Genomic DNA, 50,540 nt, shown 5'->3' on the forward strand with positions numbered 1-50,540 from the left:
GCGCTGCTGTTTGTGATCCTCGATCCTGCCTCACGCCGCTGGCTGCGCCGGCCGCATGCGTATCTGGCCGCTGCGCTTGCGCTACTGCTGTTTTCCCCGGTGATCATCTGGAATTTCCAGCACGACTGGGCCTCGATCACCTTTCAGTCAAGCCGGGTCAAGGGGGTGGGCGATAATCAATTCTCGGTGCACGAATTATTTCTGCATCTTATGGTCCTGCTAACGCCGATGGGTCTGCTTGCCGCAGCCATGGCGTTGTGGCCGAGGACAGAACGTGACTCCAGCACCTATGCACGCAAGCGTCGCCTGTTCGTGGGAGTGTTCACCGGCGTGCCACTGTCAGTGTTCTTGATTCTCAGTATTTTCGATTCACAACGGTTTCACTGGCCTGGTCCATTATGGCTCGCGGTACTGCCAACGATGGCGTGGATGATGGGCCAGGCGGGCGATCTCAGCGCCACCGCACGCCGTGTGAGAGCAGCCTGGAAGCCGACCATCATGATCTGCCTAATTCTCTATGGATTCGTACTGCACTATGTGGTGCTCGGCATCCCTGGGATTCCCTACAAGTTTTTGTCCGAACGTTATTTCTGGCGCGAAGCCACAAGTGAGGTCGAGCAGATTGTAGCGGAGGTTCGACAACGGACTGGGCAAGAGCCCATTGTGGTAGGCATGAGCAAATGGTCGGTGGCTGCGCCCTTGTCTTTTTACAATCGCGGCGATGAGCCTATGGAGATACGCTCGCGCAATATGTTCGGCGATAGCGGTGCCATGTACGATTTCTGGTATCCATCGGAATCACCCACGACCCGGCCAATCATCATGGTGGGCATATGGCGCCGCGATCTCGAGCATACCACGAAAATACATGATATTGACCGGATGCTCCTGCAACCCGGTCCGGTACAGGAGCGAGTGGTCATGCGCGAAGGCAAACCGCTGCGGCAGGTGCATTACCGCATTGCGCAGGGGTATTTGGGTAAAAATCCTTGATTCTCAGTAAAGAAAATCTATTGCTTCATTCCACGATTTTCTTTCTGCAGGCCAATTCCAATAGCAGTGATGACCAGAAGCAAAGTGGGAATTTTGCTAAAGAGAGCAAAGGTATCCGTCAGCCCCGATATAAAAATAAAGCATACCAAAGCTGCTCCCAGGAGGGGAAGTTGATATGTTTTCAGGGTTTGATACCAACTCCATAGAAGAAATGAGAACGCCAGAATGCCAAGCGCACCGATATGCATTCCAATTTCAATCCAGTCGTTGTGATAATGAGAGGTTTCAAGGAATTTTGGCAAATCCTTGTACCGACCATCTTTGTATGTGACCACCGTTTTTTCGAAATAGCTTTCGGGTACGCCTGTGCCATGGCCAAACAAGGGCTTTTGAGCGATGCCATGCAGTCCAACATCCCAGACGGCGAGGCGATAACCCAGGCTGTTATCGTATTTTCCTTGTTTGGACAGCTCGATATCGGCCTGGGCCTGAACCAGCCTTTCATGCAGGTTGCCATCATTGTGTGCGAAAAACACAACCATAATGGTTGCCGATGCGACAATACTCAGAAGGGCTTTTTTTTCTGCTTTATAGCGTAGATAAATTAAAAATACAGATGCAAGCAATGTGGCCAGAAGAGGTCCGCGTCCATTCTGATTTAACTGCATAAAAAATAGAAATGTCGCCAGAAACCATAATGCTGACTTTATTTTTTTACCGGTGCTCACGCCGGCAAAATATAGAGATAGTATAACCCCTATCCCAAGCATCGATGAGAAGGTCAGATAGCTTATATCAAGAAGCGGAATGCCTTGCACCCCGACAATAGCCCATTGATAAATTCCGATAAGTAAAACACTAAAATAACCCGCAAGCAGACCACTAATCGCCCAGGGCAGACGATCTTTATTCAAAAGCGATAAAAATGGCACAAAGATCAGAAATCCAAAATATCTTCTCCATTTCAAACGTCCAGATTCGGGAAAGTCGCCCCAAAGAATTCCCAGCGCCAACACAGCGCAAAAGATGAGTATTGCTAATACGAAAGGTTCTTTGATTACCTGTCCGAGCCTGCGAAGGCCGTTATCCAGAATCCACAGCGAGGTTACGAGAATACCCACATTCAAGCTCAACCATTTGCTCCACAGCGCTATGCCGAAAAAAAACAGCACAAACTTTACCAGCGTGTTGTGCCACACCTGAGCGTTTTTCATCAGGCTGGAAGCATGGTTGATTGCTCATACATCGGACACTCGACCTATAACCTCCCAAGCTAAATTTCGTACCCTCTGATCTTCCGAACACATCGAAATAGGTTGATTTTTCATAGTCAACCGGCTCAGAATTCCGCTCCAGTCAAAGGCCCTGTTGCAAGTGCACTTGGAGATGAAGCGCTAATTTAAACGCTTTGCTGGCTCTTGAACAGGCTTGAGCCACCGTGAAGAATCAGTTTTATTATAAGCTCAAATTATGCATATTTTGCGATGGGATGGAATTGCGGCGCATTCCTCTTTGAACACCTGCGTCGCCGCCATAATCCTATTTGTTTCGTGATAATCATCTCGAATGAAATATAGTCCTTACACTCTCAAATTTGGTTGCAATGGACACATTTGATCCGTCCTTTAACTGTCAGGCGAAAATAATTTTTCCCGGCGCAAACGTTGTGCGACGGCTCATATGAAAGCGCTTTTTTTTCTACGCCATTACAACGACATAGATCACATCACTCCGGTCATCTCGAAATGGATCGAGGCGGGCCATATCTGCGATATCGTCCTGGTAGGTAGTCCGAAATTTCTCAGTGATTACCGTATTGAATTTCTGAGCAGGCTCGATGGTGTGCGAATTGCCCATATTCGTAACCTGTTGCCACCTCTCGAATTCTTGAGATGGCAGATGCAGATGCTCCTCCTGCTCAGCAGTTTGAGGCGCCTGTTTATAGGCCCTCTTATCGGCGCATTGGCCCGGATGTACGGTGCCAAACGGCGCGAGTTGATCTGGCGAAGCACCACTCACCGCTTATTGCAGCGGAGTTTCAATGGTATTGATGAGGGTGTGATCGTATTTGACTGGATCACCAGAGATTCGCCTATTTCCGTGGAGTGGGTCGAGACGGTTGTGTCTATGGGACGAACCATGGGTTTGGGTACAGCATCGCTGCCGCATGGAGATAGTCCTCATGCCAGTCAACTGATACGACACCATGAGTGGAGCCTCGAACCGGATACCCTGTTTTCTGCGGCAAGGATATTTGATAAGCTTGTGGTACCCAATGAATTGTGCGCAAAGCGCTTCCGTCCGTTCCTGGATGACCAGGCGATTGCTGTGCTGGGTTCCCCACGCTACTGTGACGAATGGTTGGAGAAATTGACAAAAATCTCTCCATCTTTGCTGACGGCCCGCTCCGGTAACCGGCTTAAAGTCGTGATGTTTTTGAGGAAGAGCAATTTTACGACGTTCTGGGAAGAAGTCGGCGAGGTGATCGGGATGATCGCCGCTTTTCCCGAAGTAGAATTGGTGATCAAGCCACATACGCGCGGCGGCCGGCGACAGCCCCTCACCAAAAATTTGTCCTTGCATCGCCTGCCGAATGTAAGTGTGGCAAGCGATGACACCCATTCCATTCATTTGATGAATTGGGCGGATGTTATTATCGACCTTGCCACTTCGGTGGTTTTTGAAGCAGTCAAGGCGAGAAAACCGGTGCTAGCCGCCGATTACCTGCATGCCGGACGTTCTGCGCTAGCCTGTTTTATGCCCGAGACGGAATTGAAATGCCGGGATGATGTGTATAAAAGAATTGACGAGTTTCTTACCGGCGGTGGCGGTTCCTTCTATGTGGAGGAACATCGGTTGCGATTCATCAACGAGATGCTTCACGCCGGAGGGCCGGATGTATTATCCCGCTATGTGGCTTTGCTTGAAGCGCAGGTGAAGGGAAGATACAGAGCAAATCCTCGATCGTGTCTTTGACATCAAATAAATCATCGAGCTATGCGGTCAATAAATTGGCAGAATCATTCAGTTATTTCCCCTGGTTAGCAATAGACGTATCCTGACGGAATTAACTGTGGAGAAAAAGCCTTCTTTCGAGATATATTTTGGCGGCCCTGACCAGCCCGCGGGTTATCTGCGCGATATATTGGAGAAACATATCGCCGCGGTTCCGTCAGGCGGGTCCATCGACTGGGTTACCTATTATTTTCGTGACCTGCGGCTTGCGGAAGCGCTTATTCAGGCTTATAAACGCGGAGTTAAGGTCACCTTGACGCTAGCGGGCAAACCGCGGGTCCCCGATGCCAACGATGCCGTAATAGCAAGACTTTCCGCCCATGATGGACTGGCCAAAGGACTTCGCGTTGTTACCCTCCCTGGTATCCCCGCCCCGCCAGGGAAATCGTGGAAGCCGCAATTACACGAAAAACTTTACTGCTTTTCGCACCCAAAGCCCATTGCGTTTATCGGCTCTTTCAACCCATCAGGAAACGTGCCGGAGGAAAAGCCGGAGATCATCCGGAAAATAGGTGACCAGGATCGGGGGCATAATGCGCTAATCGGACTTGTCGACCCATACCTTGTTGAAGAATTGGTAAAACATGCTCGACAGCTGAATCGGGTACCGCCAGGGTTACTTTACCGGTTCTCTGCCAATGCAAATCTGGCGATCAGCAGCCTTGACACAACTATCTACTTCTGGCCCCGGATGCGTACGCACCCGGTGGTGGAGTTCCTGAACCAGGTTGGCAGCACTGCGCGTGTCCGCATAGTTGCATCGCACATCAGAACAGAGAGCGCCGCCGATGTGATGATTGAGCTCGCCAATCGAGGTGCGGCACTGGAGATATTTGCAGATTCAACCTTCAGGCGCGTCACTGCAAAGGTAGAACAACGGCTCTCGGCCTCAAGGATCCAGTTCAAGCGAATCAAAAATCCCGAGCATCTTCCGATGCACCTCAAGTTCGTGCTGGTAGAAGAGCATGAGAAGGTATGGTCCTTTTTTGGTAGCTTCAATTGGACAAAACCATCGTTCTGGCTCAATCATGAAATTGCCGCCATTTCAAGCGACCCCATACTTTTCAAGGCTTTTGTCGACCGATGTAATATGTTGGAATGAAAAAGGCAGACATGAACGAAAATCCTGGCCGCCTGTCGGACTTGAAGAATCGCAGTGAAAAAGTGACGGGGTGAAGATGGATTCTGCGGATTTTGAAGATCAATAGTTATTCTATTGGTCAGACGCTTGCGCAGCCGATTTCTTTAAGTTCGACAGTCGGGTAGCGCCGACAACTTGAAAATCCGAAATTGTAATACCCAAAACTCGACTTTAGCCAGAAATTACCTTTTGCGGTGCAGCTCACTTCGGTAAAAATCACGTCTTGAGGTATTCATAATGCAGTCCAGCCCCCATCCATGACCAGGTTTGCGCCAGTCATATAGCTCGAAGCATCCGAGGCTAGAAAAATAGCGGCTCCGCGGTATTCGTTTTTTTCTGACATGCGACCAAGGATAGTCCGGGATGAATAGTTTTTAATAAACTCATCATCATGTTGATTCCAAACTCCACTGGGCGTGAGAAGATTTACTCGTATGGCCGTATTCATATAATAAGCCGCTAAAAACTTTGTCAATCCCAACAGACCCGCTTTGCAAACGGAATAAACGGCGGGCTTGTATGTCTGGTTCTCTTGACCGGCTTTTTTATAAATACGTTGATCCGGCCCCACAAGTCCATAGTTGGATCCCAGAAAAATAATAGAACCCTTCCCCGATTTTTCCATTACTTCGCATGCGGCCTGGGTGAATAAAAAAGCACCGGTCAAATTGACATCCAGAGAGGATTGCCAAAGTTCTTTTGGAAACTTAGTGAATTTGGAAAAAGAGGTGGTGTCAGAACCCCGTTCAAATTTCGGATCAATGGCGGCGCTGTGAATAACAGCATCAAGTCGATTGAACTGGATTTCGCATAACTGGACAATGGATCGGCAAGAATTGGTGTCGGTCACATCCAGGGCCTGAATCCATGTTTTCGTATTTGGATAAACAGAAGCAATTTCGCTTTTTAGAGATTCTAGATTATCTCTCTTTAAATCTCCCAGTACTAAATGGGCGCCAGCCGAAGCGGCAGCCAGAGCGAATTCTTTTCCGAGCAGACCAGTGGCTCCACTGATGAGCACCACGTGGTCGGTAAGATCAAAGGGCGTACCTTTGTACGGTTGATTCATAAAGCAACCTTCTGATGGGTTTGAAGGGATTTTTTTACTGCTAGAGCGGTGTTCAGGACATCGATGCCGTCCTGCAAGGTGACTCGGGGAGTCGATCCTCGGGAAAACGTCTCAATAAATTCCCCCATCATGGATAGAAATAACGCGTTCCGGTCCCAGGTTGAAGGTAATTTCATTTCATCCAGGATTTGCCCATTTTGTTTCAGGGTAGTGCGACGAGCGGGATAGTCCCAGTCTACGATGGCTTTTTCAGCCACGATATTCATATGACGGACAGGCGGCTTTCGCCAATAATCCATCCGGAGTTGAACACAGATGTTTCGCTCGGTTTCGAACGTGATGAGCGCGGTATCTTCCGCTGTGATTTCGAGAGACGTTCGATGCCCTCCGATAGCAAAGACCTCCTTGGGTTTTCCGAAAAGCCAGTGCAAATAGTCCAGCTCATGGATAAGTGTCAGAACAACACCTCCCCCCTGATCCGCACGCGCTGCATAACTCTGCCGGTAATCTTCCCAAGGGTGCCAGTCGGGCAGGTATTCTCCAAGGTCCACTTGCACCGAATAGATCTTTCCGAGTTTATCCTGTTTGATCCATTCTTCGATTTTCTGCAGCCCCGGGTGCATCCGGAGCTGACACCCCACCAAAACTTTGGGCCCATTCAAGGTGAGGTAGCGAGCCAGTTCGGGCAGCCGCCGTTTTTCATGGGCAATAGGTTTTTCAACATAAACGTGGGACCCTGCCTTGAGGGCTTTGATGAGCGTTTCCAGATGAAGCGAGGTAGGGTTGGCCACCACCACGAGGTCGAATTTGTGGCTGAGTGCGAGGTCGAGATCTTGAAAGACAGTAATACCTTCGGGGATGATCTCCATGGGGGGCGGAAGATTTCGGCTTCGCACCACGCCGAGTTCGCAAATTCCGAGCGTATGTAAATTGTTGAGGTGCCTGACTCCAATGGATCCAAGGCCAACCACCAGAGCTTTCAAATGGTGCTTCCTCGTCTTTCCATCAGGAACTCGGCCAGTTGAAACGAGAACTCATCGTCGATATCGATGGAGTCGTTGCTGTCAATCTTAAGCGGTAAGACGTGTGTGCCTGTGAGGGAATGTTTTTTCAGAATGGTCCGGGTACGAATCAAATCCAGATAACCGATTTGCCAATACACCTTGGGCAAACTTTGCCGCGGCTCGTTGAAGGGCTCGGGAATGCCGGGAATGCTCAATAGCGCTTGCATAAAGCCATCCGCTCCGATGGTCCACATTTTGTAGGGATTTTGTTCCGGCTCGATGATTCCTCGAACCGAATCGGCTTCCGGATTTTTTTTCAAAAGCTCAGCAGCCTCTTCTATTTTCGAAACGCTACGCGAGGGAGAAGTTGGACGGAATTGGAAGATGGCATCGGGAAGTGGAACTCGATTTTGTTCTAACCATCCAAAAAAATGATGAAATACGGGCAAGTCCCGCGTGTCGTCCTGTGCGAGTTCACTAGGCCTTAAGAAAGGTACCTCAGCGCCGGCATTTCTCGCTACCTTGGCAATTTCTTCCGAGTCCGTGCTCACAAAAGTTCGCTGGATGCAAGGGCATTTGAGGGAAATCTCAATCGAATGGGCGATAAGAGGTTTTCCCTGCAAAAGCCGGATATTTTTATGGGGTACGGCCTTTGATCCCCCCCGCGCGGGAATGAGCGAATAAATCAACATCGACTACAGTCTGCACTGCTTTAATTCAGTAGGCTCGATAGCACGTTTCGGCCGAAATGATGCGCTTGGGGTAAGTGGTTGTCAAGCGATGTTCCGAAGGGGGGAGGAGCCATGGGACAACCAAACATGGATGCGCCACAAGGGTTTGTGTAGTCAAGGTCGAAACCAGTATTTTCTTACTGAATTCCCATTTCAGCCGGCACTATGTCCAAATTCAGACGGTACAACCTCCTAACTTTCAGCCGAGTAGTCGATCTCTCTAATCATGAATCAGCCAAATCGACGTTTCCGAGGCACACAATACCTTTCTATCGTTGAACCAGCGCAGCCTTGACGTTGCCGTGCACGTTTCGTTTACATACGAATGATATAACCCTGTACCTTGCGTCAATGCGATAATGGATAACTTGAATTTGCTGACTTGTATTTTTTGAAAATATGCCAAATTCCGCCTCGACCCTTATTATTCCCGTCGAAAATCAAGTGCGTGAGCTGGACGCTAAACTTCTGCTGTCCTGCGTGGCGGCCGAGCGCGGTTTTCCGGTTATTCTCGGTTCGCGTGCGTTTGTTCATTTCGAGGTGGCGTCGCTTCCACGTGGTGTGTATCTGGCGAAAAGCATGCGCAGCCTGAGCAACTCGATGTTCAGAATTCTGCGTTTGCTTGGGCATGAAATCGTCGCATGGGAAGAAGAGGCGCTGGTTCACCCGCCCCCCGACACCTATTTCACAGTTCGACTGTCGCCGACGACAATCAGGAATGTGTCTCATATATTTGCCTGGGGCCAGGAAAACGCCGACCTGCTTCACCAGTATCCGCAACTGCCTTCAAATATGCCTATCCATATTACCGGAAATCCCCGCGGCGATATATTGCGGCCCGAAATGCGCCCCTACTTCGATGCAGAAGTAGAAAGATTGCGCAATCTTTACGGGAATTTCATTCTCATCAACACGAATTTTACCGAGGTGAACCCCTTCATTCCGAATGTTGGTTTGTTTGTGCCGTCGAAAAATGGGCAGAAGAAGTCCGGGCGCGGTCAGGCCGGGATTGGAATGAGCCGCGAATTTGCGGATGGATTATGGGATCATAAACAGGCAATACTGGAGGATTTCAAGCAACTCATTCCCGCTCTCGAACAGGCTTTTCCTGATCTGACGATTGTCGTCCGGCCACATCCGAGTGAAAATTTCAAGGTGTACAATGAGATCGCCGCCAAGTGCCGGCGAGTGAAAGTCATCAATGAGGGCAATGTCATCCCCTGGCTTCTGGCTGCGAAGACCATGGTGCACAATGGTTGCACGACGGGACTGGAGGCTTATGCGCTTGGGGTGCCGGCTATATCCTACCTTGCGACATTCAATGAGTATTATGACTATGAGTTTCAGGGCCTGCCCACCAGGCTAAGCTATCAGTCCTTCAATTTTGAAGAATTGCAGCATACCTTGACCGGAATTCTTGAAGGTAAACTGGGCGTCGCGGGAGGTGAGGAACGCAAGGCACTTATCGACTATTATCTGGCGGCTCAAAATGGGCGTTTGGCTTGCGAGCGCATCGTCGATATCCTTGAGGACAACGGCTATGGTAGAAAGCAGCCGCCCTCACCCCCGCTCGGGAAGTTTGTTCAGGGCTGGGCGCTTGCCAAATTAAAAGCTTCGGTCACAAACTTGAACATGCGCCGTCCTGGCCCCAACCGACTTTCGTACCATGACCATCGCTTTCCCGAGATCCAGGTCGCGGAGATCGAACAGAGGATTGCGCGTTTTGGCCACTTATTGAATCGTTTCGGCAATATCAGAGTCAAACAACACTCAAGACACCTGTTCAGAATCCAGGGTTAGCGAATCTTCGAATTCAACCTCATGATCCCTTTTCAAAAAATTTTCTGAATCTGTACGATATAGCGATATAGCGGGTGCTCGCCAAAGATGGGCTCGGGTTTTATCTAAACAAAGGATAATCGTAAATTATTTATGAAGACACCAAAAATCATTGCTGAAATAGGCTGTAATCATAAGGGAGATATGGAGATCGCCCACGAAATGATAGGGATTGCGGCAACATTCGCGAAATGCGATTTCGTAAAGTTTCAAAAGCGTTCGAATAAGGAATTACTTACCCCTGAAGAATATAGCGCACGCCACCCTAACCCTCAAAACAGTTATGGGGAAAGCTATGGCGCTCATCGGGAATTTCTCGAATTCGACATGGATCAGCATCGACAATTACAGCAATGGTGCCAGGAAATCGGGATCGGCTACTCGACGTCGGTCTGGGATCTTACCTCGGCAAGAGAAATTGCCAGCCTCAACCCGGAATTCATCAAGATACCCTCGGCATGTAATCTCAATTTTCCCATGCTGCGGTATCTTGCTGATCATTATGGCGGTGACATTCACATATCCGTCGGCATGACGACCCCCGCTGAACAAGAGCAGATCGTGCAATTGATGGAGAAGTGCAGCGCCGCCGACAGAGTTGTTCTGTACGCATGCACGTCCGGGTATCCCGTTCCTTTTGATCAGGTCTGCCTGCTGGAGATACAGATACTCAAGGATAAGTTTGGCTCGCGCATCAAGGAAATTGGTTTCTCCGGCCACCATCTTGGCATTGCCATTGATATTGCAACCGTGGTTTTAGGCGCATCATGGATTGAACGGCATTTTACATTGGACCGGACCTGGAAGGGAACCGACCATGCCGCCTCGCTGGAACCGGACGGACTGCGCAGGCTCGTTCGGGATGTTCGTAATGTTTGCAAGACATTACGAGTCAAGGAAAATGAAATGACAGAAATCGAGCTTTCGCAGCGCGACAAGCTTAAGCGCGTGCAGGGAGTTCACTTCAACTGATGCGTTGGATAGCTCTCATGCCTCTGCATGAAAATTTCGAATCAATGCCGATTCTCCGAAATGCTACGCGCCATATTGCGGGACGGCCATTATTCGTCTGGGTCCTGGAGCAGGCCATCGCATCCGGGTGTTTTGACACCATTTATGTCACTACTGACTCATCGGTGGAGATTCGAAAAAAAATATCCGATGAATTTCCGGCGTCTGATAAGACGATAAACGTTCTGGATTACTCCGCTGTCAAGGGTGACGGGAACATCGACAGTGCGCTGCTCGAGCTTCAACAAAAGATTCCTTTTGATGTCGTATGTATGGTTCAGGCCGCCTCGCCCCTCACTCGGGCGGAAGACTTTCGCTCTGCCAAGCATCAGTTTCTTTCGGAAAGCCTGGATTCCCTTCTAACCGCCGTGCGGTCCAAACGCTTCTTTTGGACCCCGGCAGGCGCACCGGTTGATCATGACCCTGGGAAACGTCCTGCATTCGAGGATATTGAAGGGTATCTGGTGGAAAATGGCGCCTTCTATCTAACCGGAGCGAAATCGCTCAGAGATCACGGTTGCCGTTTAGGTGGCCGCATCGGTATCCATGAAATGCCTGCTGAGGCCTCAATTGAGATAACCGGTGAAGCAGGCTGGACTGCTGTAGAGCAGCTTTTGTTGAAACAAAAACTGATGTCGGCTAAAGCTCGCGCCTTACAGGTTAAAGTTTTGGTGCTCGACGTAGACGGTACACTGACCGACGCCGGAATGTATTATGGACCCGCCGGTGAAGCACTGAAGAAATTCAATACGCGCGATGCCCATGGCTTGCAACTGTTGCGGGAAAACGGCGTCAGCGTATGCGTTATCAGCACCGAGGACAGTCCGGCCGTCGCGGCCAGAATGAAGAAACTGCGTATTGACGAATATTATCCAGGTGTACAGAATAAGCTCCCGCTTTTGCTGGAATTGACCCAACGCTGGGGAATTTCCCTTCAAAATATTGGATACGTCGGCGACGACCTCAGCGATCTGAAGTGTTTGAGTCGGGTCGGTAGTGCGTTTTGCCCAGCGGATGCCGTTCCAGAAATTCTGCGGCAAGTTCACTACGTTTGTAAGCACCCTGGCGGCCATGGTGCGGTCCGCGAAGTTTGCGATCTGATTCTCCAATCAAGCGAAACGATACCATACACGTCTGCTGAAGCAGAGGCATACTCCTGATCTCTGGCTTGCCTATACAATGCCCAATCCCGACGTCGACGTGTAAGCGCTGCTAGCGCATTACGCCTCGCCGCAATAATCTCCACGAAACCTTCAGGCCCCAAAGCAGCGGATGGCGTCGCAACAAGGGGGTTACCTCAACACGGACCCCGGTATGACGCTCGATTTTCCAGGCAGCATAATTAATGCTGTCATGGAAAGTAAATGCCGCCTTTGAAAGCCGTAGCACAGACAGAACTTTTCCCTGCCAGCGGCGTAATCGCCAACGCTGTAACGAGCGGCGCCGTTCTGCCACACCCGTTAAACATCGATAATTCCCGTCCGGCAATACCTCCAGCGTTCCTGCTAATGCCGATACGGCGCATCGGGTCAAGCGTGCGTAGTCATCCAGATTGAGCTCCACGAGCTGGCGGGCGCGCGTCGACCGCTCAGGCCGCAATTCCGCCGCATAGGTCTGGGTCAATCCGTTGGTCCAGATTGTCTCGGCACTCACTGCGGATGACTCCAATAAGGGAAGGCTCGATTTGAGAAATGTTACCACCGCATGGGCCAGCGCCTGGTTGACCCGCGTGCGAACCATTTCGTCACGCGCATACAGCAACCGGGAGGGCTGAGCAAAGCGCGCCCATAGATAGGGGTGAAACCAATGTTGGGTGCCCTGCTCGAAATCCGCCATCGAAACCACCGCATACTTGGCGCGGAACTTCTTTTCCTGCGCGGATGCCTCGAGGAAAAATACGTTTGGCGGCAGCCATGCGTTGAGGACTGCTAGATAATGCTCTGGATAAGCTTCGCTGTAGCTGTTCACTACAGCGTAGAAATCCACCACCCCGTCACCGATCTCGTGAGAGCGAAGGCAAGATCCATAAAGAAGCACCGCTTGCAGCGATGATCCGAACCGGGATTTCAACGCGTCAACGAGAATAAGAAAATCCGCTGATACAACTTTTGAACTCAGCGAGGCCATTTCCAAGATCAAATCGTCCGGGAGCTGTTGATCGGGTACCGAGGTGTTGCTTGTCATATCATGAGTCTGCGTTTGCGCTATCTGCCACCAAAAAGCTGATCGGACCCGCCGCGGTAATACGCAACGGTCCATCTTGACTCGTCGCCCGGTAGGATTCACCATCGACGATATAAACGTCATCCATCCGCAGCTCTAACACCCTGGTATTGGAGCTGTGATAGCCGTTTTTTTCCTTGAGGAGGTCTCCGCGACCCGAAAGCAATTGAAACAATGAGTGTAAGGGGCGCTTTGGCTGTTGGCGGACAAACGTCACATGCAACGGTTCCTGCTCCTGTCCCCAGTACGGACGCATGCCGAACAGCAATCGATCGAGGGTACTTGTAAAGAGAAATGCGAAGGTGCCGCGGTACAACTCAATATCCTTGTCGATAATCGACAACTGAACCGGCGCCCATGCTCCGCGCCGCCGCCCTAAAATCAAACCGATAACGTATCCAACGGTGATGATAGCTGAATAAATTTCGCCGGTAATACCTAATTGTTTTATTTTGCTCTGGGAAAATATTACTGCCCGGGCAATAAGCCCGACACCGAAGAACATTCCATAAACCTTTGCCGCTCCGCTTTGTTCAATGCACAGTACATGGCGCTCCAACAGCAATGGACGTGCCTGCTTCAGCAGATAGTTCCTCAACTGCTGAAGAATGGACTCCGGGCTGCCGCAAATGCCCAGATCCAGAGCCGTCATGTTGGTTGTTCCCCCCGGCACAACCGTTAACACGGGCCACTTCGCAAGAGGTTGCGTGGCAAATAAGTGGCATAACACGCCCTGCACCGTACCGTCTCCGCCAACAATTACCAGCAAATCGATCCCGGCATCCATAAAGGCATCCACTGATGCATTAATCTCCGGTGCGTTGGTGACTTCTCTGCAGACCGCGCCTGGAATCACCGCAAGCGCTTGCCTTATCGCATCTTTGCGCTTGCGAATACGTCCGCTAAGAGGATTGAAAAGCAACCCGACCGCAGGTGCTCCAGACTTCAATCTATCCATGCGTGACTTTTCTATCATTTACCTTAACCGTTAGAGGGACAAAAATACGAACAGCGAGTTTTCCGTCATCCCGACCTGGCACGATTTCCTCAAACCATGATCGTAAAGGACCCTGAAACCGCCGTGCTTGCCAGCCCATCACTAACCGGACAGCAAGAAATGCCGTCGAGACCAGATGCCACACAACCACCGACCAGAGACCAATATCAGGCCTGTCTATGAACCAGCCGAACGTCAGCAGGAGGAGATTGGGATTACGCCGGGCAGTGATGAGCCGGCTAAAAGAATCCAACGGTCGCCAGATGAAGATATCAAACGATCCAACCCAGAATTGGAACGCTCCTTCACACAAGCGGCCGCCAATATAACCGATAAGTATCAACCAGAACAATACCGCCAAGGTGAATGGCGGCGTTAACGCTGTCGCCAGCCCTACACCCCAGGCAATATACCAGAGCGGCGGGTGAATGATATCGAGGCCGTGATCGAGCACATCCCCCAAGCGACTTGAGGTGACAGTGACTCGCGCCAATTTTCCGTCGACGGTGTCCAGAAAGGTCATCAGCCATCCCATCACCAGACCCGGTCCATAGTAGCTATGCCAGAACGCAACCCCGGCCAGTACGGCAAACACAAGGCTGAGCAGCGTAACGTGATTGGGCCGTATGCCGAAGCGTACGCAAAAGCGTACGGTCAAGAATGCGGGAACCGGCCAGAGCCATTTTGTCACGAGATCGGTCACGCCCTTGTAAGATCTTGTAAACAATTCGGATTCGAGCATTTGCCGGTTATCATTGTTGATAGGGAAAACGTACGGAGGGTCTCTTTTCTTAAGGTTTTGCCGGAGGCTTGATAAATCAAGATCCTTCAGCGCATAAAGAGGAAAATCGGAAAAAGTTCGCCCATCTCCTCCGTCTACGAAATTCGCCAGTACATGATGTACATCACCATTGATAACCCGGATCGCGACGGGTTGACCCTGGTTGCTGCCGAGCACAAGGTTTGTTTTTGCGTTAATCAACGCCGCCAATACCCTGCCATCGAATAGATGATCCGCGCGAAGCAACAATGCCGATGCATGCACCGGAATCTGCTCGGGGTCATCGACCAACCGGGTCTGCAAAGAGGGCTTTAACATGCGCTGCAAGCGCTCGCGGCCGCTCAAGCCCCAGATATTCGTCTTACTATCACCGACGATGTAGATGTAAACTGGCTTTGACATATTTCGGGTGTTTGTCTGATTGTGGTCTTGTTTTATAAATTTTGAACGGCCTCTGCGGAGCGCTTAGTCGCAACCGAGCAGGCCAAAATTGGAAAGACCGTAAAGCGTACATGAAGGCCGCGGATCGGCCTGAGAAGCCCAGACGTGAAACGCAATGAACGCCTGACACCAAAACCCGAAGGAAGATCAGCGCAATGAGATACACTCATCAGGCTCCAGGCGAGGCAAGCTGACACTATTTACGTCTCTTGCCTGAAGATGACATTATTCTCACGATGCCGTTGAGACATCCTCGCGCCCAGGAGAGACTTGCTCAAAATCTTTCATATTTATTTGGCTGGGGAAATTGTGCAGATTGTGGTATCACTAACACGGCGAAGATGATCAGAAATGGATGCGGTCTTTTAACCTAATGACGGAAAATAAGCAAGAAGCCCCTAAACCTAAATCCGGCAGTTGACCGCTTATTTGTCGGTTAGGTGCTATAACGGAAAAGTATTTTTCGTACGCCGTGGGCATCACCTTTTTGAGCCCGCTACGGGGCGGATTGAACAGTTTTTTGCAGAACAGCGCTGCGTTGCAACTTTTTGGATGAAATGACCATTCCGCGTCGTCGCGCCTTGCTTTGCACCCCAAAAACCGCTCACTTCACCCCGTCCAACTGCCAGATTTAGGTTAAAAAATTCGCCGCAACCAGAAACTCGCAAGAGCGATTAGCACCAACCCGGGCAATAGAGCGGTTAGCGCCGGGTTCAGGTGCCACAGTAAACCCACATTGGCAATAATCTGATCAAACAGGTAGACGCTGATGCCGAGCATGGACGCAACGACAAGTCTGTTGGCAAGGCCGGCCCGTACCGATCCGAAAACAAACGGTATCGAAAGCAATAACATTGCAATTGTCGTCAATGCGCCGCCGACCTTCCGCCATAAGGCAAGTGCATAAGCATCAGCCTCTTGACCGGTGGCGCGTAAAAAACGGACATGCAGAAACAGTTCGATCGGCGAGAGACTCTCCGGAGGCTTCGTCAGCGTCGAAATATCATCCGGATTCAGAAATGATTTCCACTGCATCGAATTTGTGCTTGCGGATTCTATCTGATTTCCGGTAAAAGTTTTGGTGGTAACGTCGTTAAATTCCCACAGATCACCATCAATGAAAACTGCATATTTAGCGTAGGTATAGGTTAGCAGAAAGCCATTGTCGTCAAAATGCATTAGCTCGACATCTGCTGCTTTCCCCGCATGCAGCATCTCACCGATACGCAATATATTTCGTTTGTTTCGGGTCCAGATACCCAGTTGCTTGCCAAGCGCGGCGCTCTTCTCAAGCGCAACGGCCCGCGACGAAATAGCCTTCTGCTGCAATTGGGGAGCGACAAATTGATCCAGTACCATAGTAACCAATAAAAGGACCAACCCAACCGCAAGTGGAGCAAGGCTGATACGGGTTGGGGACAGACCTGCCACACGCAACGCTGTCAACTCTGACCCGACCGCCAGCCGACCCAATGCGACAACATTACCCAGCAACACGATGAAAGGCGCAAGCTGGATAAATCTGCGCGGCAACAATAATGCCGTATTCAGGAAGGCGTCCTTGACTTGATAGGTGCCCTTGCCGACATCACCAAGCTGATCAAGCAAGTCGAGAAAACCAAATAGCGGCAGGAGTATCACCGTAGCGATTCCCAGACCCATGACGATCTGAAACGCCAGATAGCGATTGATTATCGTCATCTGCGCAGAAATAACTTCTGCCGGAACCCGGTGGATAGCAGGCTGAACGCAAACAAGGCCATCAATATATAAAGCCACCAGACACCGGGTACTCTGCTGATAGTACCCTGCTCGACCCATGTCTGGGCTAAACCACTCAGGATATAATAGATCGCGAATACGGCGGCTGCGCCATAAAAAGACCTTTCACTTTTTCCCTGACGAGGGGAAGTGCGGCTGAATGGCACGGCGATAAGGGCCAGGAGAATCGTAGCAATAGGACGTGAAATCCGCCATTGGAATTCGGCGATATCACGCGGCTGATCGGATTTCATCAACGCGGCCGTGGCCGTCGCCTTTCGTCTGTAATTCAGTATATTTCCGCTATCGGTAAAATAGACCAATTTCTCGAAGTGGACGACAGTATCCTTCGTTCCTGAATGCATGAGTCGGTAAATGGAACCGTCCAGTAAATGAATTTGGGGCCGTTGGCCCGCTATGGGTTCCTGCTGATAGGCCTCCTTGGCCACTATAATCTCGCTGATTCCATCTTTATTCATGTAGTGGAATACATCTTTCATTTGCTTACCGGCGCCATCCTTGGATTGAATGTAAACCACTCTGCCATTGCCCTTGCCTTTGCCCTCACTCCCATAAAAACGCCCAGCCTGGAATCGATCCATGTTCAATTCCGCCTCTGCCTGTGCGCTCATCATGTAACTTTCTTCATATGCCCAGGGACGCACGAATACGGAAAGAAGTCCGCTGGCAATTCCCACAGGAATGGCAACGATAAGAACAGCAAAGATTATGCGATTTTCGCTAACACCAGCGGAACGTAAGACGCTGATTTCCTGGTCTCTATATAAACGCCCAAGCCCCATGACTACCGCGACATACAAGGAAATCGGCATCAGCACTTCCAATGCGATCACCGTCTTAAGCAGCACAACCTTCAGCATGGCGCCAACGCCGAGCGACTCCGACATTGCCCCGGCCAGAAAATTGGCACTGCTGAAACTCGAAAACAATGTCGACAGGATCACGGCTATCACCGTAAACGGCATCAACAATTCCCGCGTGATGTATCGATCGATTATCTTCACGGATTTCTTTGCCGCTATGTAATGAGACAGCCTTTAAGGCTAGGGGATAAGGTCATGCGAATCTGCCTGCTCTTGAGCAAGCGGTGCCGCTCCCGCCAGAACGGATTCCACAAGCAGCATATCTTCAACCTTATCGACATCAACGCCCGCCTGCGGGTACGGCAAAAACACCGGTCGCACTTTGATGCCGGTTTTGGCTAAAACCGCTTTCAATCCCTTATCAACTGTCAATATCCCCAGCAAATAGGAAAGGACCGTCATGAACCCAAAAGTGCGGGAGATCAGTAGCCACGGGCGTTTGCGCAACTCTTCCGCGCGCTGCCAGAACGAAACCAGGCCCCTTCCCCGATGATTGAGAAACGCATAAAGGTTGCAACCACAGACCCCGCCATCCTGCAGTCGTATTACGGTTCGTTTTACGCCGGGAAATGCGGCCGCGACATCTTCATGCTTGACCACGCCTACCGTTGCATCGCTGTGTGCCGTTAGCGATTTGCTTAAAAAATACTGCACGATAGAAGGCGTCAGCAATGCGTGATCCGCTGTCGTCAGCAAGACCGGCGCATCCTGATCAATCTGTTCGAGACCGCTGTTCGCGCTTCGACTGGGGGAATCAAGATTCGGCAGCCAGAAAACGCGCCCGCATTTAATCCGGTCCTCCAGCTCAGGGCAGTCGGGGAGAATAGACGCCGGTGGACCCAGTATGACGATTGTTTTCACCATATCGCTGGCTTCCAGCGCATCCAATACGCGGATGATCATTGGCGTGCCGCAAATGGGTGCGATTGCCTTGCAGGCCACTCCGGTTTTACCCGCGACGGGATCATTGGCAGCGCGATCCGCCGCCAGCACCAGCGCGATAAACTGATCCGTTTTCATCTTGAGTCCCTGATTTGCCGTTGGGGTGCGTTCATCACAACGTTTTTCCATAGATGCGATAACGCTTATACTCCCGGCAGCCCAAGCTATCCAGAACCGCGCGCATGGGTTTGTTATCCTCGAGTATCCATGACAATTCAACCGCCTGAACGCCCACTGCGCGCGCCAGCTTCTTGGGCGCGTCGATTACCATAAAAGCCAGCGCCATGCCGAGCGGCGTATTATGGAACTGCTTGCGCACCCCCATCAAAGGTATCCGGCCCGTGCGTACCGCCCCTTTGGATTTTATCCTGCTCAGCTTGATCCAGCCAAACGGGAAAAGGCTTCCGTCAAGCTCGGCGAAAATTTCGTTAAGGTTCGGCAATGCCACCATGAATGCGGATGGAACGCCATCTACCTCGGCAATCTGAATGCAATCATCGGGTACGAGCAAGCGAAGGCTGGTACCGAGTTCGGCAAACTCAGCCTTGGTGACAGGAACGAATCCCCAGTTTTCCGACCAGGCATCGTTGAATATATCACGCAGTATTTCCATTTCCTCGCTAAATTTGTCGCGGCGTAGTGGCCTCAAGCGTACCTGATCCGAAAACTTTGCGATCAATGCGCTCATCAAGCGGGGCACTTTAAAATCCACCTCCACCCAGTAGGCAAGCAGATCTTTTACTGGCCGGTAGCCCTGTTCTTCGAGTAACCGGCCATACCACCGACGCGAATGCGGCATCATGACCATTGGGGGTGTATCGAAACCATCCACCAGGACGCCGCACTCCTGATTAATGGATAAATTGAATGGCCCGGTTACGTGCCTGGTATGTCGCGCAGCCAACCATTCCTCAGCAGCACGCATCAATACTGCGGCTACTTCCACATCATCTATACACTCGAACAATCCGAAATGACCCGTTTCTGGGCCATAGCGCTGCCGATGAAGCTGATCAATTTGAGCACTGATCCTTCCCACGGGTTGGTTATTCCGGTATGCGATCCACGCCTGCCATTCACCATGCTTAAAAAATGGGTTAAATCTTGAAAAATGAAACCGCCGCTCCAGACGTAATGGCGGCACCCACATGGGGTCATCGACGTAAATGCGCCAGGGGACATCAATAAATACGCCGATGTCATGCATACTTGTAACTGGACGGGCGATGACCTCCAAGCATGCTGGCTGGGAGGAATCATCCATGAGGTAGAGTCAATGCGCGCGAGTAATTCGCTAAAATAGCGTCCAGCTCAAAAGAAAACAAATTCGGTTCGATCTGCACGGAATGTGGCAATATCCTTCTCGCTGTACGGTATGTGTGAAATTCGCTGAACCACAGCGCGCGCGGTAAAGTTGGGTGACGGGCAAAAGTTCGTTAACCCGACACGTTGATGTCGTATCATATTATAATTGCTGGTTTGAAACGTGACGCGAATTTCAATAATTTACTGCGTAGCGAGTACGCATTAGACATAATGGACTGTGATTATGGAGGGGTCGCCAAGCGATAAAAATAGCAAACGTTACCATTATGGGATTTACTATCATTTGTGGCAACAGCTTGATTAGCTGGCGCGCCAAAGAAGCGCGAGGTGTGATCAGTTTTTTTGCCGGTGTATGGACGAAAAAGGAACACTACCCTCTTGAAGGTTTCTGTAGCAATAATTTATGGAAGGTTAATTATTAATGGGGACTCCTGAATATAATCTGCTAATTGCCCTCGGCCTTATTCCGGTTGTCATCGGACTGCAGATATGGGTGAGAAAGCGCCGCCTGAGCCGGCGTAATGAAGACGGGCAGCAGGAATTCGACAGCCTGGGAGGAACCCTCCTTTCGGCGCTTATCGAAGGAGGGGCTGTAATCTCAAGTTTAATACTTATGATCTGGATCATGGGAGGCATATTGAGATACCTGTTCCCCATGATGTTTAATGCACAGTAAGGCGAGATTCACACTCGGACTGAAGAATGTCGGGTGAGCAGAATGGAAAAGCTGACCGCAGCCCAAGCAAATCCTACGCTCCAGGTTTTCTGAGAGTCTGGTGTTCCTGCACTTTTTTATGAGTAATTCTGTTTACGTATGCGTATAGTCGTTACGGGAATGGGGATTGTTTCCCCGATTGGCATAGGCACTGACCAGTTCTGGTCGGCAGCAGTCAATGGCGTGAGCGGGATTAAAAGAATTAGCGCCTTTGATGCGTCCAAGCAGCGCTCGCAAATAGCCGGGGAAGTGGCCGAATTTGATCCTGCGACCTTTCTCTCGGCTAAATACATGGATCAAACGGACAGATTTGCACAACTGGCGCTGCTAGCTGCCAATCTCGCTCTTGAAGATGCAGGTGGACTCGATGGATATGCACCACAACGTGTGGCTGTAAGTATAGGGTCGGGAATGGGCGGATTCGGCACATTTGAGTCTTCTGCCACGCGCAGATTCAAGAATCAGCCTGTACCTCCTTTCACGGTACCTCGAACGATGGCAAACTCCGCGGCTGCGTGGGTCGCAATCAAACATGGGCTGAAAGGAGTCAATCTGACGTGCAGCACAGCGTGCTCATCCGGCGCCAATGCGATAGGCATGGCGCTCGATCTCTTGCGCGCGGGGAGGGCCGACGCCGTGGTTGCCGGCGGCGCGGAAGCCTGCGTGTTGCCGTTGACCATGACGAGCTTTGAAATATTGCATGCGTTAACTACCAGCTCCAATAGCGACCCGGAGGGCGCATCACGGCCTTTCGCCAAGGGCCGGTCAGGTTTCGTCATGTCTGAGGGTGCCGGAATACTCATTCTGGAGAAGGAAGAACAGGCCATACGTCGGGGGGCCAAAATATACGCGCAACTTGCAGGTTTTGGGCAAGCGTGCGACGCCAAGCATATTGTAATGCCTGACATTGAGGGTCAGATATCGACAATGCAAGCGGCTATCCAGGACGCCGGCTTAAAGCCTGATTCCATCGACCATATCAACGCGCACGCAACGTCCACTCCGCTTGGAGATATCGTAGAAACCCGGGCTATTAAACATGTTTTTGGAAGCCGGGCTGGTGATATTGCCATTAGCGCAACCAAGTCAATGGTTGGACATTCGATTGGCGCTTCGGCTGCTATCGGTAGCATCGCCACTATCATGGCGCTTCACACTGGCACGATACATCCGACCATCAATCTTGACGAGGCTGATCCGGAATGTGATCTCGATTACACGCCAAACCGCGCACAACAAAAAAACCCACGTACCGGCCTATGCAATGCTTTCGGATTTGGGGGCAACAATGCGAGTATCATTTTCACAAACCCTTGAATGAAGGAAGAGATTAGATGGACACAGCAGACATCGAAACGAAGGTCATACAGTTTATCGCAACAAAAGCAGAGAATCTGGATGCATCCACGATAAACAGGTCTTCGAAATTTGAAGAGCTCGGGCTTGACTCCATGGATACGATTCAGCTTTTGTTCGATGCTGAAGATGCTTTCGGAATCAATTTCGACAGTGAAGAAGCAAAGGGATTTAGCAGCGTTGGAGATATTATTTCCTATATCGAAAAACATCAGGCGACGCCGCTTTAAAGGCGGCGCTCCAAGTTATGAGGGTCGCTCTGACAAATGAGAAAACTGAAAGCATATATGTAGATGATGGGGCACAATCCGCCCTACCCATGTCCCAACCCTCATTTTGACCCGGCAAAAGAATCTTTCGATGAGCGGCTTCGGGTTTTCGGTTTTGCGATCTTTGCGTCCATAGTGGTTGTTGCGGTTTTTTGCTTTGTATTTCTCGGCTCAAACTCGAACCCCACTTTTCCGTCCGCGCCTATGACCAGATAAGCCGAAAAGGGTCTTCCCTTCTTTGAAATAAACTTTGATAGCAAATCTGTTTTACCGCTGTGCAACAGCTTGACGACTTGTTCGCGTTCAATAGGACGAGTGAGAATTATTTTACCTGTCTTGAAATTGCAGGTGCGCGCTGAGCCCAAAGCCTTCTCGCATGCATAACTCATCCCGTGGTCAAATACCCTGCCGCCACAGCGCGGGCATTTTCCCAACGGTTCCTGCCCGGTAAAATCAAGCTCCTCCGCATCCTCTTCCGTATCCTCGCCAAAGTCGAATTTCATTTCAAACTCATCAGTAAGTTTGACGTTGGCATCGAACAACCGCCCCATCTTGCTTCGAAAGCCCTGCAGGGGACCCACCTCGCGCCGGGTGATCAGTTGTTCCATTTCAGCTGTTTCAAATTGCCGCCCTGCAAGAATTTTCCATAATGCAAAATCACATTTCTGGCACTGAAATTTTTTGTAGGTTTCCTGCACGATACCACCGCATTTTGGACAAGGTGATTCAAGCGTGGAAAAGTCACCACTGATGGTTTCCCCGCGATGACTCTTCGCCTGTTCCACGATATGGCTCGTCATGCCAGCGATTTCTTCCATGAAATTGTTTCGTTTGAGCTTGCCCTGCTCGATCTGGCGGAGTTTGAACTCCCAGTTGCCAGTCAGTTCGGGTGAGGTGAGTTCAGGCACCTTCAGTCCACGCAATAAGGTGATTAACGAAAATGCCTTGGCCGTGGGATGCAACTCCCGTCCCACACGTTGCATGTAATTTTCCGATACCAAGCCCTCTATGATCGAGGCACGAGTTGCGGGCGTACCCAGGCCTTTTGCGCTCATGGCTTCTCGCAGTTCCTCATCTTCCACCAGTTTACCGGCACCCTCCATGGCAGACAGCAGCGTTGCTTCATTGAATCTCGCCGGCGGCCGAGTATGATTTGAAATAACTTTAACCTCTTCGGCAAGAACCACCTCACCCGGGTTCAGTTTAACCAATGTCGAGTCACCCTCGGCGCCGGCAGCTTGTACGTCTTTGCCGTAAACCGTCTGCCAACCGGGATTGACCATTACCTTACCCTCCGTTTTGAACGGCTCGTTCTCGACACGAGTAACGCGGGTAGTCACAAGAAATTCGGCAGCAGGGAAGAAAATTGCGAGGAAACGCTTAGTGACGAGGTCGTAAATTTTTGCTTCGGCTTCATTCAGCCCGCTGGGCTCGAGGGAAGTTGGGATGATGGCGAAATGATCAGAAATCTTTCCGTTGTTGAATATTCGCTTGTTGGGCTTCACCCAACCCGCTTTGAGAATCTGCTTGGCAAAAATACCATAGCGGGTTTTCTCAAGCGAACCGAGGACATCCTTGACGGTCATGACGTAGTCTTCCGGCAAGGCTCGCGAGTCGGTACGCGGATATGTGAGCGCTTTATGTTTTTCGTATAATGCCTGAGCCAGTCCAAGTGTTGTTTTGGCAGAAAAACCGAAGCGCCCGTTGGCGTCGCGCTGCAAGCTGGTGAGATCATACAGCAGCGGGCAGATTTCCGTAGTGGGCTTGCTTTCTTCGCTGACGACACCGGGTTTACCCTGGCATTTGGCGCGAACAATCTCGGCACTTTCCTGATCCCATAACCGCTCGGCTTTTTGCTCACTATCCTTTTTGTCTTTGGTAAACTTCTCGTCCAACCAGCGGCCGTTATATTTTCCCGCACTTGCGGCAAACGTAGCATGGACCTCCCAGTAGTCGCGGGATACAAACTTCTTAATGATATCTTCCCGTTCGATGATAATTGCCAATGTAGGCGTTTGTACCCGGCCTACGGTGGTTTTATGGAACCCGCCTTCCTGCGAATTGAACGCAGTCATCGCGCGAGTACCATTGATGCCCACTAGCCAGTCCGCTTCGGAGCGGCTTACAGCCGCCTCCGCCAGGGGCTGTACGGCTTCATCATCGAGTAATTTGGTAAACCCTTCCCGAATCGAAGCCGGTGTCATGGATTGTAACCAAAGTCGCTTTACCGGTTTTTTGTTTCCAGCATGGCGGGCGATGTAATGAAAGATCAGCTCCCCTTCGCGCCCCGCGTCGCACGCATTGATAAGGGAATCTACATCTTTGCGCCTGATAAGCTTGGTTAAAAGCTTTAGCCGCGATTCAGTTTTCTCGATGGGATTGAGATCAAAATGAGGCGGAATAATTGGCAAATTGGCAAAACTCCACTTTCCGCGTTTTACCTCGTATTGTTCAGGAACCGCCAGCTCAAGCAGGTGCCCCACAGCTGATGACAACACGTATTTATCGCTCTCGAAATAGTCGGTATGCTTGCTGAATCCGCCCAGGACACGTGCAATGTCGGCGGCGACAGAAGGCTTTTCGGCGATAATTAATGTCTTACCCATGAAACTCCAGTGAACATTCGCGAATTATTTAGCAAGTGCGACAGGTGGGGATAAACCCTGGGCCACTGCGATCAACGCGCATGATAATAGAACCTGCCGGATAGCAGGAAAGCTGAGCCGTAATAACACACCTGCCGCTACCTGTAGTACCAGCATACTTTTGCTGACGTTACAAATTATCTACTTCGTATGCATCGTCTGCAGCTCAGTTGTTTTTTATTATAGATAACTATATGGCCACATGTCGCGGCGATTCTACCGAAGCCGCTGGTATCGCCCGCCCGGCAGGCTTGCGACAACCCCATCCAATTCGAGCGCCAATAGCATCGCTGATACCATTTCTATCGTCAAGCCGCTCCGAACGCACAAGGTATCGATGTTGGTGATGTCATGGCCGAGATGCGTCAATAGCACCGATTCTTCGCCGTCCCGTCCATCAGCATCAAGCATCGCGCTTTGCATGAATCTATAACCGAGCTCACACAAAATGTCGTCGGCGCTTTCGACCAGTTTCGCTCCTTCCTTGATGAGTGCGTGGCAACCTTTCGATAGAGGCGAATGAATCGAACCGGGAACGGCGAATACCTCGCGACCTTGCTCCAATGCCTGTCTGGCAGTAATGAGAGAGCCGCTTCGCAACGCGGCCTCCACCACGAGGCAACCGCGACTCATGCCACTAATAATGCGATTGCGGCGCGGAAAATTGCTACCAATGGCAGGTGTGCCCAATGGAAACTCGGAAATAAGTGCGCCCTTTTCCGCCAATTCATGAGCGAGTTCGCGATTACCGGCGGGGTACACGATATCCAGTCCGGTTCCCACCACCGCAATGCTGGCGGCGCTACCGCGTAACCCGCCACGGTGGGCCGCAGCGTCCACCCCCGATGCCATGCCGCTTGCAATGCAAAGTCCGGCGTTACTTGCGGCTTCGGCAAAAGCCTCGGCGTTGGCAAGACCTTGAGGCGTCGCGTTGCGGCTGCCCACAACGGCCAAGGTATGCGAATTCAGCAATTCACGCCTTCCCTTGAAATAGAGAAGCGGGGGAGGATCCGGTATGTTCAGTAGCAGCGATGGGTAATCGCAATCCGCAAGCGTAATAATCGAATTCGCCGGCTCCTCCAGCCATTTGAGCGTGGCAGCTATTCTTTTTTGGTCAACCCCCTGAACAATGTTATACGCCACCTTTCTTTTTACCACGCGCTCCAGCGCGGCGATATTTGCGGAAAAAATTTCAGCAGGCGTACTGAACGCCCTCAACAAGCGCCGCATCGATTCGCCGCCGAGGCCGTCAACCAATCCAAGGGCGAGCCAAGATTCTATTTCCTGCATGGGTTTCATTTCATCATTTGGAACGTAGTAAGACAGAAATACCGGCGTATAGCAGATTTAAATAATAAACCATGGCGGGGCGTTAAAAATGTCTAAATTGCGGCTGGGCAAAACGCGAGGCGCGCATAGTTATTCGTATACCTCGAGCAACACAATACAGCGCCGACGCCCATTATTTTTGACCCGCCGCATCAGTGTACCGTTTCCCATCCGCGATTAGCGAGTTGATAATATTTTCTGCATGTTGCAGAGCCATGGTTCTGGAGTTGAGGTGACAGTGTCCCGTCAGGCTATCATTTGAAAGAGAGACGTGTTATTGCCGATGTCGCTCGTATCGGCATCGGAAAGTTGTGAAGAGCTGGAAAAGGAATTTCCTACCCAAATCAGGATATAATGCACCTCTGCATCGAATTCGAGAAACCCTTCTCTTATCTATAGAGGTTGTGATGCGAACATCGCAACGATATGGTTGAATTTGCATTTCGACTGTTAATGTTCAAGCCTCGCCCCCGTTTATGGCACTTCTAAAAATATTGCAGTATCCGGATGAGCGATTGCAAACGGTTGCTAACCGAGTATCGGAAGTGACTGAGGAAACTCGTGCTTTTGTGCGGGATATGGCCGAAACCATGTACGCGGCCCCCGGGATCGGCCTTGCAGCGACCCAGGTTGATGTGCATCAGCGTATTATCGTGATCGATATTTCCGATACACATGATCAGTTGCATGTGTTAATCAACCCCGAAATCATCGCGCACAGCGGTGAGTCTGACTATGAAGAAGGTTGCCTGTCGGTACCGGGCGTATTTGGAAAGGTGCCACGTGCCGAGCGGGTCACGGTGGAGGCGCTAAATTGGGACGGGAATCCATTTACGCTTGAGGCGGACGGTTTGCTGGCCGTATGCATCCAGCATGAAATGGATCATTTGTCAGGCAAAGTATTTGTCGAGTACTGGTCGCGAATGAAGCAATTGCGTATTCAGTCCAAGTTCAAGAAGCAGCGTCGAAAAGTGATGTGACAGCGAGTTTCTATTATCGGCAAATACGTGGGAAAACCAAGGAATCTCTGGATCAGGAAGCGAAGCGGCAACAGCCTTTCGCCGGGTAAATTCGCGTATTTTCGATGAGAATCATTTTTGCCGGCACCCCGCCGTTTGCCGCCCCTGCGCTTGAAGCCCTGGCAGACGCCGGACATGAAGTTGCATTGGTATTGACCCAACCTGATCGTCCCGCGGGACGCGGCATGAAGACCACTTCAGGCATAATCAAGTCGCTGGCGCAACAGCGGAAACTTGCCTTGTTGCAGCCACACTCGCTCAAGCAGCCCGAGTTGCATGCACAACTGGGAGCCATTGATGCCGACGTCATGATTGTTGCGGCTTATGGCCTGCTCCTGCCTGTTTCTGTTTTAAGCATTCCAAAGTTTGGCTGCCTGAACATCCACGCCTCATTACTGCCGCGATGGCGAGGTGCTGCACCTATCCAGCGGGCAATATTGGCAGGGGATCGCAAGACTGGAATCACGATCATGCAAATGAACCGGGGCCTGGATACCGGCGCCATTTTATTGCAGAGAGGTATCGCAATCGAACAGGATGACACCACCCAAACTCTGCACGATCGGCTCTCCTTGCTGGGGGCGCGCTGCATCGTAGAGGCGCTGGACTATCTGGAGCAGGGAAAAATTTTTGCCATTCCTCAAAATGAAGCTGACGTCACTTACGCATCCAAATTGGAAAAAGACGAAACTGAAATTAACTGGCGCTTGAGCGCGGAGGACATCGGCCGTGCAGTGCGAGCATTCAATCCCCGTCCTGGCGCATATTCCCGAGTGTGTGGAATGCCATTGAAAATATGGCAAGCCGCTGTGGCCGCGGATGTGCTCGGCAAACCAGGTGAAATTGTTTCAGTAAGACGGGATGGCATTGTGGTGGGTTGCGGCAGGGGTTCACTCGTACTGGAAATCGTGCAGAAATCGGGTGGAAAAAAACTGAGCGCCGCCGAATTTCTCTCCGGGCATTCATTGCGGCCAGGCGATCGCTTTGAAAGCCGCGAATGACCAAAACTCAGCGTTTGGCTGCCGCAACTGTGGCAAAAGTACTGGCTGGTTCGAGCCTGACAGCGGTGTTGCAGGATACCTGGCGTAATCATACCGATCTCTCCGCTCAGCAGCGCGGCGCAATTCAGGATTTAAGCTACGGCGTACTGCGTTTTTATGGCCAACTCGACGTATTGCTTGGCTTATTGCTGAAAAAGCCGCTGAAGGACCAGAATCTGCGTTGCTTATTACTGGTGGGATTATATCAACTGGAATACAGCAAGACCGCCCCGCATGCGGTTGTGGATAATGCTGTATCAGTTTCCCGCATCCTCAGTGGCGAGAAGGGTACTCGGGGAGTACAAGGGCTTGTCAATGCCGTATTGCGCAACTTTATACGTAACCGCTCAGCTCTGCTTGAGCGTGTAGCTGAAAGTGAGATAGGACGGTATTCCCATCCGCAATGGTGGATAGATAAACTCCGCGCGCAATATCCTCAAAACTACAAGGCGATATTGGAGAACAGTAATAAACGCCCCCCCATGACTTTGAGAGTCAATCGGCGCAGGGTCATGATCGCGGAATATCAAAATCTCCTCAGTCAAAGTGGCATGGACGCATGGCCGGCAGGAAATGATGCGCTCGAGCTGCGGCAACCGGTGGCGGTGGACCGGTTACCCGGGTTTGCCGAGGGTTTGATATCGGTTCAGGACGCGGGCGCACAAATGGCAGCGCAGTTATTGGACGTACGCGACTGCATGCGTGTTTTGGACGCTTGTGCAGCTCCCGGCGGCAAAAGCGCACATTTGCTGGAGCTGGCGGATATAGAATTGACCGCGGTCGACAACGACATTGCGCGCGTGGCTCGCATAACACAAAATTTTACCCGGCTGGATCTTAAGGCCAATCATATCATTCATGGCAATGCATCTCAGCCGGCGGAGTGGTGGGACGGAAAGCTGTTCGACCGCATTCTGGCTGACGTTCCCTGCTCTGCTTCGGGGGTGACGCGGCGTCACCCGGACATTAAATGGCTGAGGCGTGAAAGCGACGTTTTTCAATTTGTTGCGAAACAGAGGGAAATTCTGGATGCACTTTGGCAGATTCTGGCCAGAGGTGGTAAATTGCTCTACGCCACCTGTTCGGTATTTACAGAAGAAAACGAACTGCAGGTAAAAAATTTCCTGCGCCACCACGCGGATGCCCGGTTGGTGCCAATTTCGAGGGTTGAAGCAATTGACGGGCAATTATTGCCGGATTCCCATCACGACGGTTTTTTTTATGCCCTGCTTCACAAAGCCTGATTTTTTCGCACGGCTGTTGTGCGTGTGCGCGGCCGTAATGGCGCTGCTGGGCGTAGCGCTGCTGCCCGTGGCTGCAGCGTATGCGGACGGCGGCATACAGATAACGTCGGTAACGCTCGAAACCACTGAGGAAGGCTATCAGTTTGACGCTGATTTCGAGATAACGCTCAATCATAAGCTGGAATATGCACTTGAGAAAGGCATCGTGCTTTATTTTGTAACCGAACTTAACCTGGTGAAGTCCCGCTGGTACTGGCTGGACGAACGAATTGCCCAGAGCAGAGTTCGTGAAGGGTTGAGTTATTACGCGCTTACTCGTCAATACCGCCTGAGTCGCGGCACGTTATCGCAGAATTTCGGCACGCTGAGGGAAGCCTTACAGGCCCTGAGCCGGGTACGCGACCGGCCCATCATTGCCAGTTCCGAGTTAAGGCAGGATGAGGAATATACAGTGGAACTGCGCATGCGGCTCGACATATCGGCTTTGCCTAAACCGTTTCAGGTAGAGACACTCGGATCGAGAGAGTGGGATCTGAGCTCCGGCCTGCTGCGATGGAATACAAAGCTGCCCATGGCTAAGCTTCAAGATAACAACAGGCTGTGAAGTACGTTATTTTCATCGCTGCGGCGCTAGGCGCAGTCATGCTATTCCTGCTTGCGACTGCGGGCGCCGATACCGGGCTTTTTGACCGCAAATATCGGCTTCTGATCAGACTCAATGTCGGCTTCCTCTTGTTTCTCATGGCGGTGGTGGGGTATCTCCTATGGAGACTCCGGCGCAGGCTTAAGGCCGGGGTGTTCGGCTCCAGATTAGCGCTGCGCCTGTTGCTGATTTTCTCACTGATGGCGGTTCTTCCGGGTGCGCTGGTGTATGGCATATCGGTACAATTCCTGGGGAAAAGCATCGAATCCTGGTTCGACGTCAAAGTGGACCGGGCGCTCGAAGGCGGGTTAAACCTGGGACGCACGATCCTCGACAATCTTCTAGAGGACCTTCGCAACAAGGCACAGGTAGCCGCAATTGCATTATCCGAGCAACCCGGTTCTCCGTTGCCGACGCTAGACTACCTCGTGAAGGAATCACAGGTGCAGGAAGCGACGCTGTTTGATCAAGACGGCAGCGTGATCGCTTTTTTAGGGGCTGATGGAACGGAGCCAGTTCCCGAAACGTTAAGTGCAGCCGTGATGCACCAGGTGAAGACGGAGAAATGGCACGGCGCGGTTGAATCTATTCCCGACAAAGGCTTGTATTTGAAGGTATTAGTATCAATCGGCTCACCAGACATGGAAGGAGATATCAAAATCTTGCAACTGCTGCAGCTGGTACCGAAACAACTGGGTGATGATGCGGAAATAGTGCAGGCAGCGTATCGCGATTACCAGGAATTGCTGCTATCTCGTGAAGGATTGAAAAGTTTATACGGTGTAACGCTTACACTCGCGCTGTTGCTCTCGCTTTTTTCTGCTTTAGCTGCCGCTTTTCTCATCAGCGAACGGCTGAGCGCGCCTTTGGGCATGCTGGCTGAAGGTACCCGCGCCGTCGCCCAGGGGGATTTTAGCAGACGCCACCCGGTACAGAGCCGGGATGAATTGGGAGTACTGACTGAATCGTTCAATCTCATGACTCAGCAACTGGAAGAAGCTCGCACGACTGCGCACCGTCATCAGCAAGAAGTCGAAAGCGCAAGGGCTTACCTGGAAAACGTACTGTCCAATCTTTCGTCCGGCGTTCTGGTGTTTGACGAGAATTTGCGCTTGCGTACGGCAAACCTGAGCGCGGGACAAATTCTGAATATTTCGCTATCGGGTCTCGAGGGATTGTCTATTGAAGAATGTGCAATGCGTGAACCTCAATTAAGTTCTTTCAAAACCGAGATTCTCGAAGGATTCCGTTCGGGTAAAAAGGGCGAGTGGCAGTGCCAACTGGAGCGATCAAGGGATGGGGCCAACCAGGTTCTGTTGTTACGCGGCACACGCCTGCCCTCTGTTTCGGGCGGTGGAGGTGTCGTCGTCTTTGACGACATAACCAATTTATTGCAGGCTCAGCGCACGGCCGCGTGGGGAGAAGTGGCGCGGCGCCTGGCCCATGAAATCAAAAACCCGCTGACGCCGATACAGCTTTCCGCCGAACGCATGCAGCACAAACTCGCCCAGAAGCTGAATAACGATGATGCGCAAATCCTGCGGCGGTCTACTGAGACTATCGTCAACCAGGTGGAAGCACTAAAAAAAATGGTCAATGAATTCAGTGAATATGCCAGGGCGCCGGAGCTGGAGTTTCATCTGCTGGATTTCAACGGACTGGTGCGTGAAGTGCTCGCACTATATGAAGCCGCAAGCGCCGCAGCACCCGGCAATCCCCAGCCGCATATTTATTTGGCCCTGGCTCCTGACTTGCCGATGGTGAGAGGTGATTCCGCCCGGCTTCGCCAGGTTATCCATAATCTGCTGCAAAACGCTTTGGATACACTGATCGGTGTTGCAGAACCGGCGATCATGGTACGGACTGAAATCGCACCCGACGGCATACGCTTTAGCGTAAGCGATAACGGCGGAGGTTTTCCCGAGCAAGTCAGGGCCCGGGTGTTCGAGCCATACGTTACCACCAAATCCAAAGGCACAGGGCTGGGGCTACCCATTGTCAAAAAAATAATCGAGGAACACAGCGGTATGATCCAGATCGAAAATATTCGACCCCACGGCGCACGCATATCACTGATTCTGCCGGTGGCGGGGAAGGACAATTTGAGGGCTTATCGAACAGCCACATGATTAAACAGCCATAAATGAATCTGAACATACAGACGAGCATCCGTCGATAATTCATAACCGGAATATCGGCAGATATGAATTCCACCACAACCGTATGCGTATTGATTTTATGAACTATGAGCAATAACACAATACTTGTTGTTGATGATGAGATTGGCATACGCGAGCTCTTGTCCGAAATTTTACGAGACGAAGGTTATCGCGTTGCCCTCGCGGAAAATGCAGGTCAAGCGCGTAACTGGCGCAAACAAACACGGCCCGACCTCGTACTGCTGGATATCTGGATGCCGGATACCGACGGGATCACTCTGCTGAAAGAATGGGCCAGCGGCGGGCTGCTCACCATGCCGGTAGTAATGATGTCCGGGCACGGCACGATAGATACTGCAGTAGAGGCCACGCGGATGGGCGCAGCCGGCTACCTCGAGAAACCGGTACCGCTGCAGAAACTGTTGAGCACTGTAGGACGCGCACTGCGCGGGGGACAGGTCAAACCCAGCATAATGCTTCCCCTCGCCAGCTTGGGCAGGGGACCTTTGATCGCAGATCTGAAAAAACGGCTGGAACAGGTAGTTAACTTGCGCGCACCGCTGCTACTCACCAGTGAACCTGGAACCGGGGTGGATCTATGCGCCCGCTTTTTGCATCGACCCAACACGCCCTGGGTGGAACCCGATACGCTCTCTGCCCTGGCGAATGCTCCATTTGATTTGCTTGAGCAGGCAAAAGGCGGATTGCTGTTTCTCAAGGAGATAGGAGACCTCAACAGATTGGCGCAAAAAGGGCTGCTTCTACTGTTGGGCAAGCTCGAAAAATATAGCGTCCGGCTCGTATGCGTTACCACGACACCATTGGCGGGGCTCGCCGCGCAAGGTGTCTATGAGCCAAGGTTGTATGAACAATTGAGCGGTCTTTGCATCAATGTTCCCGCGCTGAGGGAACATCGGGAAGACATCCCTGAGCTCGCGGCCCAGATACTCTCGCGCTATATTGAATCGGGCGAAGTGCCCTTGCGGCAATTCAGTACCGCTGCGCTCAATTGCTTACGGAACCATGACTGGCCTGGAAATCTTGCGCAACTGACCGGCGCGGTGCACTCCCTTGCGTTAACCAGCGCCGGAGATGAAATATCGGCAGATGATGTGAAGCAAATACTGGCATCTTCATCGCCGGCACAAGCGGTTGCGGGTGTCCCGCTGAATATGCCGTTACGGGAAGCGCGCGATATGTTCGAGAAAGTGTATTTTGAACAACTCATCGATCAGGAAAATGGCAACATGACACGGGTCGCCGAGCGCGCCGGGTTGGAGCGCACGCATCTTTACCGCAAGCTTAAACTGCTGGGCATAAAGCTGCGGAATACCTGATATCGAAAAATGATGGCACGCCGGCATTTCCGGAATCAGCAACTTGACAATGCGATCAAGCCAGGATCATCCCGCCGCATTTCCCGGATTACTGGAGCGCGAACACATCCGATATGGACAGCCCGAGATTTGTCATGTTGTCTGACATCGTATCTTAAGCGATAATAATGGTTTTGCCGACCCGCACCGCTACCCGGGTTAGGGGGCGGTGTTTTTGTATCCTACATATATCTGTTGAGCGAGGGAGTCCGTATTCATGGGAGCATTTAGAGATTTTGACGCGCCGGTGTTCAAAGACCTGACCAGCGCCATCCGTGCATTGGCCATGGATGCTGTGCAAAAAGCCAATTCGGGCCACCCTGGCATGCCCATGGGCATGGCGGAAATAGCTGAGGTATTATGGATTCATCATCTGCGCCACAATCCCGCGAATCCCAAATGGGCTGACAGAGACCGGTTCGTGTTATCCAACGGACATGGATCGATGTTGATTTACGCCTTGCTGCACCTCACCGGCTATGACCTGCCGATGGAGGAAATCAAGCACTTCCGCCAGCTTCACTCCAAAACCCCGGGTCATCCCGAATATGGGTACACACCCGGGGTGGAAACCACCACGGGTCCTCTGGGGCAGGGACTTGCCAATGCAGTGGGCATGGCGCTGGCGGAAAAAATACTTGCCGCAGATTTCAACCGTCCGGGTTTTGACATTGTCAACCACCACACCTACGTATTTCTGGGAGATGGTTGCCTGATGGAAGGCATCTCCCATGAAGCCTGCTCATTGGCCGGTACGCTGGGGCTAGGCAAGCTGATCTGTTTTTATGACGATAACGGCATTTCCATAGACGGGCATGTGGAAGGCTGGTTCACTGATGATACGCCGAAGCGGTTCGAGGCTTACGGCTGGCACGTGGTGCCCAACGTCAACGGTCACGATCCCGTGGCCATAGAGGCCGCCATAGAGGCCGCCAAGCAGGCGGGCAACCGGCCCTCGATGATCTGCTGTAAAACAGTGATCGGCATGGGTTCCCCCAATAAGGCCGATACTCACGAGGTTCATGGCGCCGCACTGGGAGCCGCGGAAATAGCCGCAGCCCGTCCTCATATCGGATGGAATCATCTGCCATTCGAAATCCCCCAGGATGTTTATGAAATGTGGGATGCCCGCGCGAAAGGCACAAAGCTGGAGGATGCATGGAATCGCAAGTTTGCCGAGTATGCCGAAAAGTACCCTGCCGAGGCCGCCGAGTTTACACGACGGATATCGGGTCAATTACCTGAAGGATGGAGTGAACATGTAGACGCGCTGATCGCGCGCGTGCATGCTAAGGAAGAAACAATCGCCAGCCGTAAGGCTTCGCAGAACGCCATTGAAGGTCTGGCGCCGCAATTGCCCGAACTGGTTGGAGGTTCCGCAGATCTGGCCGGATCCAATCTTACTCTCTGGTCGAATTCGAAAGGTATCGACCGCGATGACGGGGGCAACTATATCTATTATGGCGTTCGTGAATTCGGTATGAGCGCGATAATGAACGGGCTGTCGCTGCATGGCGGTATCATCCCTTACGGCGCCACTTTCCTCATGTTCTCGGAATATGCTCGCAATGCGCTCCGCATGGCGGCCCTGATGAAAATTCGTAATCTGTTCGTATTCACGCACGATTCGATCGGGCTGGGCGAAGATGGTCCCACGCACCAACCGGTAGAGCAGACAGCGACGTTACGTTATATACCCAACATGGATGTATGGCGACCATGCGATACGGTTGAATCAACCGTATCCTGGGCGCGAGCGATCGAACGCAGGGATGGCCCGTCCATACTTATCTTCAGTCGCCAGAATCTGCCATTTCAGAAACGTGATTCCGCCACCATCAAATTGATCGACAAGGGCGGTTATATCCTGTCTGAAGCCGCGGACGGCAAGCCACGGGCAATCATTATCGCTACCGGTTCCGAAGTGGGATTGGCGATGATGGCACAAAAAGCACTGGCCGAAACGGGTGTCCACGTGCGCGTAGTCTCGATGCCATGCACCAATCTTTTTGATCGCCAGGATCCGTCTTACAAGGGCAGCGTATTGCCGAAGGGCGTGGGCCGCGTTGCGGTGGAGGCGGGCGTTACCGATTACTGGCGTAAATATGTCGGACTCGAAGGCGCGGTGGTTGGCATGGATACATTTGGCGAATCCGCTCCCGCGGGCGATCTGTTCAAGCACTTCGGTTTCACCGTCGAGAACGTGGTAAAAGCGGTGAACAGCGTTATTTAATTCTAATCAGTCGTGACGAACAATAAGGCGGAGACAGTTTCTTCGCCTGGCCCCTTTCTTTATCCAAGGAGTATATAAAACATGACAATCAAGGTTGGTATCAATGGATTTGGCCGTATTGGACGAATGGTATTTCGTGCGGCAGTGCAGAATTTTCCAGATATTGAAGTCGTCGCTATCAATGATCTGCTTGAGCCGGACTACCTGGCATATATGCTGCAGCATGATTCGGTGCATGGCCGCTTCAAGGGAGATGTTTCTGTCGACGGCGAAACACTGGTCGTCAATGGCAAAAGGATTCGCCTGACAGCCATCAAGGACCCTGCTGAACTGAGATGGAGCGAAGTCGGCGCCGAAGTGGTCATCGAGTCCACCGGCCTGTTTCTCACCGAGGAAACTTGCCAGAAACACATCGCTGCGGGTGCCAAGAAAGTTATCATGTCGGCCCCTTCCAAAGATGACACACCCATGTTTGTATATGGGGTGAACGATAATACATATGATGGCCAATCCATCATTTCCAATGCTTCATGTACCACGAACTGTCTTGCCCCTATCGCAAAAGTATTGAACGATACCTGGGGTATCAAGCGGGGTTTGATGACTACGGTACATGCCGCCACCGCCACTCAGAAGACTGTCGATGGTCCCTCCAACAAGGATTGGCGGGGCGGGCGCGGCATTCTAGAAAATATTATTCCGTCCTCCACTGGCGCCGCCAAAGCCGTCGGCAAGGTGATTCCCGAGCTGAACACGAAGCTCACCGGTATGGCTTTCCGCGTCCCGACCTCCGATGTTTCCGTGGTGGATCTCACCGTTGAACTGGAGGAAGAAGCAAGCTACGAAGAGATTTGTGAGGCCATGAAGAAAGCATCCGAGGGATCGATGAAAGGTGTGCTGGGCTATACGGATCAAAAGGTTGTTTCCACGGATTTTCGCGGCGAAAGCGCCACTTCGATCTTCGACGCGGAGGCGGGAATGGCTTTGGATGGCAATTTCATAAAGGTCGTTTCCTGGTACGACAACGAGTGGGGATACTCCAGCAAGATTCTGGAGATGGCTCGTGTCATTGCCGGCAAATAAATAGATAGTCGCGGCATCATGAAGAGCTCTGGATACAGTTCATTTTCAGGCTCTTCTTCCCGACCTCCCGCTCTGCCCTTCGATGCTCCATCGAAGGGATTTACATGAGCTCTCCCTCCACCGCACAAATTGGAGTTCCCAGTGTCTGTCATTAAAGTCACCGACCTTGATCTTAAAGGCAAGCGCGTATTCATCCGCGCTGACCTCAATGTCCCGGTAAAGGACGGCAAAGTTACATCGGATGCGCGAATAACCGCCTCGATGGCTACCATTAACTACTGCCTCGAGCAGGGCGCAAAAGTGATGGTGACATCCCATCTTGGCCGGCCGGAAGAAGGCGTCTGGTCCGGGGAGAATTCACTCAAGCCGGTCGCCGACAACATTGCTGCACGCCTGGACAAGCCCGTGCGTTTGATTCGAGATTGGGTGGATCAGAATTTTGAGATTGCCGAAGGCGAACTGGTCGTTCTGGAAAACTGCCGCATTAATAAAGGCGAAAAGAAAAATTCGGACGAAACCGCCCAAAAATATGCACGTCTATGCGACGTGTTTGTGATGGATGCTTTCGGCACAGCGCACCGCGCTCAAGCTTCGACTTATGGTATTGCCAAATATGCTCCAGTTGCATGTGCCGGTATTCTGCTGACCGAAGAACTGGACGCACTTGCCAAGGCGCTCCTGAGCCCGGCACGCCCTATGGTTGCGATCGTTGGCGGTTCGAAGGTCTCGACAAAACTTACTGTACTGGAATCCCTTTCGGAGAAGGTTGATCAAATGGTCGTTGGCGGCGGCATTGCCAATACTTTTCTGAAAGCCGCCGGGAAAAATATCGGTAAATCCCTGTGTGAAGATAACCTGGTTCCTACCGCCAGAATGCTGATGGATAAAATGGCAAAACGTCATGCTTCCATCCCTATTGCCGTGGATGTCGTGGTCGGAAAGAAATTCGACGCCGACGAGCCTGCGGTGGTGAAGGATGCGGATACAGTTGCTGACGACGAGATGATATTCGATATCGGTCCGAAGAGTGCCCAGGAATTGGCGGACATTATTATGGAAGCCGGCACTGTTGTATGGAACGGCCCAGTTGGTGTATTCGAATTCGACCAATTTGGCGCCGGTACCAGAACTATCGCTATGGCCATTGCGCATACGAAGGCCTTTACCCTGGCTGGCGGCGGCGATACCATCGCCGCTATCCAGAAGTACGATATCTATGACAAGGTTTCCTACATTTCCACCGCTGGCGGTGCTTTTCTGGAGTTTCTGGAAGGTAAAAAACTACCTGCCGTGGAAATACTTGAACAGCGAGCGCAATGATTTGTATGATTTGACGTACCACTACGCCTCGCCTATCTCAAAATGATTCGAAGAACAAAAATCGTAGCAACGCTGGGTCCGGCATCCAGAGACCCCAAGGTACTCGAGCGAATGATAAATGCCGGGGTGGATGTGGTGCGGATCAATTTTTCGCATGGCACAAGAGAGGAACATATAGAAAGCGCCGAATTGGCCCGCTCACTGGCACGTGCTGCGGGACATGCCGTTGGTGTTCTGGCGGACTTGCAGGGGCCGAAAATTCGTGTGGGTAGATTTGAAAAGGGCAATGTTCTGCTCAAAATCGGCGATAAATTCATACTTGATGCCGAATGTGAGCTGGGAAATCAGGAACGGGTGGGTCTGGATTACAAAGAACTGCCAAATGACGTGGAAACGGGCTCGACGCTTATCCTCGATGATGGCCGTATTGTGTTGGGTGTTACCGAGGTCAAGGGGAGCCGGGTGTACTGTGTGGTTGAACAGGGCGGAGTACTGTCCAATAACAAGGGTATCAACCGCAAGGGCGGCGGACTTAGCGCACCTGCCTTGACCGCGAAGGACGTGGAAGACATCAAGACCGCGGCAGCGCTTAAGGCGGACTACCTTGCCGTATCCTTCCCGCGCTCTGGTGATGATATGCGCTGGGCGCGAGACGTGATGCGGGATGCCGGCGGCAAAAGCCTGCTAATGGCAAAGATCGAGCGCTCTGAAGCGATTTTGGCATTGGATGATATTTTGGAAGCCTCCGATGCCATCATGGTTGCGCGGGGTGATCTTGCGGTAGAAGTGGGCGACGCAGTGGTGCCGGCTCTGCAGAAACGAATGATCCGCACGGCACGCGCCAACAACAAGCTCGTGGTGACCGCGACGCAGATGATGGAATCCATGATCAACAGTCCCATTCCAACCCGCGCGGAAGTGTCCGACGTCGCTAATGCGGTGCTGGATGGCACAGATGCGGTAATGCTCTCGGCGGAGTCCGCGGCGGGACAGTATCCCGTCGAATCGGTGGCAGCGATGGCTAGAGTCTGTCTCGAGGCAGAAAAAGAGTACCTGGTGAGCAGCGAACTCCGCCGCCTTCAGGGAGGCCTTCCGGAAACGATAGAGGAAGCGATTGCACGCGCGACCATGTTCACTGCGGGGGGGTTGAAAATTCGGGCCATTGCCGCGCTTACGCAGAGCGGTAGAACGGTATTGCTGATGTCGCGCAGAAGCTCCAACGTGCCTATCTTTGCGCTGAGCCCCCAAGAGGATACCCGTCGTAAAATGACGTTATTTCGTGGCGTTTATCCCGTTAAGTTCGGTGGCGGATCGAACGATCCCGAGATTATTCTGAATCATGCCGAAAACGAATTGCTCAAGCGCGGCGCCGTGCGCAACGGTGACCTGATTATCATGACTATCGGCGAGCCGGTAGGCAAAGCCGGTGGCACCAACACGATGAAGATCGTCAAGGTAGGAGAACACAAAAAGCATGAACGAATGCCGGGATCCTGAGCGCCAGGCGGGCAGGATATTTTCTGCCTTTCATTGCTGACAGCTCATCATTACGACACACGATAAACTGATTTTAACTTGGAGGAGGCTCAAATGGCACTCGTATCACTGCGTCAACTTTTGGATCATGCAGCGGAAAATGGCTATGGGCTGCCCGCTTTCAACGTAAACAACCTGGAGCAGATTCAGGCCATCATGCAGGCAGCCGACGAATGCGACAGCCCGGTAATCATGCAGGGTTCCGCCGGCGCGCGCAAATATGCGGGCGAAGCTTTTTTACGCCACCTTATCGCGGCAGCGGTGGAAGCCTATCCGCATATTCCTATCGTCATGCATCAGGATCATGGTGCGTCCCCGGCGGTATGCATTAATGCGATCCGCAGCGGCTTTTCCAGTGTCATGATGGATGGCTCGCTGGAGGCAGACGCAAAGACCCCCTCGTCCTATGAATACAACGTAGCGGTCACCGCCAAGGTGGTGGAGATGGCGCACGCGGTTGGCGTTTCCGTCGAGGGAGAGCTGGGATGCCTGGGCTCACTTGAATCGGGTATGGGAGAAGCAGAAGACGGTCATGGAGCGGAGGGTAAGCTATCTCATGATCAATTGCTTACCGATCCGGAGCAGGCTGCTGACTTTGTCAAGCAAACAGGAGTGGATGCCCTGGCGATTGCCATCGGGACTTCCCACGGCGCGTATAAATTTACCCGCAAGCCCACTGGCGACATTCTCGCCATCGAGCGCGTCAAGGAAATCCACCAGCGCATTCCCAATACGCATCTTGTCATGCACGGCTCCAGCTCCGTACCTCAGGAATGGCTTGACATCATCCGCGAATACGGCGGAGAGATGAAGGAAACCTATGGGGTACCGGTAGAGGAGATTCAGGAGGGCATCAAGCATGGGGTGCGCAAGATAAATATCGATACCGATATTCGCCTCGCCATGACCGGCGCAATCCGCCGTCATCTTGCCAAGAACAAAAGCGAATTCGACCCGCGGAAATTTCTCAAGGATGCCACCGGCGCGGCGAAAGATATTTGCAAGGCGCGTTTTGAAGCATTTGGTTGTGCCGGTCAGGCAAGCAAGATAAAGCCCGTCATGCTGGATAATATGGCCAATAAATATGCTAAAGGTGAGTTGAAAGCTGTTATCAAGTAACGCGGCAATATATTATCGATCCAGAAACACGCCCTCTTCTTTTGGGCGTGAAAGATGGAACCGATGGATAACAAGGCTATCAAGGCGGTCAGTATTGACCGCCTTTTTTGTTTGTCAGAAATGCAGGACCGCAAATGGACGAGTTCGCCGTCCGTTTCTATTTCTATTCTTTCGATATGGCTCAGGCGCCACCTGGACCCTGAGAACTCTTACCAGAACGAGTTACTTTTATCGAAATCCACCCATGCATTTGTCAATTCCAGCTTTTTCGTCAATGCCTTGCTTGCGACCCAGCCCCGAATAATACCGACTGCTTCATACTCACCTCGTTCATCGCCGGTGCCAGGCACTTCGCTCAGCAGTTGCTCAATAATTGCCGTGTCGTTCATTACGCCCAGAATATCTTGAAGCTTCGCTAAGGACTTAATGTAAGCTTTCACTTTTTTCGGGGGATAGAACCCAGCGAAAAATTCCCCTGCGTACCGTTGCTTCTTGGCGAGGATACGCACCTCATGCAATTCCGCCGGACTCAGTTTCGCCAGTTTTCTATTGTACTTCTTCAGTTGCCGGTGCCGATGCGCCAGCAATGTTCCGGCGAATTCTTTCACCGACCCGCCGAGTCCGCCAGAGCCACCAGGCCCATCAACCCCCGCCCGATTATCCAAACCCATCAGATCGGACGGAGTAACCCAGGAGTCCGCACTCAGCCATGCGCCCAGCTTCAGCATCAGCTCCGTATAATGCGCCGATTCTACCGCGTTGCGCGCCTCATCGTTGTGACGGCGGCGTATCTGCTCACATTTTTTCTGTAGCGGCAGGATGCCGGGGTGGTCGCAAAAATGCGGAAGAATATCGGCTAATGTCTCCGTCACGAATACATCCCAATCACGGGCTGGTCCAAATTGCCCGGCAAGCCACCTTAACTCTTGTGCCATCGGCGCAAACGCGGCCTTGGAAAACGCTTTGGAAAAAACGTTCAACGCCGAACGCAGTCTACGCAAAGCAACACGCATCTGGTGCAGAAATTCGATATCGCCACCGTGCAACATGCCGGCTTCGTTGCTGTGCAAATGCCCAAGGCAGTTCCAAGCGATTGCCTTGAACGCTTCATTTACACTCATTTCGGCAGCGAGCTGAACTGATGTCGCCTTAAGCGGTAGAGGCTTGATGCCGGCAAGCGCATAGCCACGCTCCGCCTTGCTCACATTTTCCAGTCTGAGGGGAATGGTATGCAGCAGATCCAGCGCAAGCTGAAACAACGGTAATGGACTGCCTGATTTCAATTCCAGTTCCATTTCGCAAAAAGGCATACTGGCGTCGCCGACGACGATCCTGCCCTGATCGAGGCAAAGCTCTGCTTCACCGCCACCGGATAAGCGCAATGTACGGACCCTACGTTTACACTCGGTGATAAACAACGGACGCATTTGCTCGCGCAGGTCGGCGTTATCGAATAACCTGATAAGAGAGGGATCAGAGATTTTGGTGAAATCAGGTTGTGGCTTCGGCACTGGAGTTTCCCACTCATATCGCTGATGCAATCCCGCTGCCACACTGCCTCCGCCCTTGATGCTCTGTACCCAGCGTCTACCGGAACGACGCAATCGGAATGCCACGTCATTACCTCTAAGATCGAAATTAGAAGTATCGTAATAAACGGTGTAAAGATTTTGCGTAACGGAAGGCGAAATACTCAGGGATTTCAATAACGGACTCCGCTGCACTCGGGCAACGCAGTTTGAGGGCAGGCGTAATTTCAGCTCGATTTCGTTAGTCATACTGTGGTTTTGCAGGTTTGCTCCATGGCGGATCTCAACCTGGCTTCGATGCCGCCAACTCCGCAAGCAGCATCTCTTGAGCACAAAGCCGCTTGCCTCTGCGGGTCATCTTGAGACGATAATTACCATCACCGTCCATGTCCCATGCCTGCCTGTTGTCCTTGAGATATATATTAAGGCCTTCGGCAAGCACCCGCTTTTTCAGTTTCGCGTCCAGAACCGGAAAGCATATCTCGATACGGCGAAAAAAATTCCGATCCATCCAGTCGCCGCTTGAAAGATAAATGGTCTGGGCGCCGCCGCTACGAAAATAGAAAATCCGGGTATGCTCGAGGAACCGTCCGATGACCGAGCGCACCCGGATGTTATCCGATAACCCCTTAATTCCAGGTCGTAGAGCGCAGACGCCACGCACGATAAGATCGATTTTCACCCCGGCACCGGAAGCGGCATACAGCGCCTTGATGATTTCCGGCTCGAGCAAGGCATTCATTTTGGCGATGATACGTGCAGGCTTCCCCGCTTTCGCATTCTGAATCTCGCTCTCGACGGCCGCCAGCATCTGGCTGTGGAAGCTAAACGGAGATTGCCACAGATGCCTTAATTTCCCTGCCTTGCCGAGGCCGGTCAACTGCGTGAATACTTCATTCACGTCCGCGCAGACGTCCTCATTGGAAGTAAATAATCCGAAATCGGTATAGAGCCGGGCAGTGCCGGCGTGGTAATTACCCGTACCCAAGTGTACGTAACGCCGCAGCTTGCCCTCCTCACGCCGAACAACCATTGCCATCTTGGCATGAGTTTTGTAGCCGACCACCCCATACACGACATGCGCGCCGACTTCCTCCAGCCGGCTGGCCCAGTTAATGTTGGCTTCCTCATCGAAACGCGCCAGCAACTCCACGGCTACCGTTACTTCCTTGCCGCTGCTGGCGGCAGCGATAAGCGCTGTCATGACTAACGAATCCGTTCCTGTACGGTATACGGTCTGTTTTATGGCCACAACGTCAGGATCAGCCGCAGCCTGCTGAATGAAATGAATTACCGGCTGAAATGATTGATACGGATGATGCAGAAGAATATCGTTCTTCCGGATCATCTGAAAAATATCCACGGCTTTTTTCTTTTGCAACGTTAGCGGCAGACCGGGAATGAACGGCGAGTATTTCAGGCCGGGACGCTCGATCTGATCGGGAACCAGCATCAACCGTACCAGATTCACTGGCCCTTCCACCTGATAAAAATCGTCTTGAGAAAGGCCAAGCTGGTCCAGCAAAAAATCCGACATGTGTTTTGGGCAATTGTCCGCCACTTCGAGCCGTACCGCGTTGCCGAAATGTCGCTGGGGCAACTCGCCCTGCAACGCGATGCGGAGGTTCTTGACTTCTTCCTCGTCCACAAACAGGTTGCTATTGCGAGTCGCGCGGAATTGATAGCAGCCGAGGACGCTCATACCGGAGAATAATTCCCCAACATGCGCATGCAAAATAGAGGACAGAAACACGAAGTTATACTCGCAGTTACTGAGCTCGGGCGGCAGCGGAATCACACGCGGCAGTACACGCGGCGCTTGCACGATAGCCGTTCCAGAGCCGCGCCCAAAGGCGTCTTTGCCTTCCAGTTCAACTGCGAAATTCAAGCTCTTGTTGAGCACGCGTGGAAACGGATGCGAGATATCAAGACCTATAGGGGTCAGAACCGGCATCATCTCACGAAAGAAATAAGCCTTGATCCAGTCGCGTTGAGCATCGTTCCACGTGGCGCGGCGCAGAAACCGGATGCCTTCGCTTGCAAGGCCCGGCAGAACATCCTGGTTCAATAACTGGTACTGTCGCGCCACGAGCGCATGTGCCTGCTCGCAAACGCGCTTGAATACCTGATGCGGTAACATCCCGTCCGGCCCGAAGCCGGGCGTGTCCAGCTTGATCTGCTCCTTTAGCCCGGCAATGCGCACCTCAAAAAATTCGTCCAAATTACTGCTGACTATGCACAGAAATTTCAAGCGTTCCAGAAGCGGCGTGTCCTTGTTTCCAGCCTGAGCAAGAACTCGCCGGTTAAACTCTATCAGGCCCAGTTCGCGGTTGAGAAATGGACTAACAGTTTGTGGATTTGTCATGAAAAAGCAGCTTCAGCCTGCGCAGGTTTGGCAGTAGTGGATAAATCGAATCTTTCACGCAAGACGTACTCCCGAATTTATTATTTCGTCGGCGGCACATAGCCCACAGGATGCTCGGCCCCTGCCCCAAAGAAATACGCCTCAAGTTGCTCAGCCAGATACTTGCGTGCCTTGATATCTGATAGATTCAAGCGATACTCATTGACCAGCATGGTTTGATGCCTGATCCATCCGGCCCAGGCCTCTTTCGATACGTTATCGAATATACGCTTCCCTAACTCCCCCGGATACGGTTGAAAATCCAATCCTTCCATTTCACGCCCAAGTTTGATGCATTTAACGAATTTTGCCATTTGAGCTCTTCTCCAGGTATGACAGCAGATAAATTTGTAAGCCGTTACATCAACCTTAACCGTACTTGCCCGTTAATCAAAGACAAGGTTCCGTGACAGTGAATTGACACAGCAGTCGATAAACTACCACTTATATATTTTTTACGAATACCTTGGAGCGGCGACGGTAGTTGTATAGACCCTGTTTTGCTTTGGGTAATTCATGGACATCAGTCTCTACGAAACCTCGCTCGACAAACCAGTGGGCAGTTCGGGTGGTGAGAACAAACAATTTTTTACTTCCCTGAGACCTCGCCTTGGCTTCAATACGCTTGAGCAACGCATCGCCACACCCCGCGCTACGATAATCCGGATGCACCGTGAGACAGGCAAGCTCGCCCGCCTTATCGTCGGGAAAAGGATAGAGCGCGGCGCAGCCGGCTATCATTCGATCGTGTTCGACCACTACGAAGCGGCCGATTTCCATCTCCAGCAATTCGCGGTTCCGTCGTACCAGTGTCCCATCAGCTTCCAGAGGCCCGATCAATTGAAGGATAGCGCCGACATCCTCTATCCTCGCATCCCGTAAATTTTGCAATGGGCCATCAGATATCATGCTTCCTATCCCGCCGTGCGTAAATAGCTCCTGTAATATTGCACCATCCACATGCCGACTGATGAGGTGAACGCGGGATACACCCCCTTCACAAGCCCGTACCGCAAACGGCAGATACAACCGGACATCGTCCGATAGCCTGGGAGGCCCGTCGGCAGCACGCGCCAGGAGCGCCTTGCACTCGGCCACAGTCAGTTCACGCGGCAGCAACGCCTCTGACGTATCAGGAGATTCTTTTTCTATGCTTTCGGCATCCATCAGAAAAATCAGTTTTTCTGCTTTGAGCGCAATCGCTGCTTCTGCCGCAACATTTTCCAGCGTTAGGTTAAAAATCTCGCCCGTAGGTGAATACCCCAATGGTGAAAGCAGCGTCAACTCCCCTTGTTCCAACCGCGAACGGATAGCCGCGGTATCCACCCTCCGCACCTCGCCGGTATGCATCAGATCAATACCTTCTATTACGCCGATCGGACGTGCGGTGACGAAATTTCCGCTGGCGACACGAATAGCGGCATTGGCCATAGGCGAATTGGGCAAGCCCATTGACAACAGCGCCTCAATTTCAACCCGGACCCGTCCTATTGATTCCTTTACGCACTGCAGCGCCGCGCCGTCGGTAACGCGCATCCCCCTGACATAGATCGTCTGCAGGTTATTTTCATTCAGCCGCGATTCGATCTGGGGGCGCGCACCATGGACCAGTACCAGGCGTACGCCCAGGCTTGCCAGCAAATTTAGGTCATGAACAAGTTCGACAAACTTGCCGTCAGCCACGACCTCGCCACCAAAGGCAACAACAAAGATTTTATGGCGGAAAGCATTAACGTAGGGCGCTACCGATCGGAACCAGCTTACAAAATCCGTGTCTAGCCTCATGTTGGAGATGCGCTGTTCATACTATGTAATAAAAAGAGGAAGCCAGCATTGCGCTAACCTTACGGTTCAATGCTCGAACAAAGCCTCAAAACCGAATGTGCATGTTGATGCGGATGCTACCATTGAATCCCGGAAATCAATAATCACCCCACAGTGCCTGTATTGCTGCAACTGCCGCTAATGCAGCGGTTTCGGTACGAAGTATGCGCGCGCCTAGCCGTAACGGAACAAATCCAGCCACCAAGGCCGCAGCCTCTTCCTCCGCGGCAAACCCCCCTTCGGGCCCGACCAGTAGCGTTAGAGGAGCGGCCACGGGAAATGCGGGAAGATCGCGCAAACCTTTTTTTGCCGCGGGCGAGAGAATAAAACATGAGCCAGGAGGATTATCGTCGCTTAAATTCTTGCGCTCACTAACTTGATTGTCCAGCCATTTGGATATCGATATCAACGGCATCATTGGCGGAACGCGGTTTCTACCGCACTGCTCACAAGCGGCAATAATAACTTGTTGCCAGTGCTTCATGCGTTTTTCCGCGCGCTCGTCTGATAGTTTCACCAGTCCCCGTTTTGCAGCCAGAGGCTGAATGCGTCTTACTCCCAACTCCACCCCCTTCTGGACAATCCAGTCCATTTTCTCGCTGGCGCACACTGTTTGCGCTAGCGTGATGTCGAGTCGCGACTCGCGCTCGATATCAAGGTACTTTTCGACCACAACCGCAACGCCGCTTTTATTGATAAGCTCAATAGTCGCCCAATATTCGCCGCCGTTGCCGTTGAATAAAATCAATTCATCCCCTTGCTGGAGCCTTAACACGCGGGAGGCATGATGCGCCGCAACCACCGACAGTTCGATGACCTGGCCTATGCTGATTCTTTCTGGTGAAAAAAAACGGGGGAATGTCATCGCTTAGCAGGAGTGAGCGGGAAGAAACCAATGATCAGGCCATGATAATATAATGGCGCATCAATAAACTTGTATTTCGCAGGAGGATATTGTTCGAAGATTTACCTTTTATATAAAACACGTTCGGCAGGCTAAATTACATTCAGTGCTGGTACCGTTGCTTTTGGACGTGCAGCGAGATCAAATTCATTTTGTTATTAATTCCGGAGAGAAAACATGGCGAGCCTGGAAACACCTGTTTGCGATTTCGGCTGGAAGGCCGCGGATTTCGACTTGCAGGGGGTGGACGGAAAACGGTACAACCTCGCATCCGTAAAAGGTGAAAGAGGATTGGTTGTGATGTTTATCTGCAACCATTGTCCTTATGTAAAAGCGATTCGAGATCGCCTTGTCCGGGATGCGGCGGAACTACGCCCACACGGTATAGGCGCTATTGCCATCATGTCGAACGATCCGGCCGACTACCCGGAGGACTCATTCGACAATATGGCACGGATAGCAAGGGAATGCGATTTTTCTTTTCCCTATGTTTGGGACGAAACCCAGGAAGTGGCAAAAGCGTACGGAGCGGTCTGCACACCCGACTTCTTCGGCTTGAATGACCGGCTCGAATTGCAGTACCGCGGCCGATTGGACGCATCCCGCAAGGAAGCCGCTCCTCTCGGTGTGCGACGCGAGCTCTTCGAAGGAATGCTCGAGGTTGCCCGAACCGGCAAGGGGCCACGCGAACAGATCCCCAGCATCGGGTGTTCGATCAAGTGGCGGACGGAATAACCGGTGCTCAGCGCGGTCATTGCTGCGATTAAAGCGGTCGCTCAGCAGGAAATACTGCCGCGCTATTTGAAGGTGGCACGGCAACGCAAAGCGGATGGCAGCCTGTTTACCGAAGCAGATCTCGTCACGCAGGAAACATTGTCGAAGGAATTACGAAAGATTTATCCGGGCCCCGTGGTTGGGGAAGAAATGGCGGAACGCGAACAGATTGATCGCTGGCAGGCGGGGGATGCCGGACTATGGTGCATGGATCCGATAGACGGCACTTCGAATTTTGTCAACGGACTGCCCTATTTCGCGGTTTCCGTGGCCCTGATGCGCCATGGCAGGAGCGTGCTCGGCGCGGTTTATAATCCTGTTTCAGACGAAATGTTCTATGCCGAACAAGGCAAAGGAGCCTACCTGAACGGTGAAAAACTGCCGATCAAGGAGCATGTCCCAGCTTTGCGCGGAGCGATGGCGAACGTTGATTTGAAGCGGCTTACACCCAAGCTCGCGGAAAGCGTCTGCTCCTTACGCCCTTTTTCTTCCTATCGGAATTACGGCGCCTGCTCGCTGGAATGGTGTTACACGGCTGCCGGCCGGTTCGACCTGTACCTGCATGGCGGCCAAAAACTGTGGGACTACGCAGCAGGCAGTCTTATTCTGCAAGAGGCAGGGGGACATATGTGCGGTCTTGATAAGGATGATTTCTGGGCTGAACCACTCTGGCAGCGCTCGGCCGTCGCTGCGCTTGACCCGGGCCTGTTCATCCAGTGGCGGGACTGGGTACGGGCGCATCGGTAGGTTGATCACAATATCTCAGTCTTTGGTTCGGTCGGTTGGGGCCGCCGGACTTTCGTTGAATTTGAGGCTACGAGATCTGCATCCCTTACCCAGTGGATTCAGCTCGAGTTTTCTGGGGGAAGTTAGCCTGCCCGTTCGGCGGTCAGCCACGCTTGACGGTATCGGCGGAGCAAATACAAAGAAGGCAGTTAGATATATTGATACGTTCTTCCTCCACACATGTCACAACATGTTGTAGCCGTAGCAAATCATGGATATAGTGGCACAACTCGATCTCTGCCACCTGCGTTCTGTGCTCCTGTAATCATTCGGGTGATCCGAGTATGGAGACGCCTTTATTTCAAGGGCTAATCTTTCTCGCACACCAGCCGTAATTGATTGAAATGAGGTAATTCATGCTGGCTCCCAACTCTGTTGGCTCGACGCCACTCTCAGAAACATTCATAGAAACATTCGTTGGATTCTTGATCTATTTATTGAAGACTTGTAGCGATCAGCTGCAGCAAGATCCGCGCCCAAGAGAAATGCTAATGCAGAGAAAGGAAATTTTATATGCGTGATGTAAGCAAAGTTACGGCAACGAAAAATCTATTGGCCCTCATGATCTCTTCGGCACTCATTGGTACCGGTGCAGCAGGCTGCGATAAATCAGAGAATGTCCAAACCCTGATTTCCGACGCCAGACAGTACCAGGAACAAGGAGACAACAAGGCTGCCATTATCCAGCTTAAGAACGCGTTGCAGAAAAATCCGGATGATCCGGAAGCGCGGTACCTACTGGGTACGGCCTACAACAAGACCGGGGACTTGCGATCGGCCGAGAAAGAGCTGCAAAAGGCTTTAAACCTGGGAATGAGCCCTGCAACGGTAATGCCCGAGTTGGGACAAACTTTGTTTAACCTGGATGAATTCCAGCAGGTGTTAGACAAGACGAGACAGCTTTCAGAAGACAAGCCTTCACCCGAAATTTTAGCATTGCGGGGAAACGCATCACTTGCGCTCGGTAAGGTTAACGATGCCACGCGTTGCGCCATAGAAAAAGGTTACCGAAACAGTTTTGCAGTTAACGTTGTGCCATAAGGAAAGGAATTCATTTTAGTGCATCGAAGATGAT

General features: G+C 51.8%; 41 protein-coding genes. 23 read left to right on the plus strand and 18 right to left on the minus strand.

Translation table 11 applies throughout. The features are described from left to right. The coding region (locus tag BLS94_RS14930) for a glycosyltransferase family 39 protein (protein ID WP_371130279.1) at positions 1-993 on the plus strand (993 nt) is incomplete at its 5' end. Positions 994-1,010: 17 nt separating this feature from the next. Here the strand turns inward: BLS94_RS14930 and BLS94_RS11000 are convergent. Continuing rightward, complete coding sequence (locus BLS94_RS11000; protein ID WP_090960916.1) at positions 1,011-2,207, minus strand: O-antigen ligase family protein; 1,197 nt, start codon at positions 2,205-2,207, stop codon at positions 1,011-1,013. 466 nt (positions 2,208-2,673) lie between these two features. Between BLS94_RS11000 and BLS94_RS11005 the strand changes: the two genes are divergently transcribed. Beyond that, positions 2,674-3,969 (plus strand): hypothetical protein, encoded by a 1,296-nt coding sequence (locus BLS94_RS11005; RefSeq protein ID WP_090960920.1) that lies wholly within the window; start codon positions 2,674-2,676, stop codon positions 3,967-3,969. Positions 3,970-4,066: 97 nt separating this feature from the next. Then, complete coding sequence (locus BLS94_RS11010; RefSeq protein ID WP_256325397.1) at positions 4,067-5,110, plus strand: phospholipase D-like domain-containing protein; 1,044 nt, start codon at positions 4,067-4,069, stop codon at positions 5,108-5,110. Between the two features lie 271 nt (positions 5,111-5,381). Here BLS94_RS11010 and BLS94_RS11015 read toward each other — a convergent pair whose 3' ends face one another. Genes BLS94_RS11015 through BLS94_RS11025 form a run of 3 tightly spaced genes read right to left on the minus strand, consistent with a single transcriptional unit; the run spans position 5,382 to position 7,914 of the window. Next, positions 5,382-6,218, minus strand: a complete 837-nt coding sequence (locus BLS94_RS11015; protein ID WP_090960926.1) for an SDR family oxidoreductase — start codon at positions 6,216-6,218, stop codon at positions 5,382-5,384. Continuing rightward, on the minus strand, positions 6,215-7,201 hold the full coding sequence (locus tag BLS94_RS11020; RefSeq protein WP_090960929.1) for a Gfo/Idh/MocA family protein: 987 nt from the start codon (positions 7,199-7,201) through the stop codon (positions 6,215-6,217). The genes BLS94_RS11015 and BLS94_RS11020 overlap by 4 nt, the downstream gene beginning before the upstream one ends. After that, positions 7,198-7,914: an acylneuraminate cytidylyltransferase family protein gene (locus BLS94_RS11025; protein ID WP_090960932.1), complete on the minus strand. Its 717-nt coding sequence runs from the start codon at positions 7,912-7,914 to the stop codon at positions 7,198-7,200. The genes BLS94_RS11020 and BLS94_RS11025 overlap by 4 nt, the downstream gene beginning before the upstream one ends. 438 nt (positions 7,915-8,352) lie before the next feature. On the opposite strand from BLS94_RS11025, the gene BLS94_RS11030 reads away from it, so the two are divergent. From BLS94_RS11030 to BLS94_RS11040, 3 genes are all read left to right on the plus strand, one after another. After that, positions 8,353-9,753 carry a surface carbohydrate biosynthesis protein gene (locus tag BLS94_RS11030; RefSeq protein WP_090960934.1) on the plus strand — a complete coding sequence of 467 codons (1,401 nt, stop codon included), beginning with the start codon at positions 8,353-8,355 and terminating at the stop codon, positions 9,751-9,753. A gap of 132 nt (positions 9,754-9,885) precedes the next feature. Beyond that, positions 9,886-10,764 carry an N-acetylneuraminate synthase family protein gene (locus tag BLS94_RS11035; RefSeq protein ID WP_090960937.1) on the plus strand — a complete coding sequence of 293 codons (879 nt, stop codon included), beginning with the start codon at positions 9,886-9,888 and terminating at the stop codon, positions 10,762-10,764. Positions 10,765-10,781: 17 nt separating this feature from the next. Further along, the gene (locus BLS94_RS11040; protein ID WP_256325398.1) at positions 10,782-11,963 is read left to right on the plus strand and encodes a cytidylyltransferase domain-containing protein; all 1,182 of its coding nucleotides are present in this window, start codon (positions 10,782-10,784) and stop codon (positions 11,961-11,963) included. A 52-nt stretch (positions 11,964-12,015) separates the two neighbouring features. Here BLS94_RS11040 and BLS94_RS11045 read toward each other — a convergent pair whose 3' ends face one another. From BLS94_RS11045 to BLS94_RS11075, 7 genes are all read right to left on the minus strand, one after another. After that, complete coding sequence (locus tag BLS94_RS11045; protein ID WP_090960943.1) at positions 12,016-12,987, minus strand: hypothetical protein; 972 nt, start codon at positions 12,985-12,987, stop codon at positions 12,016-12,018. Between the two features lies 1 nt (position 12,988). Then, positions 12,989-14,002, minus strand: coding sequence for a diacylglycerol/lipid kinase family protein (locus tag BLS94_RS11050; protein ID WP_090960946.1), 1,014 nt, complete (start codon positions 14,000-14,002; stop codon positions 12,989-12,991). Beyond that, a complete protein-coding gene (locus BLS94_RS11055; protein WP_090960949.1) occupies positions 13,977-15,206 on the minus strand; it encodes a CDP-alcohol phosphatidyltransferase family protein in 1,230 nt (409 codons plus the stop codon). Before BLS94_RS11055 ends, BLS94_RS11050 begins: the two co-directional genes overlap by 26 nt. 675 nt (positions 15,207-15,881) lie before the next feature. Next, positions 15,882-16,946 (minus strand): LPS export ABC transporter permease LptG, encoded by a 1,065-nt coding sequence (lptG, locus tag BLS94_RS11060; protein ID WP_090960952.1) that lies wholly within the window; start codon positions 16,944-16,946, stop codon positions 15,882-15,884. After that, positions 16,943-18,031 carry an LPS export ABC transporter permease LptF gene (lptF, locus tag BLS94_RS11065; protein ID WP_090960955.1) on the minus strand — a complete coding sequence of 363 codons (1,089 nt, stop codon included), beginning with the start codon at positions 18,029-18,031 and terminating at the stop codon, positions 16,943-16,945. Before lptF ends, lptG begins: the two co-directional genes overlap by 4 nt. Positions 18,032-18,070: 39 nt before the next feature. Next, positions 18,071-18,910, minus strand: a complete 840-nt coding sequence (locus BLS94_RS11070; RefSeq protein ID WP_090961009.1) for a nucleotidyltransferase family protein — start codon at positions 18,908-18,910, stop codon at positions 18,071-18,073. A gap of 34 nt (positions 18,911-18,944) precedes the next feature. Then, entirely contained in the window at positions 18,945-20,096 is a 1,152-nt protein-coding gene (locus BLS94_RS11075) for an N-acetyltransferase (protein WP_256325399.1), read from the minus strand. 483 nt (positions 20,097-20,579) lie between these two features. Here BLS94_RS11075 and BLS94_RS11080 point away from each other — a divergent pair, with 483 nt between their 5' ends. From BLS94_RS11080 to BLS94_RS11090, 3 genes are all read left to right on the plus strand, one after another. Further along, positions 20,580-20,834 (plus strand): hypothetical protein, encoded by a 255-nt coding sequence (locus BLS94_RS11080; protein WP_090960961.1) that lies wholly within the window; start codon positions 20,580-20,582, stop codon positions 20,832-20,834. 138 nt (positions 20,835-20,972) lie between these two features. Beyond that, complete coding sequence (gene fabF, locus BLS94_RS11085; RefSeq protein ID WP_090960965.1) at positions 20,973-22,190, plus strand: beta-ketoacyl-ACP synthase II; 1,218 nt, start codon at positions 20,973-20,975, stop codon at positions 22,188-22,190. A gap of 17 nt (positions 22,191-22,207) precedes the next feature. Then, positions 22,208-22,459 (plus strand): acyl carrier protein, encoded by a 252-nt coding sequence (locus BLS94_RS11090; RefSeq protein WP_072768489.1) that lies wholly within the window; start codon positions 22,208-22,210, stop codon positions 22,457-22,459. A gap of 101 nt (positions 22,460-22,560) precedes the next feature. On the opposite strand, the gene BLS94_RS11095 is transcribed toward BLS94_RS11090, so the two are convergent. Then, entirely contained in the window at positions 22,561-25,104 is a 2,544-nt protein-coding gene (locus tag BLS94_RS11095; RefSeq protein WP_072768488.1) for a DNA topoisomerase III, read from the minus strand. 255 nt (positions 25,105-25,359) lie between these two features. Then, entirely contained in the window at positions 25,360-26,442 is a 1,083-nt protein-coding gene (gene dprA / locus BLS94_RS11100; RefSeq protein WP_090960968.1) for a DNA-processing protein DprA, read from the minus strand. 506 nt (positions 26,443-26,948) lie between these two features. Between dprA and def the strand changes: the two genes are divergently transcribed. The 11 genes from def to fba all read left to right on the plus strand — a co-directional run bounded on the left by def (position 26,949) and on the right by fba (position 41,244). Continuing rightward, the gene (def, locus tag BLS94_RS11105; RefSeq protein ID WP_090960971.1) at positions 26,949-27,452 is read left to right on the plus strand and encodes a peptide deformylase; all 504 of its coding nucleotides are present in this window, start codon (positions 26,949-26,951) and stop codon (positions 27,450-27,452) included. Between the two features lie 104 nt (positions 27,453-27,556). After that, the gene (fmt, locus tag BLS94_RS11110; protein ID WP_090960974.1) at positions 27,557-28,492 is read left to right on the plus strand and encodes a methionyl-tRNA formyltransferase; all 936 of its coding nucleotides are present in this window, start codon (positions 27,557-27,559) and stop codon (positions 28,490-28,492) included. Further along, complete coding sequence (gene rsmB / locus BLS94_RS11115; RefSeq protein ID WP_090960977.1) at positions 28,489-29,775, plus strand: 16S rRNA (cytosine(967)-C(5))-methyltransferase RsmB; 1,287 nt, start codon at positions 28,489-28,491, stop codon at positions 29,773-29,775. The genes fmt and rsmB overlap by 4 nt, the downstream gene beginning before the upstream one ends. After that, entirely contained in the window at positions 29,753-30,379 is a 627-nt protein-coding gene (locus BLS94_RS11120; protein ID WP_090960981.1) for a DUF4390 domain-containing protein, read from the plus strand. Before rsmB ends, BLS94_RS11120 begins: the two co-directional genes overlap by 23 nt. Further along, positions 30,376-32,547, plus strand: a complete 2,172-nt coding sequence (locus BLS94_RS11125; RefSeq protein WP_090960984.1) for a sensor histidine kinase — start codon at positions 30,376-30,378, stop codon at positions 32,545-32,547. The genes BLS94_RS11120 and BLS94_RS11125 overlap by 4 nt, the downstream gene beginning before the upstream one ends. Positions 32,548-32,663: 116 nt before the next feature. After that, positions 32,664-33,914 (plus strand): sigma-54-dependent transcriptional regulator, encoded by a 1,251-nt coding sequence (locus BLS94_RS11130; protein ID WP_090960988.1) that lies wholly within the window; start codon positions 32,664-32,666, stop codon positions 33,912-33,914. Between the two features lie 256 nt (positions 33,915-34,170). Beyond that, positions 34,171-36,186, plus strand: a complete 2,016-nt coding sequence (gene tkt / locus BLS94_RS11135) for a transketolase (protein ID WP_090960991.1) — start codon at positions 34,171-34,173, stop codon at positions 36,184-36,186. Positions 36,187-36,267: 81 nt separating this feature from the next. Then, the gene (gap, locus tag BLS94_RS11140; protein WP_072768480.1) at positions 36,268-37,269 is read left to right on the plus strand and encodes a type I glyceraldehyde-3-phosphate dehydrogenase; all 1,002 of its coding nucleotides are present in this window, start codon (positions 36,268-36,270) and stop codon (positions 37,267-37,269) included. Positions 37,270-37,410: 141 nt separating this feature from the next. Continuing rightward, a complete protein-coding gene (locus BLS94_RS11145; protein ID WP_072768479.1) occupies positions 37,411-38,589 on the plus strand; it encodes a phosphoglycerate kinase in 1,179 nt (392 codons plus the stop codon). Between the two features lie 42 nt (positions 38,590-38,631). Continuing rightward, on the plus strand, positions 38,632-40,086 hold the full coding sequence (pyk, locus tag BLS94_RS11150) for a pyruvate kinase (protein WP_090960994.1): 1,455 nt from the start codon (positions 38,632-38,634) through the stop codon (positions 40,084-40,086). Between the two features lie 93 nt (positions 40,087-40,179). Then, positions 40,180-41,244, plus strand: coding sequence for a class II fructose-bisphosphate aldolase (gene fba / locus BLS94_RS11155; RefSeq protein ID WP_072768477.1), 1,065 nt, complete (start codon positions 40,180-40,182; stop codon positions 41,242-41,244). Positions 41,245-41,453: 209 nt separating this feature from the next. Here the strand turns inward: fba and BLS94_RS11160 are convergent, their stop codons facing one another. The 5 genes from BLS94_RS11160 to BLS94_RS11180 form a co-directional block, all read right to left on the minus strand. Further along, positions 41,454-43,022 carry a CYTH and CHAD domain-containing protein gene (locus BLS94_RS11160; protein WP_090960997.1) on the minus strand — a complete coding sequence of 523 codons (1,569 nt, stop codon included), beginning with the start codon at positions 43,020-43,022 and terminating at the stop codon, positions 41,454-41,456. A gap of 34 nt (positions 43,023-43,056) precedes the next feature. Further along, a complete protein-coding gene (gene ppk1, locus BLS94_RS11165) occupies positions 43,057-45,138 on the minus strand; it encodes a polyphosphate kinase 1 (protein WP_090961001.1) in 2,082 nt (693 codons plus the stop codon). Between the two features lie 80 nt (positions 45,139-45,218). Then, a complete protein-coding gene (locus tag BLS94_RS11170) occupies positions 45,219-45,491 on the minus strand; it encodes an oxidative damage protection protein (RefSeq protein WP_072768474.1) in 273 nt (90 codons plus the stop codon). A 130-nt stretch (positions 45,492-45,621) separates the two neighbouring features. After that, entirely contained in the window at positions 45,622-46,962 is a 1,341-nt protein-coding gene (gene argA / locus BLS94_RS11175) for an amino-acid N-acetyltransferase (protein WP_072768473.1), read from the minus strand. A 136-nt stretch (positions 46,963-47,098) separates the two neighbouring features. Then, positions 47,099-47,866, minus strand: a complete 768-nt coding sequence (locus BLS94_RS11180; protein WP_072768472.1) for a 16S rRNA (uracil(1498)-N(3))-methyltransferase — start codon at positions 47,864-47,866, stop codon at positions 47,099-47,101. 216 nt (positions 47,867-48,082) lie between these two features. Between BLS94_RS11180 and BLS94_RS11185 the strand changes: the two genes are divergently transcribed. The 3 genes from BLS94_RS11185 to BLS94_RS11195 all read left to right on the plus strand — a co-directional run bounded on the left by BLS94_RS11185 (position 48,083) and on the right by BLS94_RS11195 (position 50,506). Continuing rightward, entirely contained in the window at positions 48,083-48,640 is a 558-nt protein-coding gene (locus BLS94_RS11185; protein WP_072768471.1) for a thioredoxin family protein, read from the plus strand. A gap of 3 nt (positions 48,641-48,643) precedes the next feature. Continuing rightward, a complete protein-coding gene (locus BLS94_RS11190) occupies positions 48,644-49,426 on the plus strand; it encodes an inositol monophosphatase family protein (RefSeq protein WP_090961005.1) in 783 nt (260 codons plus the stop codon). Positions 49,427-49,978: 552 nt separating this feature from the next. Then, positions 49,979-50,506 carry a tetratricopeptide repeat protein gene (locus BLS94_RS11195; protein ID WP_256325400.1) on the plus strand — a complete coding sequence of 176 codons (528 nt, stop codon included), beginning with the start codon at positions 49,979-49,981 and terminating at the stop codon, positions 50,504-50,506. Positions 50,507-50,540: the final 34 nt, after the last annotated feature.

This window comes from Nitrosospira sp. Nsp18 (assembly GCF_900103145.1).
GTDB lineage: Bacteria > Pseudomonadota > Gammaproteobacteria > Burkholderiales > Nitrosomonadaceae > Nitrosospira.

What these genes read in the sequence shown, in the direction of transcription:
- rsmB (WP_090960977.1), top strand. Translation starts at nt 28,489, where the DNA reads ATGACCAAAACTCAGCGTTTGGCTGCCGCAACTGTGGCAAAAGTACTG.
- BLS94_RS11160 (WP_090960997.1), bottom strand. Translation starts at nt 43,022, where the DNA reads ATGACTAACGAAATCGAGCTGAAATTACGCCTGCCCTCAAACTGCGTT.
- fba (WP_072768477.1), top strand. Translation starts at nt 40,180, where the DNA reads ATGGCACTCGTATCACTGCGTCAACTTTTGGATCATGCAGCGGAAAAT.
- fabF (WP_090960965.1), top strand. Translation starts at nt 20,973, where the DNA reads ATGCGTATAGTCGTTACGGGAATGGGGATTGTTTCCCCGATTGGCATA.
- BLS94_RS11185 (WP_072768471.1), top strand. Translation starts at nt 48,083, where the DNA reads ATGGCGAGCCTGGAAACACCTGTTTGCGATTTCGGCTGGAAGGCCGCG.
- BLS94_RS11040 (WP_256325398.1), top strand. Translation starts at nt 10,782, where the DNA reads ATGCCTCTGCATGAAAATTTCGAATCAATGCCGATTCTCCGAAATGCT.
- BLS94_RS11075 (WP_256325399.1), bottom strand. Translation starts at nt 20,096, where the DNA reads ATGGATGATTCCTCCCAGCCAGCATGCTTGGAGGTCATCGCCCGTCCA.
- argA (WP_072768473.1), bottom strand. Translation starts at nt 46,962, where the DNA reads ATGAGGCTAGACACGGATTTTGTAAGCTGGTTCCGATCGGTAGCGCCC.
- pyk (WP_090960994.1), top strand. Translation starts at nt 38,632, where the DNA reads ATGATTCGAAGAACAAAAATCGTAGCAACGCTGGGTCCGGCATCCAGA.
- lptG (WP_090960952.1), bottom strand. Translation starts at nt 16,946, where the DNA reads ATGACGATAATCAATCGCTATCTGGCGTTTCAGATCGTCATGGGTCTG.
- BLS94_RS11130 (WP_090960988.1), top strand. Translation starts at nt 32,664, where the DNA reads ATGAGCAATAACACAATACTTGTTGTTGATGATGAGATTGGCATACGC.
- BLS94_RS11045 (WP_090960943.1), bottom strand. Translation starts at nt 12,987, where the DNA reads ATGACAAGCAACACCTCGGTACCCGATCAACAGCTCCCGGACGATTTG.
- BLS94_RS11005 (WP_090960920.1), top strand. Translation starts at nt 2,674, where the DNA reads ATGAAAGCGCTTTTTTTTCTACGCCATTACAACGACATAGATCACATC.
- BLS94_RS11170 (WP_072768474.1), bottom strand. Translation starts at nt 45,491, where the DNA reads ATGGCAAAATTCGTTAAATGCATCAAACTTGGGCGTGAAATGGAAGGA.
- BLS94_RS11055 (WP_090960949.1), bottom strand. Translation starts at nt 15,206, where the DNA reads ATGTCAAAGCCAGTTTACATCTACATCGTCGGTGATAGTAAGACGAAT.
- ppk1 (WP_090961001.1), bottom strand. Translation starts at nt 45,138, where the DNA reads ATGACAAATCCACAAACTGTTAGTCCATTTCTCAACCGCGAACTGGGC.
- BLS94_RS11050 (WP_090960946.1), bottom strand. Translation starts at nt 14,002, where the DNA reads ATGATAGAAAAGTCACGCATGGATAGATTGAAGTCTGGAGCACCTGCG.
- gap (WP_072768480.1), top strand. Translation starts at nt 36,268, where the DNA reads ATGACAATCAAGGTTGGTATCAATGGATTTGGCCGTATTGGACGAATG.
- tkt (WP_090960991.1), top strand. Translation starts at nt 34,171, where the DNA reads ATGGGAGCATTTAGAGATTTTGACGCGCCGGTGTTCAAAGACCTGACC.
- BLS94_RS11120 (WP_090960981.1), top strand. Translation starts at nt 29,753, where the DNA reads ATGCCCTGCTTCACAAAGCCTGATTTTTTCGCACGGCTGTTGTGCGTG.
- BLS94_RS11030 (WP_090960934.1), top strand. Translation starts at nt 8,353, where the DNA reads ATGCCAAATTCCGCCTCGACCCTTATTATTCCCGTCGAAAATCAAGTG.
- BLS94_RS11180 (WP_072768472.1), bottom strand. Translation starts at nt 47,866, where the DNA reads ATGACATTCCCCCGTTTTTTTTCACCAGAAAGAATCAGCATAGGCCAG.
- BLS94_RS11025 (WP_090960932.1), bottom strand. Translation starts at nt 7,914, where the DNA reads ATGTTGATTTATTCGCTCATTCCCGCGCGGGGGGGATCAAAGGCCGTA.
- BLS94_RS11000 (WP_090960916.1), bottom strand. Translation starts at nt 2,207, where the DNA reads ATGAAAAACGCTCAGGTGTGGCACAACACGCTGGTAAAGTTTGTGCTG.
- BLS94_RS11090 (WP_072768489.1), top strand. Translation starts at nt 22,208, where the DNA reads ATGGACACAGCAGACATCGAAACGAAGGTCATACAGTTTATCGCAACA.
- BLS94_RS11035 (WP_090960937.1), top strand. Translation starts at nt 9,886, where the DNA reads ATGAAGACACCAAAAATCATTGCTGAAATAGGCTGTAATCATAAGGGA.
- BLS94_RS11080 (WP_090960961.1), top strand. Translation starts at nt 20,580, where the DNA reads ATGGGGACTCCTGAATATAATCTGCTAATTGCCCTCGGCCTTATTCCG.
- BLS94_RS11015 (WP_090960926.1), bottom strand. Translation starts at nt 6,218, where the DNA reads ATGAATCAACCGTACAAAGGTACGCCCTTTGATCTTACCGACCACGTG.
- BLS94_RS11070 (WP_090961009.1), bottom strand. Translation starts at nt 18,910, where the DNA reads ATGAAAACGGATCAGTTTATCGCGCTGGTGCTGGCGGCGGATCGCGCT.
- BLS94_RS11195 (WP_256325400.1), top strand. Translation starts at nt 49,979, where the DNA reads ATGCGTGATGTAAGCAAAGTTACGGCAACGAAAAATCTATTGGCCCTC.
- def (WP_090960971.1), top strand. Translation starts at nt 26,949, where the DNA reads ATGGCACTTCTAAAAATATTGCAGTATCCGGATGAGCGATTGCAAACG.
- fmt (WP_090960974.1), top strand. Translation starts at nt 27,557, where the DNA reads ATGAGAATCATTTTTGCCGGCACCCCGCCGTTTGCCGCCCCTGCGCTT.
- BLS94_RS11095 (WP_072768488.1), bottom strand. Translation starts at nt 25,104, where the DNA reads ATGGGTAAGACATTAATTATCGCCGAAAAGCCTTCTGTCGCCGCCGAC.
- dprA (WP_090960968.1), bottom strand. Translation starts at nt 26,442, where the DNA reads ATGAAACCCATGCAGGAAATAGAATCTTGGCTCGCCCTTGGATTGGTT.